Here is a 57,671-nt window from a genome sequence, read left to right as displayed (position 1 = left end):
TACCTGAAGCAGATCCACGCACTGCTGGCCGAAGCCAAGGCCAAGCTCGGCTCGCTTCCCCCGGGCCATCGCAAGATCGTCACGTCCCATGACGCTTTCGGCTATCTCGGCCAGGCGTATGGAATCGACTTCATGGCGCCTCAAGGCCTGTCGACCGAACGCGAACCTTCGGCCAGCGAAGTCGCTGCGCTGATCACCCAGATTCGTCAGGCCAAGGTCAAAGCGGTGTTCATGGAAAACATCAAGGACGCCCGCCTGCTCAAGCAGATCGCCGACGAAAGCGGGGCGCAGATCGGCGGCACCCTGTACTCCGACGCGCTCGCGTCGAGCGGTCAGGCCAGTACGTTTGCCGGGTTGTTCGAACACAACCTCAATACCCTCTACAACGCGTTGAGCAAACCATGATCCGGTGACCTACCGCGTTCTGGCGCCTGGCTACAAGGCCCTGAAGAACGAGTTCTGAACATGGCCGTCGGGGGCAGTGGTCGAATAGGAAGAAGGTCTAAATGACAAACGATAACCTTTACCTCTAATGTTCATGCGTGTGATCGAAGCATTTGAGAACAATAACCATGATCAAGATCACCCTCCCCGATGGTTCATTGCGTGAATACGATCAACCGCTATCCGTCCATGAGGTTGCCGCGAGTATCGGTCCAGGGCTGGCCAATGCGGCAGTAGCAGGCCGGGTGGAAGGTGCGCTAGTGGACTGCGAATTCATGATCAAGGCGAACGCCAGGGTCAGCATTGTGACGCCGCGCGAGCCCGATGGGCTGGAAATCCTGCGACGGTCCTGCTCGTTGATGCTGGCCATGGCGGTCAAGCAACTGCATTCCCACGCGCAAATGCGCACGGGCTCGGTGCTGGGTGACGGATTCTTTTGCGAGTTTGCTGTCGAGCGCCCCCTGACCTCGACCGATTTGCCCCTGATCGAAGCGCGCATGCAGTCACTGGCCGCGACCAACCACTCAATACGTCGCCGCGAGACGCCCTCTCCCTCCATGCACCCTGAGCACTTGTCGGTCTACCGCCTGGGTGACTCCGAGTATTTAACGACTGGACCGCACGTGCCCACCACCAAGGTCCTGCAAGCATTCGCCCTTGATCACATCAGCGGGACCTTGCAGCAACGGATCTACGGTACGTGTTGGTCCAGCCACCAGGAGCTGCAACAGTGGCGCCTGCCTCCCCATGTGATGGTCGTGAGCATCGATGAACGTCAGGCGACTTATGCACAATCGGTGACCGAAACCTTGCGCCGCACTGGCGTGCGCGCCGCGGCGGATCTGCGACATGAAAAAGTCGGTTACAAGATTCGCCAGCACAGCCAAACGGTGCCCTACCTGATCGTGATTGGCGAGAAAGAGCAGGCGGGTGGGTTCGTCAGTGTACGCAGTCGCACCGGTGAGGATTTCGGCAGGATGAAGGTTGAGGCGGCGTGTGAATGGTTGAAGCAACCGGGAAATGAGCACGTGTAAACGCAGCACCCTCGCGAACCCGCCTCATTCCCTGTCAGTCGGTGACATCTGCAGGAACGAGGCTGGCCCGCGAAGCTTTTAAGCCCTGGGCTTCACGGTTCCGCAATCCTGCCCCAACCACACGGCGCGGGTATCGAGACTGCCCTTCTGCTGAATACCGGTGGCATTGAAGGTGCCGTTAACCTTGGTTGTGAACTCACGATCGCTGAGGAACGTGGCGACACCTGCACCTTGCGCCTTTGGACAACTGAAGCGGAATTTCCACTGGTTGCCGCTGCGATCAGTGATTTCCTGCTTGCAGCCCGATTGCGGGTCCGTCAGTGGAATGTTGTCAGTCTTGACCTGCTCCGGGGTCAAGCACGCGCGGATTCCTTTACCGCCCATGGTGATGCCCTGCTTTTCCAGCTGCGCGCGCTGTTCAGGGGTCATCTGACTTTGAAGCTGACCGAGGATCAATTGCAGATCCGGCAGGTTCTGGTCATCGACTTTCATATTGCTTGAGGTCAATTCCCACAAGCCTGGCTGAAGCATTTGCGCCTGAGCGGCCACAGGAAGCGCCAAACCCAGTGCAATGGCCAAACCCAGCAGACGAACGTTCATCGTGTAACTCCTGATCAGTAGTGGCCGTTAGACGTCAGCCACGGGCTTCGGTTCATGGGTCAATTAAATAGCGACATTCTGCCCGGAACATGGTCTGTTACGCATTGAATCTTCAGGAGCAAGGCTGCCCCCCATGGATTATTTTGGCCCCCATATTTTTGGCTACACGATTGCTCTGCTGCACTTTCTGGGCATGATCACGGCGATACACGCGGTGCTGACCGTACGCACCGCCCAGGGATCGATCGCTTGGGCCCTGTCCCTGGTTTTTATACCTTACCTGACGCTCATCCCTTATCTGGTGTTTGGCCGCAGTACGTTCAACGCTTACGTCAAGGCCCGGCGCCAGGCCAACGAAGAAATGCGCAGGGCGATCTCCGAGCTCAATTGGCGGCCATGGGTAGAAGAAGCGCTCACGGCTCGCGCCTCCACCGCATACGCCTCATTAAGAGCCATGCCGAAGTTGGGCCGTATGCCGTGCCTGGCCAACAACGAAGTGCGACTGTTGATCAACGGTCAAGTCACGTTCGATGCGATTTTCGACGCCATCAGTCAGGCAAAGGAAGCCGTCCTGATCCAGTTCTTCATCGTCCACGACGACCGCCTCGGTCAGCGTCTGCGAGATTTGCTGCTGCACAAAGCCGCTGAAGGCGTGGCGATTTACTTGCTGTACGACCGGATTGGCAGTCACTCCCTGCCCCACAGTTATGTGCAGTCGTTGCGTGAGGGCGGCGTCGAGGTCAAAGCCTTCGCGACCCGCAGCGGCTGGCTTAACCGCTTTCAGGTCAACTTTCGAAATCACCGCAAGATCGTCGTCGTGGACGGGATGCTGGGCTTCGTCGGCGGGCACAACGTCGGCGACGAATACATGGGCGAGAAACCGCCCCTGGCCCCTTGGCGTGATACCCATGTGCGCGTCCGTGGCCCGGTGGTGGCGTGCATGCAAGAGTCCTTTGCCGAAGACTGGTTCTGGGCCGCGCGCGCACTGCCGCCCCTGATTCTGCCGGATGTGTACCCGGATGACGGAGTGCTCTGCCAATTGCTGGCCAGCGGGCCAGCGGATTCCTACGAAACCTGTTCGTTATTTTTCGTCGAAGCCATCCATGCGGCGACCGAGCGGGTGTGGATCACCAGTCCGTATTTCATCCCGGACGAAGCGGTGTTCGCCGCCTTGCGCCTGGCGGTATTGCGTGGGGTGGATGTGCGGCTGCTGCTGCCATCACGACCCGATCACCGAATCGTCTATGCAGCCTCCAGCCTGTATGCCTTCGAAGCGGTGCGTGCCGGGGTACGCGTGTTCCGCTACCAGCCCGGTTTCCTGCATCAGAAGGTGGTCTTGATCGACAGTGAAATCAGCGCCATTGGCAGCGCCAACCTGGACAACCGTTCGTTCCGGCTGAACTTCGAAGTGATGTTGCTGACGGTCGATAGCGCCTTTGCTGCCGAGGTGGAGCGCATGCTCAACGACGACTTCGCCCAGGCGCACGAAATCGCCAAAGAAGAAAGCCGGGAAACCCACCGCCTGCAACAGGTCGGCATGCGGGTTGCCCGGCTTATTTCGCCGATTCTTTAAGGCGTATAGATGTCGTCGCGGGTCCACGGCAATTCATGGCTGCCATCGGGGTGGGTCTTCACCGCAAGGATCTGGTGCAGGTTAATCCAGCCCCTGGCGAACGCGTAGGCGCATCCTGCCAGGTACAACCGCCAGATCCGCAACGCTTGATCCGGCACCTCTTTGGCGGCGGCTTCAAGGTTGTCTTCGAGGCGTTCGCTCCAGTGGTCCAGAGTGCGTGCGTAGTGCAGGCGCAGGCTCTCGACATCGACGATCTCGAGCCCTGCCTCGCTGATCTCGGCAGAGATCATCGACAGGTGCGGCAGCTCGCCGTTGGGGAATACGTATTTCTCAATGAAATCCCCAGCGCCACGTCCCACCGGACGACCGTCGGTGTGCTTGGCCGTGATCCCGTGGTTCATCACCAGGCCACCCTCCTTCACCGCACCGAACAAGGTTTTGCAGTACTCGGCCAGGTTGGCGTGACCGACGTGTTCGAACATTCCGACGCTGACCACCTTGTCGAACCGACCGTCTTGCGGCAAATCGCGGTAGTCGAGCAACTGCAGCTCGACCAGGTCCTCCAGCCCTTCCTCTTTAACGCGCTCGCGGGCCAGGGCCAGTTGCTCTTTGCTCAGCGTAATGCCGAAAACTTTCGCGCCGAATTCACGGGCCGCATACCGAGCCAATCCGCCCCAACCGCAGCCGACATCCAGTAAATAGTCACCCGGTTGCAGGCGCAACTTGCGACACAAATGGCGGAATTTCGCTTGTTGGGCTTGCTCAAGGCTCTCGCTGCCGGTCTCGAAATAAGCGCAGGAATAGGCCATGTCGCTGTCGAGCCACAGCTGATAAAACGCATTGGAAAGGTCGTAGTGGTAGGAAATCGCCTTGGCGTCGGTTTCCTTGTCGTGGACAGTACGTACAGGCTGACTGCCGTCGTCCTCCGCTAGCAGCGCCTGACTCCATTCATCGCACACGCGAATGACGTCGCTGATGGAACCCTCCAGCTCCAGTTTGCCTTCGACAAACGCTGCCCCTAGCGCGTCCAGGCTGGGATGGGTGAACTGGGTCACCATTTGTGGGTCCTTGACCACAATCGTGACGCTGGGTGACGGCCCCAGATTGAATTCATGGCCGTCCCAGAGTCGCAGGCGTAGCGGTAACTGCAGATTCTGTAAGGCCGGTGGAAGTTGCGCGAGCATGGATAATCCCCCCTTGTTTCAGACGTCTGATCAGAGGGTAGACCATCCTGAAAAAATAGCTGGCTATCGAATTAATAGCCGTTTTCTATAATTCGCGGCGAAATGCCCAGTTGCCGCGAAAAAACAAAATGCCGTGCCCTCACCTTAGATGACTGCGTACAGCGCGCGCAGTTCTGAAATCTTTCAAGCGGGCATCCAGCGCGCTAGAGCCGCCGCCGAATTGAACTCAGTCCCCATCCTTTAGCTTCAGCAACGGCTCTTGAAAGCGCAGCAGCCGCCCTGCGTTGCCCAAAACCAACAATGTACTGAGGTTATGCAAGACCGCCGCAATCATCGCGCCCGCCGCACCGAGCCAGCCGAACGCGGCAAAGGCCACAATCGCCAGGGTCCAACCCAGGCCGATGATCACGTTGACCTGCAAAGTCTGCCGGCATTGCCGACTCAAGCGCACGCAGGTACCGAGGCGACGCAGGTCGCTGCCGATCAACACGACGTCCGCCGACGCCAATGCGATATCCGCCCCGCCCGCGCCCATTGCAACACCGACCACACCCGCCTTGAGCGCCAGCGAATCGTTGATTCCATCCCCCACCACCATTGGCCGGAAACCGCTGCCGATCTCCTTGAGCACGCAGTTCAACTTATCCTCAGGCAAGGCCTGTGCCTCGACGTCACTGATGCCGACATCCCGAGCGAGCGAGTGCGCGACACTTTGTCGGTCGCCAGTCAGCAACAGCTGCCGACCCAATCCAAGCTCGCGCAATTCATTCAAGGCAAATTTCGCTTCCGGTTTAACGCTGTCGGCCAACAACAGCCAGGCGAGGAATTCACCGTTTAGCGCCAGCCCGGCAATCGGACCGTCGTGGTCTGGAACGTCTGAGGTGGCGATGCCCAATTGGGCGAACAACTCCGGTCGCCCCAGCGCGGCTTCGCCTTGCTCCGTCATGGCCACCACGCCCAAACCCTGACGCTCGTGAATGTTCGACAACAGCAAAAAATGATCCTGCGTCACCAGCCCGGCCAGCGCCCGACTGACCGGATGACTGCTGGCGGAACCGAGGCTGGCGGCGAGTTTCAGGACATGGCTGTGGTCCTCCAGCGGGCTGTCGATGGCTTGCAGGCGCAAGGTGCCGAAGGTCAGGGTTCCGGTCTTGTCGACCACCAAAGATGTCAGGTCGGCCAGTTCTTCAAGAAACGCCGAGCTGCGAATCAGAATGCCGTGCCGCGCCGCCACCGCCACCCCGGCAATCGCAGTCGCTGGCGCGGACAACACCAGCGCACAAGGACAAGCCGCCACCAGCACCGCAAGCATGGCTTGAGCATCGTTGGTGATGAACCAGGTCACGGCGGCCAGTAGCAATACCAGCACCATGTAGCTTGCGGCGTAACGCTCCAGCAACCGGGTGATCGGCGGCTTGGAACGTTCGGCGTTTTGCATCAGCGCGATGACTTTGCCGAGGGTCGATTCGCGGCCGGTTCGGGTGACTTCGATGCGCAGCAGGCCATCGAGATTAATCGCGCCACCGAACACCGGCATGCCGACGCCGGCCTCCATCGGCACCGATTCGCCGGTAATGGACGCGGTGTCCAGACTCGCCTGACCGGATAACACTCGACCGTCCGCCGGCACCCGGTCACCGGCGCGAACTTCCACCCGATCGCCAGCCTTGAGCGTACCGTTGTCCACCTCGACGATGGAGCCATCCGCCTGAACCTTGCGTGCATGGCTGCGAGTCAGTTTGCCGAGGGCGTGAATGGCTTCTTGCGAGCCAATGACGCTGCGCTCTTCCAACACGTGACCGAAGATCATGATGATGGGCAACAACGCCGCCGTCAGCAGATCGCCTGTCGCCCAAGCCCCCAGCATGGCCAGGGCGATCAGTTGATCGGTAATCCCGTGCAAACTCGGATACCGCAGGCTGTACCAGGCCGACCGCATGACCGGCACGGCCACCAATACGGAAGCAAAACCCAGGAGCAATTGGCTGACACCGATCTGATCCGGCGACCACCAGCGCCACGAGAGGCCCAGCGCGAGCAAGCCGAGTGCAAGCATGGCCAGCGTCAACTGACGGGCAGCGCTGCGTTGTTCTGCCGAGGACAACATGCTCGGCGCAGCAGTTTGAGCGGTCATTGTGCAGCTCCCTGAATGATCAGGCGGGTATCGTCTTTCGGATCAACCGTGGTGACCGAGCCAGCCTGGCCAAGAATCTTCGGTATCCGCTCGCGGTAGATACGCAGCAACATTTGCGGGTCGGTGCCCTGTTGTTGCGCCTGGGTCAGGCTCAACACCGTGGCCGTATCCGCAGAGGCCTTCGCCAGCCGTTCGCTGGCCTGAGCGTGGGCGACCTGCAGTGTGCGGTCGGCTTGTTCGTTGGCGGTCTGGGTCAGCTTCTCCGCTTCCGTGCGCGCGTTGGCCACGGCTTTGTCGGCTTGTTGGCTGGCCGTCAGCACCGCGTTGAAGGCGGTGACCGCCGGGTCTGGCAGACTCGATTGCACATCGACCCGCGACACCTCGATCCCCAATCCCTGCCCCGTCGCAGCCAATTCAGCCAAGCGTTGATTGATGCCTTGCACCAGATCACCTCGCAGGCGCTCACGTCTTTCGGCTGCCTGATTATCGGCACCTATCAGTTCCGGTCGGGCGACCAGAATAGTGTCCAGGTCACGTGCGGCGGTCAGTGCCACCGCGCTACGGGTCACCATGCGGTCCAGTGCCGGGATTACATGCTCGCCTTGAAGCACGAAGGCATAGGGCTCGGTAACCTTGTAAAACACCCGAACATCCAGTTGCACCACACCGGCATCCCCCGTCAGCAGATAACCGGAACCTGCCAGCGCATCGCTGATCGGCGTTGCGAAACTGGCCACGCGATCGGCCTGCAAGGCAGTGTCGGTGCGCAGCAAGTTTTCCACGCGACGCTCGATCACCCGGTCCGCCGCCGGCAGCAAAATCACCTGCTCGAACGGTCGCGGCCAGGCCAATAGCAAACCAGCATTCTGGATGCGATCCAGGGCGCCGAAGTGCAACACCACCGCACGATTTTGTGGGTCTATTTGCCGCACGTTGGAGAACGCCCACGCCAAAGCAGCCAAGACCGTTACCGCGTAAAGCGCGAGAAATGCCAGGCGCCCGGCCTGTATCCAGGGGCTGCTCAACTCATTTGTTCCACGTGGAACCCAACTCATGGCTGCGATCCGGACTTGTTATCGAGGGTTGGCGGGCCATCAACCAACACCCGGAAAGGCGCGGCATCAGTGCGCAGAATCAGTTTCGTACCCGGCGTGACTACAGTGCCCAAGGTGTCGAGCGAGCGCAGCAGGTTGTAGAGCTGTGGTGAACCGGCATACGCGCGGCCATAAATCTGCGCGGCCTCGACCCGGGATTGCGCCTCAATGTCCGCCGCTTTCACCGTCGCATCGGCCTGCACGATCCGCGCATCACGTTCCGCCGCGGAGCGGATTTGCGCCGCTTCGCGTTTGCCGATAGCTGTGCGTTCGGTGGCGATGGTTTCACGCTCGGCGCGCATACGATCAACCGTCGCCGTCAGCGTCACTGAAGGCAAGGTCAGGCGTTCGATACCCACTTGCAGTACCCGCACGCCATAGGTGGTCAGCAACTGCTGATCGATTTGCTTACGCAGTTGCGCTTCGAAATCAGCAATGTGAACTTGGCTGGCGTCGGTGTTCACCAGATTGGCGAGATCGAAACTACTGGCCGTGGTCTCCAGCGCCGAGCCGACAAAGGTGCGGATTTGTCGCGCCGCTTCGTCCGGCTGATTTTGCACAGCACGCATAAAGCGCTGCACATTGTCAGGGTCACCCTGCACCTGCCAGGCCACGTACGCCTGGATGATGATGCGCAAACCGTCGCGCGTGCCGACATCCTGCAAGCCGCTGGACGTGGTGCGCAACCGCAGATCAACCGGGATCGCCGCTTCGAACGGCGCCGGCCAACGCCACCCCAGACCGGGTTCAAGCAAGACCCGCGACGGATTGCCGAAACGGGTAATCACCGTCGCTTCACCCGAGCGCACTTGCACCAGGCTCGCGGCCGCTACCGCAACCGCCACCAGCAACGCGGCCCACCCCATGCGTCGCCAAGGGAAAGGGCCGGCCTCTTGTGGATCGCCGTGGTGATGATGGTGATGACCGTGGTGGTGATGCCCGCCATGGCCGTGATCGTGGCCACTGTGGTCATCATGATCGTGGGTATGCGACTGGCTCAATGGGCGGCTCCTGGCTGAGCGGACGGACGCGACGGCGCAGGGTCAGCCGGCAACGTGAACGTACGGAGATCGATGGTCGGCGCATTGCTGCTGCCGCCCAGGCGATGATCGAGGACCAGCAACCTGGCATTGGCCAGGCCCTGGGAAAGTTGGCCGAGGTATTGCTCAAGCACGAAGGCCTGGCCCGCACTGGCATAAGCCTTTTTCTCGGCGGCAAATTTCAGGTCGGCAGCCTTGGCCGTCGCATTGATTTCCTGGGCACTCGCCGTGGCCTGATCGCGGGCCATGCTGGCCTGCAACCGGGCCTGGTTGGTTGCTTCGGCGGCGGCACCGTGTTCACGGGCGATCAGGGCCTGCGCGCCGATCTGCGCCGCTTGTACGCCGTGATAAGCATTGGCCGCCCCTGCCGGTGGATGGATCGCCTCGACCACCGTGGCGAGAATTTCAACGCCGCTGTCGAGCTTCTGCAGGTCGGCCTGCACGGCCCGACCAATCTCTTCGGCGAGCCCGACCCGGTCCTCACCGAGTAAGCCGTCAAGGGTTCGCGAGGCGAAGTCGTGGACCAGAATGCGGCTGGCGGTGCTGCGGATCAGGGTCGGCACGTCCGCGCTGTTATAAGTCGCCGCCAGCGCGGCCTGATCATCCAGACCGATGCGATAGACAAACCGGACGTCCATGTTGACGATCTGGAAGCTCTGTTTGTCGGCACGGCTGCTGGCAATCACCTGGGATTTGTCATTCACATGGCTGGCGTCCCACAACCGGTTGGCCGCTATGGGCGCCGGGCCTTCGGCGGGGTCGGCCTGCACGGGTGCTGATTTTTCACCCACGCTGGTGGCCAATTCATGAACCACACCGTTTTCGACACTCACCACCCTGCCCAACGGCCAGGGTAAACCTGCCTGTAATCCAGGACCGAATACCGCCACGGGTTGGCCGAAGCGCTCGTAGATCCCCCGCCCTTGCAACGGTATTTCATGAATACCGGTCAGCGACCATCCGACAAGAGCGACAACGCCCAGCACCGGCAAAAACGCCCGACGCATGTAAGTGAAGGCCCAGATTTGTCGCAGGTCGATGCCGAAGCGGTTGTGCAATTCGTGCTGCAGGGCCAGCAAGGGTTGCGGCGGCCAGCGCAGCATGTCGGCGATAAAACTGCGCGCCAGCAAAGCAGGTTCGAGTTGATCTCGACGAGGGCTGAACAATGACAACACGGCACGCAGCAACAATTCGGATGCAACAAGCCCCGGCAACAGGCCGATCAGTACAGCCAGACGCACCGGCCAGACCGAGGTTTCATTGCCAAACAACAGGCATGACGCACCGAGTATCAGGCTGATGATTGCCACCCGGATCAACTGTGCCAACGCGCCGGCTTCGGGCCATTGGGCGCTGCCTTCCTGCGTCAGCTGACGCTCAAGAACCAGCAAGCCGAAGCCCAGCAACAGCGCCATGGCAGCGCCGACAGTGGCCGACACCCCCAAAGCGGCGGGCGGTAAATCAAGGTTCCAGGCTTGCTCGACGCTGAGTAATGCCAGCAGCGCCCAACCACCCAACCACAGTGTTGGCGCACCGATTTGCCCGAGCAGATTCAGCCAGCGCTGACTGATCCGCTCCAGCAGCCGTTCATACCAGCCCAACGGGGCTTCTGCCTCTGCCGAGGCGACCACCAACGGCGCCAGCGGACTCATTGCCTGCGCGCGCCATCGCGTCACCCACCCGGCGGATTGCAAGCCCGCAACCAGCACCAGCAACGCGGCGCTCTGATTGAACAACAGGGCAGGCCAAAGGGATTGCGGCGCAAACAGCCCGACAAAAAAACCAGATACCAGGCCCATCGCCGCGAGCGCGCCCAGACCGATGGCGAGCAGGCGCAATCGTCGCCCTTGAAAAACGGCCTGCTGAAAGCGCGGCAATCCGGCTGCCTGCGCTCCTTCCTCATCGAGATCGACTTGCATACCACCCCAGTGTTTACATTGGCCAGCGTCACATTTCGTTACGATATAACGCGACCAGTGAAATTTCCGTACATATGTGCGCTATCTAAAAAGGCTCAACCTGTCGCTAGCCTGAAGCCTTGACCGAAATGCACTAAAACGCTCATATTATGATCGTAATTTTTTATCAAAGACTACGTTTACCCCTTCCCCAACCGCTTTCATTCCAGGAGTAATCCATGAGCACTTATGACGTTGTGATACTTGGCGGTGGCCCCGGTGGCTACAACGCAGCGATCCGCGCTGGCCAACTGGGTTTGAAAGCCGCGTGCGTAGAAGGACGCGCCACGCTGGGCGGCACCTGCCTGAACGTCGGCTGCATGCCATCCAAGGCATTGCTGCACGCCTCCGAACTTTACGACGCGGCGATGGGCGCGGAATTCGCCAACCTGGGGATTGAGGTCAAACCCACGCTTAATCTGGCTCAAATGATGAAACAGAAAGACGAGAGCGTGACCGGTCTGACCAAAGGCATCGAGTTCCTCTTTCGCAAAAACAAGGTCGACTGGATCAAGGGATGGGGCCATATCGACGGGCCGGGCAAAGTCACGGTAACGGACAGTGCCGGTGGCAAGACCGAACTGAGCGCCAAAGACATCATTATCGCCACCGGTTCCGAACCCACTCCCCTGCCCGGCGTGGACATCGATAACCAACGCATCCTCGATTCCACTGGCGCCCTGTCACTGGCCGAAGTCCCGAAACACCTGGTGGTGATCGGCGCTGGGGTGATTGGCCTGGAGCTGGGTTCGGTCTGGCGGCGTTTGGGAGCTCAGGTGACCGTGGTCGAATACCTGGACCGGATCTGCCCGGGCGTGGACGGCGAAGCGGGCAAAACCCTGCAGCGCTCATTGAGCAAACAAGGGATCAGCTTCAAGCTGAGTTCAAAAGTGACCCGCGCCACAACGTCCGGAGCTGGCGTTCAACTCAGCGTCGAGCCCGCCGCAGGCGGCACCGCAGAGTTGATTGACGCCGATTACGTGCTGGTGGCCATCGGACGCCGACCTTATACACAGGGCCTGGGGCTGGAAAACGTCGGCCTCACCACGGACAAACGCGGCATGCTCGCCAACAAGGGCCATCGAACCGAGGCCGCCGGCGTCTGGGTGATTGGCGATGTCACCTCCGGCCCGATGCTCGCCCATAAGGCCGAAGACGAAGCCATGGCTTGCGTAGAGCAGATCGTGGGCAAGGCCGGCGAGGTCAATTACGACTTGATCCCCAACGTGATCTATACCAAACCCGAACTGGCCAGCGTCGGCAAGACCGAAGAACAACTGAAGGCCGAAGGTCGGGCATTCAAAGTCGGCAAATTCCCCTTCACCGCCAACAGCCGGGCGAAGATCAATCACGAAACCGAAGGCTTCGCCAAAGTACTGGCCGATGAGCGCACGGACGAAATCCTCGGCGTGCATCTGGTGGGCCCGAGCGTCAGTGAAATGATTGGCGAGTATTGCGTGGCCATGGAGTTCAGCGCGTCCGCCGAAGACATCGCCCTGACCTGTCACCCGCACCCGACTCGCTCCGAGGCGTTGCGCCAGGCCGCGATGAATGTGGAGGGGATGGCGACGCAGATGTAAGGCGCCTGAGTGTTCTGGGGCGAGTCCATCGCTTACGCGAGCGGGCTCGCTCCCACATTGGAATGCGTTCATCTGTGGGAGCGAGCCCGCTCGCGAAAAGATCGCCTGAGCTAAAGCGGCAAATGCCCCAAGGGCAAAGCCCCCGGCGTCTTCACCGTGTGAATGGCAAAGTTGCTACGGATATCGCTCACCCCCGGCAATTTCAACAAGCATCCCGTGAGAAAACGGTCATAGGCGCGCAAATCCGGGACCACCACCTGCAACAGAAAATCCGATTCTCCTGATACCAGAAACGCCGAAATCACTTCGGGCAATGCCGTCACTGACAGGCGAAACGCTTCTGCCTGCTCGTCGTTGTGGCGCTCGACCTTGACCCCGACAAACACGGTCAAGCCAAGCCCGACTTCGTCGCGATCCAGATTGGCCTGGTAGCCACGAATCACCCCGGCCTCTTCAAGCATCCGCACCCGCCGTAAACAGGGCGACGCAGACAGTCCGATTTCGTCAGCCAGCTGCACATTACTCAAGCGACCGTCCCGTTGCAGCGCGGCAAGAATCTTGCGGTCGTAGGCATCCAGTTTCATGGTTTGGCAGATCCCGATAGCACAGAGGTCATAGCCTGGCAGATTATGCCAAGGCTGGCCGCTTTAGAAGCGAACTACGCAACCACCTGCCCCGCCCTTGCGCCCTAGACTGGCCCTACCGAATCGACAACGAATGGGGTGCGACATGGCGGGTCTCTGGCTGTTTTTCATGGCATTGGCGGTGGTGTATTTATTGCCCGGGCCCGACATGATCCTGCTGTTGCAGACCGGTGCTCGCCAGGGCAAAGGCTCGGCGCTGGCCACGGCGGTGGGCCTGGCCATCGCCCGAGCCTGCCATGTGGCGCTGGCAGCATTGGGTTTGGCGGCACTGTTCAAGGCGGCGCCCTGGACCTTCGACGTGGTGCGTCTGGCCGGCGCCGCGTACCTGTTGTGGATCGGTGTTCAGTGCCTGCGCACCACCCTGTTGCCGAACCTCAATGGTGCCCATCAAACCAGCGGGAAACCGCACTGGGCGCAGGCGATCCAGCGCGGTTTGCTGACCAACCTGCTCAACCCCAAGGCGTTGTTGTTCTGCTCTGTGCTGTTGCCCCAGTTCATCAATCCCCACGCCGGGCCGGTACTCGCACAATTCGCGACCTTGGGCGTGTTGTTGGTGGCCGTCGGTTTGCTGTTCGACAGTGCTTATGCGCTGGTCGGTGCGGCGCTTGGCCGATGGCTGCAACGCAGTCCATCCGCCCAACGCCTGCAGCAGTGGCTGTTCGGCAGCCTGCTGATTGGTTTCGCCGTGCGACTGACTTTTATTCAGCAGGCCTGAATCCTACTGAGTTTTGCGGCGGCGATTGATCAACAACAGGGCCGCCGCCACGACCGCCAGCACACTGCCAATCTGCAACGGCACCTTATACGGCCGCAGCGCCGAACGAGCTGCGTCGGTGACCTGCGTTACGTAGCGCTTGTCGGCGTTCTGGAAGTCTGGATAAGGGCATTGATGACCGAAATCCGTCGCCCACTCCACAAATGGGCCATGTTGAACATAACGCTGATAGAGCGCGCTTTGCTCTTCAAGGCTGCTGTTCCACCCGGCCGCTTCACACAGCACCGCAGCAAACGCCTGGCTGGTGTGAGGCAAGTTGTCGGCAGCGCGACTGGCCAACGCCGTCGCGACAAAACGATAGTGGTATCGCTGATCGGGCTGAGCGGCACTGGCCTGCTGGCGCCTCACTTCATCCTCGGCCACTAGCGGCCCGACCTTCAGCTCACTGTTTTCCAGACTGTAATTGCCACCGAACGTGGCGTAATCCGGGGCCATTTCATAGCCGAGGATATCCATTCCCCATTCGCGAGCGGTCCATGCCGCGTTGAACAGTGCAGCGGCACGACGCGTCGGCCACCACGCCGAATCGGCAGCCAGACGTTGCTGGCCATACAACCTGGCCTTGTGGCGCAATCCGTCGTTATCGAAATAGGCAGGCGCTTGCTCGTAATGCCCTTCTCGCAGCAAGCGTCGACCCAACAGATTGCGCAACTTGGCTGCCACCGGCAGCGGTACATAGTTATCGCGATCCTGCTGAGTCAGGGGGGGTGGCGCCGGCACCTGAGTGTCGACGTAATGTTTGAGCTCATCGACGGTCAGCACACGCTCGGCGACTGTTGCCGCATCGAACCAGTAAATGTCGTTGCTTCTATAAAGCTGATCAAAAGCCTGCAGATAATCCCCGCGCTGCAAGGCCAGAATCGCGCTTTCGCCATCGACCCGACACTTGGGCTGGAGCGTTTCGTAGTCGTAGTCCGGCGTTCTGCGCTCACCCCAGGATTCATTCTGCGGGAAAGCCTGGGCGGCCTTCGCATAAGCGGCAGCCGCGGCGCTTTTATCACCCTCGCGCACCGCCAGTTTGGCCCGCAGCCACCAAGCCAGGCCGCCATCGCCCGCGTGTTCGAGGAAGGCCTTGGCACGGGTGTAGTCACCCTGTTGATAATTGACCGCCGCCAGGCGATCCGCGTTATCGAGTGTGCCGCGCGTGCTGCTCTGCAAAAGCTTGATCAATTTCTGTTCGTTGGGCGGCTGATCACCGAATGACCAACCCAGTCGACTGATCAAGGACGCCGTGATCAGTTGCTGCACCGGTTTGCCCTTGAGCAGTTCGGCCAGTTGATCGTCCGGCATCGCTGACAGATCAGCCATCAACAGCTTCAGCGAGGTGTAGCCGACCGCCGACCCCTGGAGGTTTTGCGTGGCATACAGCTCGATGGCGCTGTTCCAGTCGCCCTCGGTCCGGGCAACGCGGGCCTGTTCACCCAGACTGGCAACACCCAGTTCCAGCGGATCGCTGAAGCCATCGATGCTCAGTTTCCGGGTTTGTTCGAACGCCTTGCGCGACTGCGCCAGCACATCGGAACCGGCGCCTGCTTCCGAGCTCATGGCAAACAACGCCCGGCCCAACGAATAAGCGGCCCAGGTGCTGCGTAACGGCCGTTGATCGGCCGGCAGCGCCAGTACTTTCTGAAAATATTCCGCCGCCAGACCATGATCACCGCCAGCAAATGCCACGGCACCGGCCAGATAGAACTTGAGCTCAGCCGGCAGACTTTCACCCTCAACCTCAACCCGCCGGGCATTGGTCAAATCACGCAACTGTTGCACCAGCGCCTGCTGCTCGGCCGTCAAACCTGCCTGCTCGGCCTGACTGCGCTGTTCTGCATAGTCGGTTGCTTCCATGCTGTTGACGGCTTGGGTGACGTGTTTCAGCCCGGCAATGGCATGCCCGAGGCGATTGACCTCGAAATTGAAGTTACCCTCAGGCAGTTCCGCCAGCGACTGGCCACGGTTGTCCAGCAGGCGCATGGGGAAATCCGGCCCGCACGCCAACGCCGAACCCAGCGGCAGGCTGAGACTCAGGCAAAGCAGATGGCGGGGCCAATTACGGGTAAACATTCGAACCTCCTTGATCAATATGTGCGCAGCGTGCCCAACCCATGGCACGCTGTCCGCCAGCCGCTATTCGACCGTCATGCAGGCGGGTGAAGGTAAGCAGATCCGGGCCTTGTTGCAACGCATAACCGGCCAGCGCATCCGCCCCCTCACACCCTCGCACCGCCAATGTCACACGTTCGGGCCAGGCGCTGTCGAGGTTGCCCTCGTTACTGATGCCGATGTCATAGAGGCCTTCCTGAGCCGAGAGTTTCAGCGCCAACCGACTGCTCAGAGCATCACCTCGCACCACCGCGCGCAACGTCGTCAGGCTCCAGGCTCGACGGTCGTTGGCCAGTGGCAGGCGAAACCAGATCAGGCCGGCCAGATGTGCCGGTGGATCGGCGCGCAACTTGGCGCTGAGCTGGCTGAGTTGCTGTGGATCGGCCAGCAATTCCTGACGCTTACCCTCACGTTCGAGGCGTACCTCACTTTCCACGATCGGCGCACCGCCATCACCCGGCAACAAGGCCACGCCGTAGGCCGGCAACGCCAAATAGAAGGGTTTCGAAGTGATACGGCTCCAGGCGTTCGCCCACTGCCGGGCCTGGACCGGATCGAACAACCCACGACGCGGGTCGCTGACGGCATGCACTTGCAGCACGCTGCTATCGACGGTGGATAACAACGCAGGCAATTCGCGACTGTCGAGCCACGCCGGTAACGCGGTAATGCTCAGGGGTAATGAGGCCGGTAGACGGGCGCGCAGCTGCTGAAGAAATTCGCGGTAGGCCGGTAACCGAGCGTTGCCTGCGTCGTGGTCGATTTCCACACCGCAGAGGCTCAGTCCCAGCGCCTGCCAATCGCTGATCACCTGTTGAATCTGTGTCGTGACCTCATCCTGATCCAATGACTTGAGCTGACCATCGAGGCGAATCACCGCAATCAGTGGCCGCCCGTCTCGCTTGAGCAATGCAGGATCAATTCGTGCGCGACTCCAGCCAGCCTGGGGAAAGGCTTGTAGCGCCAGCACCCGCAAAGCGGAAAAGTCTGTGCGGCTGTCCCTCAGTGCGACGTCATGGTCGGATGTCCATTGTCGTTGCCAGACGTAGAGCTGCTGATCGAGTGGCGGAGCGTCCTGTCGTTCGCAACCACTGAACAGGGCGAGCGACGTCAGCAGGAGGATCCTGCGAGTGAGAAAAACCATGAAAGCGCCTATGCCTGAAAATGCAGAAAGGGCCAGTGACGGCCCTTTCGTTCTGCGCTCTACCCTACTGAGCCATCGATCCACGGGCAATGATGGCGTGCGACGATCCTTCAGATATCCAGCACCAAAGGCTGCTCGCCCTGAGCCGGAATCGCACAACAAATCAGCACCTGTCCTTCCTCCGGCACTTCGGCGGGCGGCTGTGGATAATGCACCTGGCCACTGATCAGGCGAGTTTTGCAGGTCCCGCAGGAACCCCCTCGGCAACTGAATTCCGGTCGCAACCCGCGACTCTCCGCCAGCTCCAGAAGACTGCCGCCATCGGGTTGCCAGCGCGCCTCCTTGGCGGAGCGCTGGAACACCACCGGCACCGAGGTGGTAGCGGCTGGCGGCTGTTCGATAACCACGGCGTCGGGGTCTGGCTGTCTACGCAATGTGGAGGGCCCGAAGGTTTCGGCGTGAATCCTTGCGTCGCGGATGTCCAACTCGCGTAATCCGTCGTACATCGCTTGGGTAAAACTTCCAGGGCCACACAGGACGAAATCCAGCTGATCGTAGTCGTCGGCCTCAAGCAGATCCTTGAGTAGTGCGACGTCAATCCGTCCGGTCAGGTCGAAATCTTCACCTTCCCGCGACGAAGGTTCTGGCTGACTCAGCAGCCGCACCACCCTGACGGCATCACCAGCGTCACCAAGCAAGCGGTCCAGTTCACGGCGAAACACTTGATCACCCAACGTACGCGAACTCTGCAGGAACAGGGTCGGCCGAATGCGGCGGGTGCGCAAACCTTGATAAACCACTTCACGCAGCATCGACAGCAATGGCGTGATGCCAACTCCGGCAGCCAGCAACACCAAAGGCCGACGCTCATGGGGTGCCACGGTGAAATGCCCTTGAGGCGCACGCGCCTCCAGCAGATCCCCGACGCGAATCTGTTCGTGCAGGTGCGAAGACACCCGTCCATCACGTTTGACGCTGATGCGGAAAAAATCGCCCGACGGTGCGCTCGACAGGCTGTACGTGCGGATATGCACCTCGCCATCAATGTTGAACCGCAAAGGCAAATGCTGCCCGGCGTGGAACAATGGCAACCCGGCACCGTCGGCGGGTTCCAGATAGATCGAGCGAATGTTGTGGCTTTCCGGTTCAATCCGCACCACCCGCAGCGGCCGCCAGCTATCGCCGAGGGCCTGCGCTTGCAGACGAGCCTTGGCCTGCGCCCAAGTGCCGGTCAGCAAGCTGGTGGGAGAGACGCCGTCGAATCGCCAGCGCAACGCCAAAGCTGCAGGCCGACGCACCACATGTTCCACGTGGAACGTCCATAAACGTTCGGCGCCTTGAAAGGCTTCGACCTGTGGGCCCTCAAGAATGATTTCGGTGCGCCCACTGAGTTGCAGCAGGTCACCTGAATTGAAATCGATGAACAACAAACCGGCCTTGGGATTGGCCAGAAGATTGCCCAACGTGTTGAAAAAAAGATTGCCGGCGAAATCCGGGATGGTCAGGCGATTACCTTCTACCTGTACAAAACCGGACTGACCGCCGCGATGGGAGACATCCACAGAACGCTCACCCTCGACGTCCACATAGCTGGCGACAAAGAAGGTATCTGCCTCGGCAATCATCGCCCTGGCCGCATCATCCAGCTCGCTGTCATGCTGCGCGCGTCGCGTTGCCGGATCTTCCAGCGGCACCGATCGAAACTGGCGCAATTGAATGTATTGCGGGCAATTACCGTAGGACTGCTGCACCGTCACGCTAAAGCCGCTCGCCGATGTAGCACCGATACGACCGTTGATACGGTTGCGGCGCCGGGTGTGAAGTTCGATCCCCAGCAGACCGATCGCAGCGCCGTCAGTCAATTGCGCCGGATCATCGGCAGTCGGCAGGCTGCTGAATTGCAATAGCCCTGATTCAGGTGAATGGGCGAAGCCTGGTTCACCTTCAAGCACGCTGGCCCACGGGTTGCCCTCGGCATCCACCGCGCCGTAAAGCATGAACGGCAGTTGCTGATAGAACGTGCGGTGCTGGTCCGGCATCTCGCTGCGAATCACCCGACGCCCCAACACCTCCATTCGCTCGGCGACGCCGACATGCGCCTGCATCTGTTTCTCGCCAGCATGCCACGGTGAACGGTCCATTACGGCTACTCCCCCTGCACCCTCGGCGCAGCGTGAACGGCCCGACAGCGTCGGGCCACAAGCATCAGGCGGTTTTTTGCAGGCCGGCGACAGTGCGCGGCATGCCGACAAATCCTGGCAAGGCTTCGACCCGTGCCAGCCAGGCGCGGATGTTGGCGTAGTCGTCCAGCGAGACATTGCCTTCAGGTGCATGGGCGATGTAGCTGTAGGCCGCGACGTCAGCAATGGTCGGCTCGCCGCCCGCCAGCCAAGGTGTGTTGGCCAGTTCGTGATCGATGACCCTCAGCACGGTATGGGCATAAGCGATCGTTTCTTCAGCGTTGTAAGGTGCACCAAACACCGTAATCAACCTGGCCCTGGCCGGACCAAAGGCAATCGGCCCGGCAGCCACCGACAACCAACGCTGTACCTTGGCGGCACCGACCGGATCGGTTGGCAGCCAACGACCCTTGCCGTATTTCTGTGCCAGATAAACCAGGATCGCGTTGGAATCCGCCAGCACCACGCCTTGGTCATCCAGTACAGGCACCTGTCCGAAAGCGTTGAGTGCCAGGTATTGCGGTTGTTTGTGTTCGCCTTTGGCCAGGTCAACGAAGATCAACTCGGTGGGTAAGTGCAGCAGCGAAAGCATCAGCTCCACACGGTGAGCGTGGCCGGAACGGGGAAAGTTGTAGAGTTTGATGGCTTGCATGGTCGACTCCGCAGGGTAAGTGGCGCTTCGGAAGATCAGCACCGATGGCAGCCATCTTCTACCAGTCCCGAAAGCAACAGAATAACCAGCAAGTGGAATCCATTATTTCATCTGCAGCAATAATGCATCAGCTGCGCAAGGCCGGGTGTTCCCGGAGGGCCTTCACCGTAAAATCGACAAAACTGCGAACCCGCGCCGGGGCGTTACGTCCGCCCTGGTAAACCACATGGATGGGCAATGGCGGCATTTCGAAGTCGGCCAGGATAATTTCCAGTTCACCGGCCGCTATTTTGCCTGCAACCTGATAAGACAAGACTCGTGTGAAACCCAGGCCGAGGCCGGCAGCGGCGATGGCCGCCTGATTCGCCGTGACCACCAGCCGTGGTTCAGGCCGGACACTCAGTGGTTCACCGTCCACGAGGAACGGCCAGCTTCTTAACTGTCCGATCGAGGACGTCGCGATAACCGGTGCCTGGGCCAGGTCTTGCGGGTGATTTGGCCGTCCGAAAGTGGCAAGAAACCGTGGCGACGCACAAATCACCCGTCGCACCTCCCCCACCCGAATTGCATGCTGATTGCTGTCGGGCAGCTCCCCGATGCGCACGGCCACGTCGATGCCCTCCTCCACCACGCTGACCATACGATCCACCAACAACGCATTGATCGTGACATCGGGGAATTGCGTCAGAAAATTCACCATCAATGGCGTGACAAACAGCTCACCAAACAATACCGGTGCGGTAATCGTCAGTTGCCCACGGGGTTGGGCGTGACTGCCCGCCGCCGAGTCCTCGGCTTCCTGCACCTCGGCGAGAATTCTCCGACAATCTTCAAGATAACGCTGGCCCGCCTCGCTCAGATGAACGCTGCGCGTGGTGCGCGTGAGCAACTGCGTACCAATACGCTTCTCCAGCGCCGCGACCGCGCGCGTGACACTGGCGGCCGACATGCCCAGACGCCGCGCGGCCGCCGAAAATCCTTGATCTTGTGCGACTGCGGCGAAGACTTGCATTTCCTGGAAGCGGTCCATGAGCATGTCCTGGATTCGGATAAAAAAATCGCAACCATTGGCTGCGATTTTTCAGAGGGTGCTGGCTTACAACATAGTTTGTCACAAAGGGCCCCGAGAACATTGGCCAACTCACATCTTGGGGGAGCGCCCCGGATGTTTCTCCAGATATAGCGCCGAACGCCATGACATTTTCCACTTGCCGCGCGATTGCAGCAAGTTGCCAGGAGCTTCCCCACCTCCACTACGACTATTGGATCCCTAAAGTAGTGGTGCGTTGAGAGTAAAATGGAAATCTGTTGCTCAAAAAATCAGTTACTTTCAACCAAACAAGACAGAACTTTGAAAAATCGGTGGTTCTCTACTGTTAATCGTTAAAAACACACGATTTTTTTGATCTGCGTTCCCTTTTGCCGGACTACCTTATGATATTCAGTATTTCTCGTTTGATGACTTTCTGTGCTGCTGGTTTGATCGTTATAGCAATGGGTTTAACTACATTGATGCAAACCCAATTTAACGTCCTAGATGCCATTGGATCCGAAATCGAGCGACTGGGAAACGCTCTTGAGTCGACTCAAAAATTGCGCTACGAGAGCGCGCAAATTCAACAGTTCTATACCGATGCAAGCCTTACTCAAGACCATGAGCCGATGGAGGAAGCGCAGCAGCATTACGCAGCTTCGCTACAGCTTTTGGAGGAGATAGAGAAAATCGTTCCAAGTCTTTCCAGCCGACTTCAGGCCCTGCGTACGCCACTGGACCAACTCAACAGCACCGGCAAGCTAATGGTACAGGCCTATGCCAGTAACAAAGCTGACGGCGATAAAGTTATGGAAGATTTTGACCAGCGTTCGGCGAAAGTTATTTCCGAGTTTGCTACTTTTAGTCAGCCATTGGACAAGTTGTATCGTCAGCAGTTGGATGACAGTGAAGCCGAGCGCACAAAAATCCAGGTCACCAGCCTCGTCGCATGGGGAACCGTACTTTTAATTATGCTCGGGGTGTTGTGGCTGATTGCTAGTCGAGTGCTACCGCCGATGCAGCAACTGAGCAGGTCACTGAGCGCATTAAATGACGGGAGCGGCGACCTTACCCGCAGCATCCAGTCAAAGCGAGATGATGAAATAGGTCAGGTTGTTGGGCTATTCAATACATTTTTAGGCGGCTTGCGCAGCAAAATCTCGACCGTTTCGGATGTTTCGAAGGGGCTAGAGCAATCGGCCGAACAATTGCTAAGTGATGCCGGTGCCTCTCAGCAAAGTGCTACGGATTTGCAAATTGAAGTTGAACAAGTGGCGGCGGCGGCCAATCAAATGGCTACCAACGTGCAAGGGGTTGCCAGCAACGCCGAATCCAGCTCTGTTCAAACGCGTGACGCCTCTACACAGGCAAAAGAGGCGATTGCCGTCGTCGATAAAACCATCGTTGATATTCGCTCCTTGGCAGAAGAAGTGGGTCGAGCTGCCCAAGTGATCGCTGATCTGGAAGGCCATTCACGCGAAATCGGTGGGGTGCTGGAGGTGATTCGCACCATCGCCGAACAAACCAACTTGCTGGCGCTTAACGCCGCCATCGAAGCTGCTCGCGCCGGTGAGCAAGGTCGTGGTTTTGCGGTAGTGGCAGATGAAGTCCGCACGTTGGCTAGTCGTACGCAAAAATCTACGCAAGAAATCAACGATATGATCGAACGGCTGCAAAATGCTTCACAGCATGCGGTTAAAGTAATGGACGACAGTCGTGACTTTGCTGAACGTGGAGTGCAGCAGGCTCTTAGCGCTGGCGAAGCATTACAGCGAATAAGTGCACTGGTGTCTTCAGTGTCCGATATGAGCCTGCACATTGCTGAGGCTGCCAAAGAGCAGGCCATGGTGACCGATGAAATCAATCGGCGGATCAGTAGTGTTTCGGTAGTCGCGAACACCACCGTTGTACTTGCGCAGAGCACCCTCAGCCGTGGCCGGGCGAGCGGTGGAGACGCTGAGCGGTTGTTGCAGATTGTGCGTCAGTTCAAACTTTAGGTTTTGCCCAATAAAGGTCTGAAGTCAGCAGCCGTTTTAACGACCTCGTGTCTGAAGTTCAAAAACAGCTGCTTAATCGAAATCAGGCCTTCCCTTCCGTTAGTTCATTGTTGTTTTACGCAATAGCACTTTTTTCAGGAAATTCCGCTCTACAGAGGAGCGCAGAGATTCACTACTTTGTTTTCGCGGCAGCATCTAACGGCGGATAGGGTGATGTGTCGGGGGGATAGGTGTAAATCCGGGCCTGAAGCAACAGCGGGAGCCTGGAGGATAACCCTTCCAGCTCCCGCGACAGTTTCCATTCTCTAAAGCCAAGGACTCGATCCGTTGTGGATAACTTATTCCACAGTCACCGACTTCGCCAGGTTGCGTGGCTGGTCAACGTCGGTGCCTTTCAGCACGGCCACGTAGTACGACAGCAGCTGCAGCGGAATGGTGTAGAGGATCGGCGACAGGATGTCGTGGATGTGTGGCATCTGTACGACGTGCGTTCCTTCACCGTTGGTCATGCCTGCCTTTTCATCCGCGAAGACGATTAGCTCGCCACCACGGGCGCGGACTTCCTGAAGGTTGGACTTCAGCTTTTCCAGCAGCTCGTTATTCGGTGCCACGGTCACGACTGGCATGTCGTTATCCACAAGCGCCAACGGACCATGCTTCAACTCGCCAGCCGGGTAGGCTTCGGCGTGAATGTAGGAAATCTCCTTGAGCTTGAGCGCCCCTTCCATCGCTACCGGGAATTGCGCACCACGCCCGAGAAACAGGGTGTGATTTTTCTCGGCGAACAACTCAGCGATTTTCTCCACGGTGCTGTCCATGGCCAGCGCTTCACCGAGACGGGTTGGCAAGCGACGCAACTCTTCGACCAGCGTTGCTTCAACGCCTTTGGCCAGCGTGCCGCGAACCTGCCCCAGAGAAAGAGTCAGCAACAACAAACCGACCAATTGTGTGGTGAAGGCTTTGGTTGAGGCCACGCCGATTTCGCGACCGGCCTGTGTCAGCAAGGTCAGATCGGATTCACGTACTAGCGAGCTGATGCCGACGTTGCAAATTGCCAGGCTGGCGAGGAACCCCAACTCCTTGGCGTTGCGCAGCGCGGCCAGGGTGTCGGCGGTTTCGCCGGATTGGGAGATGGTCACGAATAGCGTGTCCGGCTGCACCACTACTTTGCGGTAGCGGAACTCACTGGCCACTTCGACCTGGCACGGAATACCGGCCAGCTCTTCAAGCCAGTAACGAGCGACCATGCCAGCGTGATAACTGGTGCCACAAGCGACAATCTGTACGTTGCGAACTTTGGCGAACAACTCGGCCGCTTGTGGACCGAATGCCTGCACCAGGACTTGAGTCTGACTCAAACGCCCCTCCAGGGTGCGCTGTACAACGGACGGTTGCTCGTGGATTTCCTTGAGCATGAAATGGCGGAACTCACCTTTATCGGCCGCTTCTGCGCCATCACGGTACTGCACGGTTTCGCGCTCGACCACCTTGCCGTCAACGTCCCAGATCTGCACGCTGTCGCGACGAATTTCGGCGATGTCGCCTTCTTCCAGGTACATGAAGCGATCAGTGACCTGGCGCAGTGCCAATTGATCGGACGCCAGGAAGTTTTCACCCAGACCCAGGCCGATCACCAGCGGGCTACCGCTACGGGCAGCGACCAAACGATCTGGCTGGCGAGCGCTGATCACTGCCAGGCCGTAGGCACCGTGCAGCTCTTTGACCGTTGCCTGGAGCGCGACGGTCAGGTCGTTCAGGTCCTTGAGTTTGTGGTCCAGCAGGTGCGCGATCACCTCGGTATCGGTGTCCGACGTGAACACGTAACCCAGGGATTTGAGTTGTTCACGCAGGGCTTCGTGGTTTTCGATGATGCCGTTGTGCACCACCGCCAGGTCACCGGAAAAATGCGGATGCGCGTTGCGCTCGCACGGCGCACCGTGTGTCGCCCAACGGGTATGGGCAATACCCAGGCGCCCCATCAATGGTGCTTCAGCCAACGCCAGTTCCAACTCGCTGACTTTACCCGGACGACGCAGGCGTTCGAGTTTCGCGTCGTTGGTGTAGACCGCCACGCCGGCACTGTCGTACCCACGGTATTCCAGACGCTTCAGGCCTTCGACCAGGATGGCGGTGATATTACGTTCTGCGACTGCGCCGACAATTCCACACATGCTATTTCTCCTGACTGATAGCGGCGCATATCAACGTGATGCCGCGCGCCTGAATCTGATCCCGTGCCTCAAGCGGCAGGCGATCATCGGTAATAAGGGTATGAATACTGCTCCAGGGCAGTTCCAGATTGGGAATTCTGCGACCGATTTTGTCGGCTTCCACCATGACAACCACTTCTCGGGCGACTTCAGCCATGACCCGGCTGAGCCCAAGTAATTCATTAAAGGTGGTTGTACCGCGGACCAGATCGATGCCATCAGCTCCAATGAACAGCTGATCGAAGTCGTAAGAGCGTAATACCTGCTCGGCAACCTGACCCTGAAAGGACTCGGAATGCGGATCCCAGGTCCCGCCGGTCATCAACAGCACCGGCTCATGCTCAAGTTCGCTCAAGGCATTGGCCACATGCAGTGAGTTGGTCATCACCACCAGGCCCGGTTGTTGACCGAGTTCCGGGATCATCGCAGCGGTAGTGCTGCCGCTGTCGATGATGATCCGCGCATGTTCGCGGATTCGTGTCGCCGCAGCACGGGCAATGGCCTGTTTGTATTTGGAGACCGGCTGACCGATATCGGCCACCAGCTCCTGGGGCATGGTGATCGCACCACCATAACGGCGAAGCAGCAGACCATTGCTTTCAAGGGCTGCCAGATCCTTGCGAATCGTAACTTCGGAGGTTTCAAAGCGCTTGGCCAACTCATCCACACTGACTTCGCCTTGCTCATTGAGCAAGGCAAGGATGTTGTGGCGACGCTGGGGTGTATTGCGCTTCGACATAATCAGTAAGTTTCGTTTCGAAAGATAACGTAACCAATCAAAACCTATCGGCGAAACTTCGTCAAGCTGTGCAAAGAAAATTTATCTGTGGATAAAACACAAAGGATCGCAGTCTGCTTCAACGTCTACAGAATATTTATATTGCCCTGTAGGCGCTGAAGCAGGCTGCGATCCTTAGATTTCAGCGATCTGTGGATAACTTAGCTCTTCTTGATTTTCTCGGGTCGCTTCCAGCCATCGATATTCTTCTGGCGCGCACGGCCCACGGCCAACTGCGCGTTATCCACATTCTGCGTAATGGTCGAACCGGCCGCCGTGGTTGCACCGGAAGAGATATCCACAGGCGCGACCAGCGAATTGTTGGAACCGATGAACACATCTTCGCCCAACACGGTTTTCCATTTGTTGGCGCCATCGTAATTGCAGGTGATGGTGCCGGCGCCGATATTGGTACGCGCACCGACCTCGGCATCCCCCAGATAGGTCAGGTGTCCGGCCTTGGCGCCTTCGCCCAAGTGGGCGTTTTTCAGTTCAACAAAGTTACCCACATGCGCCCGAGCTTCCAGCACCGTACCTGGGCGCAAACGTGCGAATGGACCTGCATCGCTGCCTTCACCCAGAATCGCGCCTTCGATATGGCTGTTGGCCTTGATCACCACGCCTTTGCGCAAGGTGCTGTCCTTGATCACGCAGTTAGGACCAATCACCACGTCGTCTTCGATGACGACCTTGCCTTCGAGAATCACGTTGATATCGATCAACACGTCACGGCCGACGCTGACTTCACCTCGGACGTCGAAACGAGCAGGGTCTCGCAGCGTCACACCCTGGGCCATCAAACGACGACCGGCACGCAGCTGATAATGACGCTCAAGTTCAGCCAGCTGTTTGCGGTCATTCGCGCCCTGCACTTCCATAGCATCCTGAGGTTGCTCGGTCGCCACCACCAATCCGTCGCTCACCGCCATGGCGATGACGTCCGTGAGGTAATACTCGCCTTGGGCATTGTTGTTGGACAGTCGGCTCATCCAGCCACCCAGGCTTTCGAAAGGAAGGGCCAGAATGCCCGTATTACCTTCAGTGATTGCGCGCTGGGCTTCAGTGGCGTCCTTCTGCTCAACGATAGCGGTAACGTTGCCCGCCGCATCACGCACGATGCGGCCATAACCGGTCGGATCGTCCAGGTTCACGGTGAGCAGGCCCAGCTGCTGCGGCCCAACCTTCTGGAGCAGACGTTGCAGGGTTTCCACTTCAATCAGTGGCACATCACCGTAAAGAATCAGCACGGTGTCGGATTTTATGAAAGGGACCGCTTGGGCCACCGCATGGCCTGTGCCGAGTTGTTTGTCCTGAAGAACGAAATTCAGGTCATCCGCAGCCAGACGCTCACGCACCGCGTCGGCTCCATGGCCAATCACCACGTGAATGCGTTGTGGATCAAGTTGCCGGGCGCTGTGGATAACATGGCCGAGCATCGAATTGCCGGCGATCGGGTGCAGAACTTTGGGCAACGCCGAGCGCATACGCGTGCCTTGACCGGCGGCGAGAATAACGATTTCAAGAGACATGACTGGCTACCAATCCTGGGTGGTCAGCGGCTGCGACCATAATGGTGAACATCAGAAAAGAAAAAAGGGTAGCCGAGGCTACCCTTTTTGATCAATCACACAACAAGCGAGGCCTTAGTGGCCGAACTTCTTGCGGATCTGCTGGACGGTGCGCAGCTGAGCTGCAGCCTCGGCCAGACGTGCGGCAGCAGAACCGTAATCGAATTCCGCGCCCCGCTCATGCAAGGCCTTCTCGGCAGCCTTTACGGCTTCCTGAGCGGAGGCTTCGTCCAGGTCGGCAGCACGTTGCACGGTGTCGGCAAGAACCTTGACCATGTTCGGCTGAACCTCGAGGAAGCCACCGGAGATGTAATACACCTCCTCTTCCCCGTTCTGCTTGACCAAGCGGATCGGACCTGGCTTCAGATTAGTGATCAGCGGCGCGTGACCCAGAGCGATACCAAGATCACCCAGTGCACCGTGCGCAATCACCATCTCGACCAGGCCGGAAAAGATTTCCCCTTCCGCGCTGACGATATCGCAATGGACTGTCATAGCCATGATTGCCTCAACCTAAATTAGCGCCCGTTGCCGGGCGCTGGGATTACAGTTTCTTGGCTTTCTCGATCGCTTCTTCGATGCCGCCAACCATGTAGAACGCTTGTTCTGGCAGGTGGTCGTAGTCACCGTTGAGGATGCCTTTGAAGCCAGCAATGGTGTCTTTCAGGGAAACGTATTTACCCGAAGCACCGGTGAAGACTTCAGCCACGAAGAACGGCTGCGACAAGAAACGCTGGATCTTACGAGCACGGTTTACCAACTGCTTGTCGGCTTCCGACAGCTCGTCCATACCCAGGATCGCAATGATGTCCTTCAGTTCTTTGTAGCGCTGCAGCACGTACTGAACACCGCGAGCGGTATCGTAGTGTTCGTTGCCGATCACGTTCGGATCCAGCTGACGCGAAGTCGAGTCCAGTGGGTCTACCGCTGGGTAGATACCCAGGGAAGCGATGTCACGGGACAGAACGACGGTGGCGTCCAAGTGGGCGAAGGTGGTCGCTGGCGACGGGTCAGTCAAGTCGTCCGCTGGTACGTATACGGCCTGGATCGAAGTAATCGAACCTTGCTTGGTCGAAGTGATGCGCTCTTGCAGCACGCCCATCTCTTCAGCCAGGGTCGGCTGGTAACCTACTGCGGAAGGCATACGGCCCAGCAGTGCGGATACTTCAGTACCGGCCAGGGTGTAACGATAGATGTTGTCGACGAACAGCAGAACGTCGTTACCTTCGTCACGGAACTTCTCGGCCATGGTCAGGCCGGTCAGTGCCACGCGCAGACGGTTTCCCGGCGGCTCGTTCATTTGACCGTAAACCAGTGCCACTTTGTCCAGAACGTTGGAGTCCTTCATCTCGTGGTAAAAGTCGTTACCCTCACGAGTACGCTCACCCACACCGGCGAACACGGAATAACCGCTGTGCTCGATGGCGATGTTACGGATCAGTTCCATCATGTTTACGGTTTTGCCTACACCGGCACCACCGAACAGACCAACTTTACCGCCCTTGGCAAACGGGCAAACCAGGTCGATAACCTTGATGCCGGTTTCCAGCAGCTCGTTGCCACCGGCTTGTTCTGCGAAGGTAGGAGCGGCGCGGTGGATACCCCAGCGCTCTTCTTCGCCGATCGGACCAGCTTCGTCAATCGGGTTGCCCAGTACGTCCATGATCCGGCCCAGGGTCGCTTTACCGACCGGTACGGAGATGGCTGCGCCAGTGTTGTTGACGTCCAGACCGCGCTTCAAGCCTTCGGTGGAGCCCATCGCAATGGTACGAACCACGCCGTCGCCCAGCTGTTGCTGAACTTCCAGAGTGGTTTCGGCGCCTTGAACTTTCAAGGCGTCGTAGATGCTCGGTACGCTGTCGCGTGGAAATTCCACGTCGATAACGGCGCCGATGATTTGAACGATACGTCCGCTACTCATAGCTGGATCCTCTGAATATTTGAACCGTTAAACCGCGGCAGCGCCGCCGACGATTTCCGAGATCTCTTGGGTGATCGCAGCCTGACGCGCCTTGTTGTAGACCAGCTGCAAATCGCTGATCAAATCACCGGCGTTGTCGGTAGCGTTCTTCATCGCGATCATCCGCGCAGCTTGTTCAGCCGCGTTGTTCTCGACCACCGCCTGGTAGACCTGCGACTCCACGTAACGGACCATCAAGCCGTCGAGCAGCTCCTTGGCATCCGGTTCGTAGAGATAGTCCCAGTGATGCTTGAGTTCTTGATCCGGGGTTGCCACCAGCGGAACCAACTGCTCCACGGTAGGCTGTTGTGTCATGGTGTTGATGAACTTGTTGGATACCACGGACAGGCGGTCAATACGGCCGTCCAGGTAGGCATCCAGCATCACCTTGACGCTGCCGATCAGATCATTGATCGACGGCTCTTCACCCAGGTGGCTGATAGCTGCAACGACGTTACCGCCGAAGTTACGGAAGAAAGCCGCACCCTTGCTACCAACTACACACAGATCGATCTCGACGCCTTTTTCGCGGTTTACCGCCATGTCCTTGACCAAAGCCTTGAACAGGTTGGTGTTCAAGCCACCACACAGACCACGGTCACTGCTCACTACGACATAACCGACGCGCTTTACTTCACGGTCGATCATGAACGGGTGGCGATATTCCGGGTTAGCGTTGGCCAGATGACCAATAACCTGGCGGATGCGCTCCGCATAAGGACGGCTAGCAGCCATGCGCATTTGTGCCTTGCGCATTTTGCTGACCGCCACTTTTTCCATGGCGCTGGTAATCTTTTGCGTGCTTTTGATGCTCGCAATCTTACTGCGAATCTCTTTTGCGCCTGCCATGTAACACCTATCAGGTTAGCAAGCGGGAGCCTTGCGGCTCCCGCTGCGGCTTACCAGGTTTGGGTGGCCTTGAACTTCTCGATACCGGCTTTCAGGCCGCCATCGATTTCGTCATTGAAGTCACCCTTCACGTTGATCTTCGCCATCAAGTCGGCGTGATCGCGGTTGAAGTAAGCAATCAGCGCTTGTTCAAAGCTGCCGATCTTGGCGATTTCGACGTCAGTCAGGAACCCACGCTCAGCGGCATACAGCGACAGCGACATGTCGGCGATCGACATTGGCGCGTATTGCTTCTGCTTCATCAGCTCGGTAACGCGCTGACCATGCTCAAGTTGCTTACGGGTCGCTTCGTCCAGGTCAGAAGCGAACTGGGCGAATGCCGCCAGTTCACGGTACTGAGCCAGAGCGGTACGGATACCACCGGACAGCTTCTTGATGATCTTGGTCTGAGCGGCACCACCCACACGGGATACCGAAACACCGGCGTTCACTGCAGGACGGATCCCGGAGTTGAACATGGCCGATTCCAGGAAGATCTGACCGTCGGTGATGGAAATCACGTTGGTCGGAACGAACGCGGAAACGTCGCCAGCCTGGGTTTCGATGATCGGCAGTGCGGTCAGGGAACCGGTTTTGCCGGTCACTGCGCCGTTGGTGAACTTCTCTACGTACTCTTCCGAAACGCGGGATGCGCGCTCCAGCAGACGGGAGTGGAGATAGAACACGTCGCCTGGGTAAGCTTCACGGCCTGGTGGACGGCGCAGCAGCAGGGAAATCTGGCGGTAAGCCACTGCTTGCTTGGACAGATCGTCATAAACGATCAGCGCGTCTTCACCGCGGTCGCGGAAGTATTCGCCCATGGTGCAACCGGAGTACGGTGCCAGGAACTGCAGTGCAGCCGATTCGGAAGCACTGGCAGCAACGATGATGGTGTTAGCCAGTGCACCGTTTTCTTCCAGCTTGCGAACCACGTTGGCGATGGTCGATTGTTTCTGACCGATCGCTACGTAGACGCAGAAAATGCCGCTGTCTTTCTGGTTGATGATCGCGTCGATCGCCAGAGCGGTTTTACCGATCTGGCGGTCACCGATGATCAGCTCACGCTGGCCACGGCCGACCGGGATCATGGCATCGACAGCCTTGTAGCCAGTCTGTACAGGCTGGTCTACCGACTTACGCCAGATCACGCCTGGAGCAACTTTCTCGACCGCATCGGTCTCGGTGTTGTTCAGCGGACCTTTGCCGTCAACTGGGTTACCCAGTGCGTCGACAACGCGACCCAGCAGTTCCTTACCAACCGGAACTTCCAGGATGCGGCCAGTGCACTTGGCGCTCATGCCTTCAGCCAGAGACTGGTATGCGCCCAATACAACGGCACCTACGGAGTCCTGCTCCAGGTTGAGTGCCATACCGAAGACGCCGCCCGGAAACTCGATCATCTCGCCGTACATGACGTCGGCCAGACCGTGAATCCGCACGATACCGTCAGATACGCTGACGACAGTGCCTTCGTTACGGGCTTGGGAGGTCACATCGAGCTTGTCGATGCGGCCCTTGATAATTTCACTTATTTCGGAAGGATTGAGTTGCTGCATTGCTCTGCTGCCCCTTCAAACTCAAGATTTCAATGCTTCGGCTAGTTTCGCGATTTTGCCGCGAATCGAGCCATCGATAACCAGGTCGCCGGCGCGGATGACAACACCCCCAATAAGGGATGAATCTTCCTCGACTTGCAGGCGCACTTCCCGGTTGAGTCGTGCACTGAGAACCTTGGCGAGTTTGTCTTGCTGTTCTTGGTTCAATGCAAAAGCACTGGTCACTTCTACGTCTACCGATTTCTCCTGCTCGGCCTTGTACAGGTCGAACAGGTTGGCGATCTCCGGCAGTAGCAGGAGACGGTCGTTTTCGGCAACGACGTGGATGAAATTCTGTGCCTTGGCATCGAACTTGTCGCCGCACACGTCAATGAACGTGGCGGCCTTTTCTGCGCTCGTCAGTCGCGGGGCCTTGAGCACGCGCTGCATGGTGTCGTTTTGCGACACCGCTGCTGCCAGGCCGAGCATGGCTGACCAATTGGCCAGTTGCTGGTGGGCCTGAGCGTGCTCGAAGGCCGCCTTAGCGTAAGGTCGGGCCAACGTGGTCAGTTCTGCCATGATCGCCCTCGCTTAGATTTCAGCAGCCAGTTGGTTAACCAGCTCTGCGTGCGCGTTTTGATCGATTGTGGCACCCAGGATCTTCGCGGCACCGCCAACGGCCAGGCTACCCACTTGGGCGCGCAGCGCGTCTTTGACGCTATTCAGTTCCTGTTCGATCTCGGCCTGAGCCTGAGCCTTCACACGGTCAGCTTCGACGCGAGCCTGTTCACGGGCTTCGTCGACGATCTGAGTACCGCGCTTCTTGGCTTGCTCGATGATTTCAGCTGCCTGAGCTTTCGCTTCGCGCAGTTGTTGACCCGCTTTCTCTTGGGCCAACTCCAGGTCGCGAGCTGCTCGGCTGGCAGCGTCCAGTCCATCCGCGATCTTCTTTTGACGTTCGTGCAGTGCCGTGATGACCGGAGGCCATACGAACTTCATGCAGAACAGTACAAAAATCAGGAACGCAACGGACTGGCCAATCAGGGTCGCATTAATGTTCACGCCAACACCTCGCAGTTACGTTGTCCATCACACCAAATTACTCGGAAGATCCGAGTAATTAGCCAGCGATCTGACCAACGAACGGGTTCGCAAAGGTGAAGAACAGAGCGATACCAACACCGATCATGGTTACGGCGTCGAGCAGACCGGCAACGATGAACATTTTAACTTGCAGCATTGGAACCATTTCTGGCTGACGCGCTGCGCCTTCCAGGAACTTGCCGCCCAGCAGGCCGAAACCAATTGCGGTACCCAGTGCGCCCAGGCCGATCAACAGTGCAACAGCGATAGCGGTTAGACCAACTACAGTTTCCATCTTTCCTCCCGACTTTTACGTCGTATGGTTTAGGTTTTTTAGATTAAAGCGGTAAAACAAATCGTTTCAGATGCCCCGTGAGGAGCACCCTCCCGTTTGACCGGGAGGGACATCAGACTAGTCGAGACTGGTCTTAATGGTTTTCTTCGTGCGCCATCGACAGGTAAACGATGGTCAGCATCATGAAGATGAACGCCTGCAGGGTGATGATCAGAATGTGGAACACAGCCCACGCCCACTGCAGAACTACGCCCAGGCCACTGAGCCAGAGCAGACCGCTGCCGAACATCACGGCGATCAGAATGAACACCAGCTCGCCGGCGTACATGTTGCCGAACAGACGCAGAGCCAGGGAGATCGGTTTTGCGATCAGGGTCACGAACTCCAGCAGGAAGTTCACCGGGATCAGCAGGGCCTGAACGAAGATGTTCTTGCTGCCGAACGGGTGCAGGGTCAGCTCGCCGATGAAGCCGCCGAGGCCCTTGACCTTGATGCTATAGAAAATGATCAGTGCGAAAACCGAGAACGCCATACCCAGAGTTGCGTTCGGGTCGGTGGTCGACACGGCGCGGAACGGGATGTGGTGATCGCCGGTGATCAGGATGGCCAACTGAGGAATCCAGTCGACCGGTACCAGGTCGACGGCGTTCATCAGAAACACCCAGACGAAGATGGTCAGTGCCAGCGGCGCAATCACCGGGCTACGGCCATGGAAGCTGTCTTTCACGCTGCCATCGACGAATTCGACCAATACTTCAACAAAGTTTTGCAAAGCCCCTGGCTGACCGGAAGTCGCCTTCTTGGCCGCCATGCGGAAAAGAAGAACGAAAATCAGACCCAGTGCGACCGACCAGCCGAGAGTATCGACGTGGAAAGCCCAGAAGCCCATTTCCTTGGCTTCTGCTGCGGTGTGGGCAAAGCCCCAGCCGCCGGTAGGGTGCTGACCGAAAGTCAGGTTCTGCAAGTGGTGCTGGATATAGCCCGAAGCGGTTGTTTCTGCCATGGTTGCCTCAAACGCCCTAAGGTCTCGAAAGTCTTGTTCTCATCAGCAGGGGCGCGAACCAGCTGACCAGTTGGGTCAACACGAAGACGCCGAATACAGCTAGCGGCGCCAATGGCTTCACACCTGCAAACGTCAATGCAAAGAGCACTGCCGTCAAAATCAGTTTGCCCGCCTCGCCGGCATAAAAAGACCGGACGATGGCTTGAGCTGCTCGGGCGCCGGAAAACCGAAATGCCCTGTGAGCGAAATAAACATTGGGCAGCAAGGCTATCAGGCCTCCGCAAAGTCCCGAGTACCCGGCAACGACTCCATACCATTGCCAGAGCGCCAAAGCAGCAATGAGCAAAATGACAAATTGAGCCATTAACACCGGAAAAACTGCCAAACGATGGAACGGCAAGCGGTTTGGCGTGCGGGTTTCCATCACTATTGCTCTCCAATGGTCGGCTGCCGAAATGCAACAACTTGGCATAATTTGTGCCGACAAAATGCGCGCAGAGTATAGGGGCGGTTCAGCACCTATTCAACTATCAGGTAGTGATTTCCGACTGCGCGCTACATGAGGAAATGTTTCAGCGAATATGAGCGAGTACACCTTGTAGCTCATCCAGGGAGTTGTAGCCAATTACCAACTGCCCTTTCCCCTTCTTACCGTGGCGAATCTGCACCGCAGAGCCTAGGCGCTCGGCCAGACGCTGCTCCAGACGAGCGATATCCGGGTCCGGTTTTACCGGTTCAACAGGCTCCGGTTTACCACTCAACCACTGGCGAACCAGTGCCTCAGTTTGGCGCACTGTCAGCCCGCGTGCGACAACATGTCGCGCCCCTTCAACCTGTTGATTGTCCGGCAAACCGAGCAAAGCGCGTGCATGCCCCATTTCCAGATCACCGTGAGACAGCATCGTCTTGATGACTTCCGGCAAAGAAATCAGGCGCAACAAATTGGCCACCGTCACTCGGGACTTGCCCACAGCTTCGGCCACTTGTTGCTGGGTCAGCTGGAATTCCTGCTGCAAACGCTGCAGGGCTACCGCTTCCTCGATCGGATTGAGGTCTTCGCGCTGGATGTTCTCGATCAGCGCAATGGCGATCGCGGTTTCGTCCGGTACATCGCGGACCATTGCCGGGATCGTTTCCTGACCGGCCTGCTGGCTGGCGCGCCAACGGCGTTCACCGGCGATGATTTCGAAGCGCCCCCCCCCGATCGGGCGCACCACGATCGGTTGCATGACGCCCTGGGCCTTGATCGACTGCGCCAGCTCTTCGAGCGCCTGTGCATCCATGTCGCGGCGAGGCTGATACTTGCCACGCTGGAGCAGATCCAGCGGCAGATGTTGCAGCTCGCGTTGATCGGCTTGTATCGCTTGTTCTTCCAGCGCGCTGACAGTCGGACCACTCAGCAGTGCATCCAGTCCACGTCCGAGACCTCGTTTCTTGACGGCCATGGGGATTCCTTAAGTTGGCTGGGCAGCGGCGATGCGTGAGTTTTTGCGTTGACGACGAACCATTTCGCCCGCCAGAGCCAGGTAGGCAACGGCGCCACGCGATGATTTGTCATACGCCAGCGCCGGCATGCCGTAGCTTGGGGCTTCGGCCAGACGGATATTGCGTGGAATGACGGTCTCGTAAAGCTGATCACCGAAGTGTTCCTTGAGCTGCGCCGATACATCGTTCATCAGGCTCAGGCGCGGGTCGTACATCGTGCGCAGCAGTCCTTCGACCTTGAGATCGGGGTTCAGCAACTCGGCGATACGCTTGATGTTATCCACAAGGTCGCTCAACCCTTCCAGCGCGAAGTACTCGCACTGCATGGGGATAATGACCCCATCGGCCGCGACAAGTGCGTTCAGCGTCAGCATCGACAGCGACGGCGGGCAGTCGATCAAGATGTAATCGTAGTTTTCGCGGATCGGCGCCAACGCACTGCGCAGGCGGCTTTCCTTCATCTGCATTTCCAGCAGAACCACTTCGGCGGCGGTCAGGTCGCGGTTGGCCGGCAACAACTGGTAACCACCGTGTTCGGAGAAATGCATGGCCTGGGCCAGGTCGCATTCACCGATCAACAGGTCGTAGACCGAGTTTTCCAGACCGTGTTTATCCACACCGCTTCCCATGGTGGCGTTGCCCTGTGGATCGAGATCGATCAGCAATACCCGGCGCTTGGTCGCGACCAGGGATGCTGCGAGGTTGATGCAGGTGGTGGTCTTGCCCACACCACCCTTTTGGTTCGCTATCGCGAATACCTTAGCCATTCTTGCTTGTGTTCCCAATCATGCCGTGCGGCGCAGTATCAGCAGATGGCGTTGGCCTTGGCAACCGGGTACGGCCAGGGCGTGTTCGCTATCGAGGTGGAAGTCTGCCGGCAATGCTACCAGCTCATCGGCGGGATGAACGCCCTTCATTGCCAGCCAACGTGTTTCGGTGTCGCCGAGGTGGCGAGTCCAGTTTGTGAAGTTCTCCATGCTGCTGAACGCCCGAGAAATGATCCCGTTAAATGGCTGTGCAGGCTGGAAGGCTTCGACACGACTGTGGATAACTTGCAGGTTATCCAGTTTGAGCTCGAGTTTGACCTGGGTCAGGAAGCGGGTTTTCTTGCCATTGCTGTCCAGGCAGGTCACTTGGGACTCTGGAAACAGGATCGCCAATGGAATGCCCGGCATACCGCCGCCACTGCCCACGTCGAGCCAGCGACCGTTTTCGATGAACGACATCACGCTCAGACTATCGAGCAAGTGCCGGGACACCATTTCGTCCGGATCGCGCACGGCGGTCAGGTTGTAAGCCTTGTTCCATTTGATCAACAGGGCCAGATATCCCAGCAGCTGCGCGTGCTGGGTTTCAGTCAGAGCGACACCGAGCTGGCGAGCACCTGTGGATAACTCTTCTGCATGTTGCGAGGTGACCAACGAACTCAAGCGCTTTGCTCCAACTGACGGCCCGCGCCGCGTTTTTTCAAATGAATCATCAACAGCGAAATGGCTGCCGGCGTGACGCCCGGAATACGCGAGGCCTGACCCAAGGTTTCAGGGCGGGTCGCGCCGAGCTTGCTCTGGATCTCTTTGGAGAGACCGGAAATGTTCGTGTAATCGATATCCACAGGCAATTTGGTGTCTTCACTGGCCCGCAGACGAGCGATTTCATCCTGTTGGCGATCAATGTAACCGGCGTACTTGGTCTTGATTTCGACCTGTTCGGCGACCTGTGGATCTTCTGCACCCCCACCGGTCACGGCGATCAGACCAGCGTAGTCGATTTCCGGACGGCTCAAGAGGTTTAGCAAGTTGTATTCGTGGGTCAGCGGAGTGCCGAATTTTTCCGCAATCGCATCACCTTGCTCGGTGCCCGGACGTACCCAGGTGCTTTTCAGGCGCTGCTCTTCCAGTTCGATGCTTTCGCGTTTTTTGCAGAAGGCCGCCCAGCGCACGTCATCCACCAGGCCCAGTTCGCGACCTTTTTCGGTCAAGCGCAGGTCGGCGTTGTCTTCGCGCAGGATCAAACGGTATTCGGCACGAGAAGTGAACATCCGATACGGTTCTTGAGTACCGAGTGTAATCAGGTCATCGACCAGCACGCCGATGTAGGCCTCATCGCGACGCGGGCACCAGGCATCTTTGCCTTGCGCACGCAGTGCTGCGTTGGTCCCGGCCAGCAAACCCTGGGCGCCGGCCTCTTCGTAACCGGTGGTGCCATTGATCTGTCCAGCAAAGAACAGACCGCCGATCACCTTGGTTTCCAGGCTGTATTTCAGGTCCCGCGGATCGAAGTAGTCGTACTCGATGGCGTAGCCAGGACGCACGATATGCGCGTTTTCCATGCCGCGAATCGATTGCACGATCTGCAACTGCACGTCGAACGGCAAGGATGTGGATATCCCGTTCGGGTACAGCTCGTTGGTGGTCAAGCCTTCCGGTTCGATGAAGACCTGATGGCTTTGCTTGTCGGCAAAGCGATGGATCTTGTCTTCGATCGACGGGCAATAACGCGGGCCGATGCCTTCGATTTCACCCGCAGCGGAATACATCGGCGAACGGTCGAGGTTCGCAGCGATGATTTCGTGGGTGCGCGCGTTGGTGTGGGTAATCCAGCAGCTGACCTGTTGTGGGTGCTGCTCTTTGGAGCCCATAAACGACATCACTGGAATCGGCGTATCGCCGGCCTGCTCGGTCATCACCGAGAAATCCACAGACCTGGCGTCGATACGCGGCGGCGTTCCGGTTTTCAGGCGACCGACACGCAGCGGCAACTCACGCAGGCGTTGAGCCAGGGCGATCGACGGCGGATCACCGGCTCGACCGCCGGAAAAATTTTGCAAACCGATGTGGATAAGTCCACCGAGGAAGGTACCGGTGGTCAACACCACGGAATCGGCGAGGAAACGCAGACCCATTTGCGTGACAACACCGCGCACTTGCTCCTGCTCGACGATCAGATCGTCCGCAGCCTGTTGAAATATCCACAGGTTCGGCTGGTTTTCCAGGATTTCGCGCACTGCCGCCTTGTAAAGAACCCGATCCGCCTGAGCGCGGGTTGCACGCACCGCCGGGCCTTTGCGGCTGTTCAACACGCGAAACTGGATGCCGCCTTTATCGGTAGCCATGGCCATCGCGCCGCCGAGGGCGTCGATTTCCTTGACCAGATGGCTTTTGCCAATCCCGCCAATGGCCGGGTTGCAACTCATGGCACCGAGGGTTTCCACGTTATGCGTCAGCAACAGGGTTTTGACCCCCATACGTGCTGAGGCCAGTGCTGCCTCGGTACCGGCATGACCGCCGCCGATGACGATCACTTCAAAACGGGAAGGGAAATCCACCACGCACCTCGTGCCTGCTTAAGTAGGTAATTCAGGAATAGTTTGAGCTCAGGTTTTCGGACCTGGTCGACAAGTATAGGGACTTCGCCCTTCCTAAAGAACCCTTTGCACAAAATTTAACCAGCTGTGGAGAAGTCGGAGTTATAGAAATTAAAAAGAGAGAAATTTATTAAATCTTTGTTTTTATGTTTATTTCTACTGACCGACCTTTCTGTGGATAGATTGATACAGGCCTTTATTTTCAATGTGTACAGAGATTCAAAACCCTGTGGTCATGTGCCAAGGAGGCCCTTGGATAACCGGTGTAAGCCTGTGGATTAAAGTGGTGGTTATCCACAGAGGCGGTTATCTTCAGTTTTGAGGCCCTGTTATCAACCGCCCTTAGCGGTGGTTATTCACAGGGCTTAATCCACAGAAAACTGCGGATTGAAGGAATCCAGGGCGCAGAAAATCCGCCTGAGCAGAAAGAATTCCGCTCGGCATAGCAGGCTAGTGTGAAAAAGGGAGAGAACAGACAGGCACGAATGGCCTGTCTGTGGACAACGAGGTGGCTATTTGCCGATGCAGAAGCTGGAGAAGATCCGGCCTAACAAGTCATCGGAGCTGAATGCGCCAGTGATTTCGCCCAAAAATTGCTGAGCCAGGCGCAAATCTTCGGCGAGCAATTCCCCAGCGCCCGCCAATGTCAGTTGAGCGCGACCGTGCTCGAGGGAAGCACTGGCATGTCGCAATGCCTCGAGATGTCGCCGGCGTGCGCTGAAGCTGCTTTCCGAAGTCTGTTCGTAACCCATGCAGGCTTTGAGGTGATCACGCAGCAGCTCCAGTCCTGCGCCGGCGGACTTGGCGCTCAAACTGATGGTGACATGGCCATCGTCACTGATATCCAGGGCGATCGCTTCACCCGTGAGATCAGCCTTGTTGCGGATCAGCGTGACCTTGGCCGGATCGGGGCGGGTCTCGAGGAATTCCGGCCACAATGCAAAGGGATCAATAGCCTCCGGGGCCGTTGCATCGACGACCAGAAGCACGCGATCAGCCTCGCCAATGGCTTTCAATGCCCGCTCTACCCCAATCTTTTCCACATGATCGTCGGTGTCACGCAGTCCCGCGGTGTCGACGACATGCAGGGGCATGCCATCGATGTGGATATGTTCGCGCAGGACGTCACGAGTAGTGCCGGCAATCTCGGTGACGATTGCCGCTTCACGACCAGCCAGGGCATTGAGCAGGCTGGATTTACCGGCATTCGGTCGACCGGCAATCACGACCGTCATGCCGTCACGCAATAATGCGCCCTGCCCGGCTTCGCGCATCACGGTGGATAACTCGTCACGAACTTTGTCGAGCATGCTTAGCACGTGGCCATCGGCTAGGAAATCGATTTCCTCTTCCGGGAAGTCGATCGCGGCTTCGACATAAATCCGCAAGCCGATCAGTTGTTCGGTGAGGTGATGTACACGTGCCGAAAACGCACCTTGCAGGGAACGCAGAGCATTTCGCGCCGCCTGAGCCGAACTGGCTTCGATCAAGTCAGCAATGGCTTCGGCCTGGGCCAGGTCGAGTTTGTCGTTCAGGAAAGCGCGCTCACTGAATTCACCCGGCCGCGCGAGACGACAGCCCATCTCCAGGCAGCGCTTGAGCAGCATATCCAGAACAATAGGGCCGCCATGCCCCTGCAGTTCCAGGACATCTTCGCCAGTGAACGAGTTGGGTCCCGGGAAATACAGCGCGATGCCTTGATCCAGCACCTCGTCATTGGCGCCGAGGAACGGCCCGTAATGAGCAAATCTTGGCTTGAGCTCACGACCACTGAAGGCCTTGGCTGCAGCGTTGGCCAACGGCCCGGAAATGCGGACGATGCCAACGCCTCCGCGACCTTGGGCGGTGGCGACGGCGGCGATGGTTTCACGAGGAGCGCTCATAAACCGGTATCCAGACAAAAGTGACAGATAGCAAAACGCCCCACTAGGGGGCGTCTTGAGTGGTTATCCACAGTGTAAGTCAGGCAGCCGCTTTGGTAGCTGCTTCGATCTTACGAGTGATGTACCACTGTTGGGCGATGGACAGGCAGTTGTTCACTACCCAGTACAGCACCAGACCAGCCGGGAACCACAGGAAGAAGAAGGTGAAGATGATTGGCATCAGCTTCATCACTTTGGCCTGCATCGGATCCGGAGGAGTCGGGTTCAACTGCTGCTGGATGAACATGGTTGCACCCATGATGATCGGCAGAATGAAGAACGGGTCCTTGATCGACAGGTCAGTAATCCACAGCATGAACGGCGCTTGGCGCATTTCAACGCTTTCCAGCAGAACCCAGTACAGGGAAAGGAAAACCGGCATCTGCACGAGGATTGGCAAGCAACCACCCAGCGGATTGATCTTCTCTTTTTTGTACAGCTCCATCATGGCTTGCGACATTTTCTGCCGGTCGTCGCCATGTTGTTCCTTCAGCGCGGCCAGTTTCGGAGCCACAGCACGCATACGAGCCATGGATTTGTAGCTGGCGGCCGACAACGGGAAGAAAATCCCTTTGATCAGCATGGTCAGGAAGATGATCGACCAGCCCCAGTTACCCACAATGGCGTGGATATGTTGCAGCAGCCAGAAGATCGGTTGAGCGATGAACCACAGGATGCCGTAGTCAACGGTCAGTTCCAGACCTGGGGACAACTGTTTCAGTACAGCCTGGCTTTTCGGACCGGCGTACAGAACAGCGCTGGTTTCAGCCTTGGCACCTGGCGCAACGGTCAAGGACGGACCGGTGAAACCAATGATGTAGTTGCCTTTGCTGTCTTTACGGGTCTGGACGACGTTGTTTTCGCCCTTGGCCGGAATCCAGGCAGTCACAAAGTAGTGTTGCAGCCAGGCTACCCAACCGCCGGTCACGTTTTCTTTGAGTTGCCCTTTGTCCATGTCCTTCATGGACACTTTCTTGTACGGCTCGGAACTTGTCCACAGGGCGGCGCCCAGGTAAGTCGCAGTGCCGGTGGCGGTGCTGGACGACGGATCGGAGCTGGCATCACGCTTCAGTTGCGCGAACATTGCACCGGACCAAGGCTGAGTGCTCTCGTTGTCGATCAGGTAGGAAACGGTTACGTCATACAGGCCGCGTTTCAGAGTGAAACGCTTGATGTAGTTGACGCCATCCTTGCTGAACTTCAGGTCCACGACCAATTGGTCCTGACCGTCAGCCAGTTGATAGATCTTCTTCTCCGAGGAGTAAACCGGACGACCGGCAGGACTTGCGTCCGGGCCGTTGCTGCCGATCAAGCCACTCTGAGCCAGATAAGTCCGCTCGTTGCCGTTATCGAACAGCTGGAATGGAATTTCCGGATGGTCCTGGCGACGTGGATACAGCGGCAACTTCAGTTGGGCGACATCACCACCTTGTGGATCGATGGCCAGATCGAGCACATCCGTTTTGATCTGGATGAGGTCGGTGCTCGCCGCTACCGGAGTTTCGGCAGGTGCGCTGGTATCGTTTGCGGCGTGCGGAATGTCGTCACTGACGGACGCTTTATTGCCAGTTGCCGTATCCGGGAGGCCCGGTGCGGAAGTACTGGAAGCAACATTCTGAGTCGGCAGGGCAGCCTGGCCATAGTCCTGGTTCCATTTAAGAACCATAACGTAGGACACGATTGCCAGGGCGACGATCAGGATCGTGCGTTTGATATCCATGATTACTCGGCCATCGAAGAAGAACGGGAGGTAGGGATAGGTGGAACCGGGTCATAACCACCGGGAGTCCACGGATGACAGCGACCTAAACGACGAAAGGTCAGCCAGCCACCGCGCAGAAGGCCATGATTTTCAATGGCTTCTAACGCGTAGCAGGAACAACTGGGGTAGAAACGACAGTGATTGGCCATCAGGGGACTAATGGCATAGCGATAAAACTGGATCGGAACGAGTGCCAGTTTACGCATCTGGACTGTCTACCCCTACAGTTTCGGTTTTGACTGCTGGTACCGGCGTGCTGCGTGCCAGTCGTTTCCAGAGCTTTCCGAAATGCTGAATCAATTCGGGGTTTTCTACGTCACCCAAACCTTTGCGCGCGACGATAACAATGTCCCAACCGACCAGTGAATCCTGGTGCAGGCGAAACGATTCGCGCATCAGACGTTTGAGGCGATTGCGCTCGACGGAGAGCTTTACGCTCTTTTTCCCGATAACCAGCCCGAGACGGGGGTGATCAAGATCGTTGTTGCGCGCAAGGAGCAGGAGATTTTTCCCCGGAACCTTGCCGGTAGGGGAGTCAAAGACTGCCTTGAAATGCCGGGGAGTAAGCAGACGCTTTTCCCGACTGAAGTCCTGACTCACCTCCAGTGCCGGATTATCAAACGGCCAGACGCGCACGACCTTTGGCGCGACGACGCGACAGGACGGCACGACCGTTCTTGGTAGCCATGCGAGCACGGAAACCGTGGGTACGAGCGCGTTTGATAGTGCTTGGTTGGAAAGTACGTTTCATTGTCGTGTTACCTGGTTCGTCCACAACGGGCCGGAATGGCCCCCGTTTTAAGAGACCGGGGATTCTAGAGAAAGCAAGCCTCTAGGTCAATTTCCAACCAACGTTTCCTTATAAATAGATCTCTGGACGTTTTGCGGTGCGACCGCCCTTAGCCAAACATAAAATTAAAGAAGGAAAGTATTTAAAGCTTTTCTGTAAAGCTTATAAAAGCTAGGGCCACGGTCATCTGTGGATAACTGGCTTCAGCCCTTTTAACACCTGATGTACAGAGAATGACAACTACAGTGGAAAACCGTGTTAAGCCTGTGCTGCACTGTCGGATAACCTGTGTGCGAAAGGGCGTCTTATCCACAGGCCGGTTATCCACCGAGTTTCCCCCCCAGTTGTGCAATGAGCTCAGACCCGGTTATCCACAGACCTTATACACAGACCATTGGTCGTCTTTTTTGCGTATAAAGCGTTGATTCTTCTTGGCCGGTGATCAAGCTTCATGTGGATAAGTCAGCGTCTGGTCGCTACAATGGCCGCTTGTTTTTGCCTCACCGGCTTTCAACTTAGGGGATATCCGTGTCAGTGGAACTTTGGCAGCAGTGCGTGGAGCTATTGCGCGATGAGCTGCCTGCCCAACAATTCAACACTTGGATCCGTCCACTACAGGTCGAAGCCGAAGGCGACGAGTTGCGTGTCTATGCGCCCAATCGTTTTGTGCTGGACTGGGTCAATGAAAAATACCTGGGCCGCGTCCTGGAGTTGCTGGACGAGCATGGCAATGGCATGGCGCCAGCGCTTTCCTTATTAATAGGCAGCAAACGCAGCTCGGCACCGCGTGCCGCACCGAATGCTCCGCTGGCGGCTGCAGCATCCCAGGCTCAGGCTGCGGCTGCACCGGTCAGCACTGCACCGCCGGCGTTGGCACCGACCAAGCGTGCGACGCAAAAAGTCGCCGAAGTTACTGAAGAAGAGCCTTCGCGCGACAGCTTCGATCCTATGGCGGGCGCCAGCTCCCAGCAGGCACCGGTTCGTTCCGAACAACGCACCGTGCAGGTCGAAGGCGCGCTCAAGCACACCAGCTACCTGAACCGTACCTTCACCTTCGAAAACTTCGTTGAGGGCAAGTCCAACCAACTGGCCCGGGCCGCGGCCTGGCAAGTGGCGGACAACCCCAAGCATGGTTACAACCCGCTCTTCCTTTATGGCGGTGTCGGTTTGGGTAAAACCCACTTGATGCACGCTGTGGGTAACCATCTATTAAAGAAGAACCCGAACGCCAAGGTTGTGTACCTGCATTCCGAGCGCTTCGTGGCTGACATGGTCAAGGCCCTGCAACTGAACGCGATCAACGAGTTCAAGCGCTTCTACCGGTCGGTGGATGCATTGCTGATTGACGATATTCAGTTCTTCGCCCGCAAGGAACGTTCCCAGGAAGAGTTTTTCCACACCTTCAACGCTCTGCTAGAAGGTGGTCAGCAGGTCATTCTCACCAGTGACCGCTACCCTAAAGAAATTGAAGGCCTTGAAGAGCGCCTCAAATCCCGCTTCGGCTGGGGCCTGACGGTAGCCGTCGAGCCGCCGGAGCTGGAAACCCGTGTGGCGATCCTGATGAAGAAGGCCGACCAGGCCAAAGTCGAACTGCCCCACGATGCGGCGTTCTTCATTGCCCAGCGCATTCGCTCCAACGTCCGGGAACTGGAAGGCGCACTCAAACGCGTGATTGCCCACTCTCACTTCATGGGCCGCGACATCACCATCGAGTTGATTCGCGAGTCCCTCAAGGACTTGTTGGCGCTGCAAGATAAACTGGTCTCTGTGGATAACATTCAGCGCACGGTCGCCGAGTACTACAAGATCAAGATCTCCGACTTGCTGTCCAAACGCCGTTCGCGTTCGGTCGCCCGTCCACGCCAGGTCGCCATGGCGTTGTCCAAGGAACTGACCAACCACAGCCTGCCGGAAATTGGCGATGTGTTTGGCGGTCGCGATCACACGACGGTTTTGCACGCCTGCCGCAAGATCAACGAACTTAAGGAATCCGACGCGGACATCCGCGAGGACTACAAGAACCTGCTGCGTACACTGACCACTTGATGAACACCAGCGCAGCTTATTAAGGCAAGGGACTAGACCATGCATTTCACCATTCAACGCGAAGCCCTGTTGAAACCCCTGCAACTGGTCGCAGGCGTCGTCGAGCGCCGCCAGACCTTGCCGGTGCTCTCCAACGTGCTGCTGGTTGTCGAAGGCCAGCAACTGTCGCTGACCGGTACCGACCTGGAAGTCGAGCTGGTCGGTCGTGTTCAACTCGAAGAGCCTGCCGAACCAGGTTCCATCACCGTGCCTGCGCGCAAACTGATGGATATCTGCAAAAGCCTGCCGAACGATGCGCTGATCGACATCAAGCTCGACGAGCAGAAGCTGGTGGTAAAGGCCGGTCGTAGCCGCTTCACCCTGTCGACCCTGCCGGCCAACGATTTCCCGACGGTCGAAGAAGGTCCGGGTTCGCTGACCTGCAGCCTTGAGCAAAGCAAACTGCGTCGCCTCATCGAGCGCACCAGTTTCGCCATGGCCCAGCAGGACGTGCGTTACTACCTCAACGGTATGCTGCTGGAGGTCTCTGCCGGTGTCATTCGCGCTGTCGCCACCGACGGTCACCGTCTGGCCATGTGCTCGATGCAGGCCGACATCGGTCAGCCGGATCGCCATCAGGTCATCGTGCCGCGCAAAGGTATCCTTGAACTTGCCCGACTGCTGACCGAACCGGACGGCATCGTCAGCATTGTCCTGGGTCAGCACCACATTCGCGCCACCACCGGCGAGTTCACCTTCACCTCGAAACTGGTCGACGGTAAATTCCCGGATTACGAACGCGTTCTACCCAAAGGCGGCGACAAGCTGGTACTCGGTGACCGCCAGGCGCTCCGCGAAGCGTTCAGCCGCACCGCGATTCTGTCCAACGAGAAGTACCGCGGTATCCGCCTGCAACTGGCGAATGGTCAGTTGAAGATCCAGGCTAACAACCCGGAACAGGAAGAGGCGGAAGAAGAAGTCGGCGTTGAATATAACGGTGGCTCCCTCGAGATCGGCTTTAACGTCAGCTACTTGCTCGATGTGCTGGGCGTAATGACTACCGAGCAGGTTCGTCTGATCCTGTCCGACTCCAACAGCAGTGCGCTGGTGCAAGAGTCCGACAACGACGATTCGGCCTACGTTGTCATGCCGATGCGTCTGTAATCATGCTCAGCAGAAGCTAGATGTCCTTAAGTCGCGTCTCGGTCACCGCGGTGCGCAATCTGCACCCGGTGACCTTCTCCCCCTCCCCCCGAATCAATATTCTTTACGGCGCCAACGGCAGCGGCAAAACCAGTGTTCTGGAGGCCATACACCTGCTGGGGCTTGCCCGTTCGTTTCGCAGCACCCGTCTGTTACCGGTCATTCAGTATGAGCAATTGGCGTGCACGGTGTTCGGGCAGGTCGAGCTGGCCGAGGGTGGGCATAGTGCGTTGGGCATTTCGCGCGACCGCCAAGGGGAGTTTCAGATCCGCATCGATGGGCAGAACGCTCGTAGCGCAGCTCAGCTCGCGGAAATCCTGCCATTGCAGTTGATCAACCCTGATAGCTTTCGCTTGCTTGAAGGCGCGCCGAAGATTCGTCGACAGTTTCTCGACTGGGGCGTGTTCCACGTGGAACCCCGTTTCATGTCCACCTGGCAGCGCTTGCAGAAGGCCCTGCGCCAGAGAAACTCTTGGCTGCGGCATGGTACACTTGACGCCGTTTCGCAAGCGGTTTGGGACAGGGAGCTGTGCCAGGCCAGCGCTGAAATTGATGAATACCGCCGCGCTTACATCAAAGCCTTGAAACCAGTCTTTGAACAGACCTTGAGCGAACTGGTTGAGCTCGAGGGCTTAACGCTCAGCTATTACCGGGGTTGGGACAAGGACCGTGAGTTGAGCGCTGTGCTCGCCGGGTCCCTTCAGCGGGATCAGCAAATAGGGCATACCCAGGCCGGACCACAACGCGCTGATTTGCGCCTCAGATTGGGCGCTCATAATGCCGCGGATATATTGTCCCGCGGCCAGCAGAAGTTGGTGGTCTGTGCATTGCGGATTGCCCAGGGGCACCTGGTCAGCCAGGCCCGTCGCGGTCAGTGTATTTATCTGGTGGATGACTTGCCGTCCGAACTGGACGAGCGGCACCGCCGCGCGCTTTGCCGCTTGCTGGAAGACTTACGCTGCCAGGTGTTTATCACCTGTGTAGATCACGAATTATTGAGGGAAGGCTGGCAGACGGAAACGCCAGTCGCTCTGTTCCACGTGGAACAGGGCCGTATCACCCAGACCCACGACCATCGGGAGTGAAGGCATTGAGCGAAGAAAATACGTACGACTCAACGAGCATTAAAGTGCTGAAAGGCCTGGATGCCGTACGCAAACGTCCCGGTATGTACATTGGTGACACCGACGATGGCAGTGGTCTGCACCACATGGTGTTCGAGGTGGTCGATAACTCGATCGACGAAGCGCTGGCCGGCCACTGCGACGACATCAGCATCATCATCCACCCGGATGAATCCATCACCGTTCGCGACAACGGCCGTGGCATCCCGGTAGACGTGCACAAAGAAGAAGGCGTTTCGGCAGCCGAGGTCATCATGACCGTACTGCACGCCGGCGGTAAGTTCGACGACAACTCCTACAAGGTATCCGGCGGTCTGCACGGTGTGGGTGTGTCGGTTGTGAACGCATTGTCCGAACAGCTGGTCCTGACCGTACGCCGCAGTGGCAAGATCTGGGAACAAACTTACGTTCATGGTGTTCCGCAGGAACCGATGAAGATTGTCGGTGACAGTGAAAGCACCGGTACCCAGATCCACTTCAAGGCTTCCAGCGAAACCTTCAAGAACATCCACTTCAGCTGGGACATCCTGGCCAAGCGGATTCGTGAACTGTCCTTCCTCAACTCTGGTGTTGGCATCGTCCTCAAGGACGAGCGTAGCGGCAAGGAAGAGCTGTTCAAGTACGAAGGTGGTCTGCGTGCGTTCGTTGAATACCTGAACACCAACAAGACTCCGGTCAACCAGGTGTTCCACTTCAACATCCAGCGTGAAGACGGCATCGGCGTGGAAATCGCCCTGCAGTGGAACGACAGCTTCAATGAGAACCTGTTGTGCTTCACCAACAACATTCCACAGCGCGATGGCGGTACTCACCTGGTGGGTTTCCGTTCCGCACTGACGCGTAACCTGAACACTTACATTGAAGCCGAAGGCCTCGCGAAGAAGCATAAAGTTGCCACCACTGGCGACGATGCCCGTGAAGGCCTGACGGCGATCATTTCGGTGAAGGTGCCGGATCCGAAGTTCAGCTCCCAGACCAAAGACAAGCTGGTGTCTTCCGAAGTGAAGACCGCGGTCGAACAGGAAATGGGCAAGTACTTCTCCGACTTCCTGCTGGAAAACCCGAACGAAGCCAAGCTCGTGGTCGGCAAGATGATCGACGCCGCCCGTGCCCGTGAAGCGGCGCGCAAGGCTCGTGAGATGACCCGTCGTAAAGGTGCGCTGGATATCGCCGGCCTGCCGGGCAAACTGGCTGACTGCCAGGAAAAAGACCCTGCCCTGTCTGAACTGTACCTCGTGGAAGGTGACTCTGCTGGCGGCTCCGCCAAGCAGGGTCGTAACCGCAAGACACAGGCCATTCTGCCCCTCAAGGGCAAGATCCTGAACGTTGAGAAGGCGCGTTTCGACAAGATGATCTCTTCCCAGGAAGTGGGCACCTTGATCACTGCGCTGGGTTGCGGCATCGGTCGCGACGAGTACAACATCGAAAAGCTGCGCTATCACAACATCATCATCATGACCGATGCTGACGTCGACGGTTCGCACATCCGTACCTTGCTGCTGACCTTCTTCTTCCGTCAGTTGCCGGAGCTGATTGAGCGTGGCTACATCTATATCGCTCAACCGCCGCTGTACAAGGTCAAGAAAGGCAAGCAAGAGCAATACATCAAAGACGACGACGCCATGGAAGAGTACATGACGCAGTCGGCCCTGGAGGATGCGAGCCTGCACTTGAACGAGGAAGCACCGGGTATCTCCGGCGAAGCCCTCGAGCGTCTGGTGAATGACTTCCGTCTGGTGATGAAGACCCTCAAGCGTCTTTCGCGCCTGTACCCACAGGAACTGACCGAGCACTTCATCTACCTGCCGGCCGTCAGCCTGGAGCAGCTCTCCGATCACGCAGCGATGCAGGATTGGCTGGCTCAGTACGAGGTGCGTTTGCGCACCGTCGAGAAGTCCGGCCTGGTCTACAAGGCCAGCCTGCGTGAAGACCGTGAGCGTAACGTCTGGCTGCCAGAGGTCGAGTTGATCTCCCACGGCCTGTCGAACTACGTCACCTTCAACCGCGACTTCTTCGGCAGCAATGACTATAAAACCGTCGTTTCCCTGGGCGCCCAACTGAGCACCTTGCTGGACGATGGCGCGTACATCCAGCGTGGTGAGCGCAAGAAGCAGGTCACCGAGTTCAAGGAAGCCCTTGAGTGGTTGATGGCTGAAAGCACCAAGCGCCACACCATCCAGCGATACAAAGGGTTGGGTGAGATGAACCCGGATCAGCTGTGGGAAACCACTATGGACCCAAGTTCGCGCCGTATGCTCAAAGTCACCATCGAAGACGCCATTGGTGCAGATCAGATCTTCAACACCCTGATGGGTGATGCGGTCGAACCTCGCCGTGACTTCATCGAAAGCAACGCCTTGGCGGTTTCCAACCTGGACTTCTGATCCAGTGTCGATGGGCACATTAAGTGTCGCAAGTGGGCGGGTTATTGTCGCCTTCTAAAGAAAACCCTGGCCTTGGTGTCAGGGTTTTTCTTTGTGGCCTAGCCTAGTCAAAGTGATACACACCATGCTCCAAGCCCTTGTTGGGTTTTTATGGGCGATGTGACGGAACACATTTGCGGCTTCATCGAAAGGAACCGCATCCTTGGTTGGTTGGTTGGTTGGTTGGTTGGTTGGTTGGTTGGTTGGTTGGTTGGTTGGTTGTAGGTGGGCAAAGTTATTTGCGCTTTCGGACAAAGTAAACTGAAACGAAAAGCCCCCGGTGGATCAATCCACCGGGGGCTTTTCGTTTCAAGGGAGTAGGAGTTACCAGCGCTCTTCAGCAAGGTAAGAGCTATTGAGCTGCTCTCTCAACAGGTGCCATTGAGGGAGATGCTGATCTAGCAGGCTGATGAATCTGTCGTTGTGGTGGCGTTCATGCAGGTGAGCCAGTTCATGCACCAGAATGTACTCCAGGCACTGCACCGGCTTCTTGGCTAGCTCCAGATTGAGCCAGATGCGCCGGGCTTCAATGTTGCAGGTGCCCCACTTCGTCTTCATCCGCTTGATGCCCCAAGCGCGCGCTTCAACTCCTAACTTCGGCTGCCATTTATCCATCAGATCCGGCACAAGACGTTTCAGTTCGGTACGGTAGAAATCCTGTAGCACCTGCTCACGGCGTTCGACCGTGGTATCGGTGCGCACGAACAGATCCATGGTGGCCTTACCGCGGAGAGCTATGTGCAGTGACCCAGTAGTTATATGAACACGCAGGCGGTAGCGACGGCCTAGGAAGTAGTGGCTTTCACCACTGACCATCAGCCGCGCTGATTGTCGGGGCTGGGCCTGAAACTTTGCGCGCTGGCGTTTGATCCAGCCGAGCTTACCGACCACTGCCAGGCGTACAGCTTCGTCATCTACCGTCAACGGTGCCGCCACACGCACACGCCCCTGCGGCGGGTATACGCCCAGGTGCAGATTTTTGATCGGCTTGCGCACGACCTCCACGATCAAACCGCTGACCGTGATGTTGCGCGACTCAGTACTCATGCTGATGCTTGACCAGTTCCAACAAGCCGTCCAGCCACTCGTTGTCCTCTCCTGCCGTGTAGTCGCCCGGGGTTTCAGCGGAGTCTTTGTCCCACTGATCCAACACGTGCTTGATCGCTAGGCGCACACGTTTGATCTTCATGGCATTGCTGCGCCAGTCGTCCTGCCGGCTATCCAACACGGCAGCGTCCACGGCCAATGCGAGGACGGTATTCTGTCCCAAGTTGTCATACAGCGCTTTGCGGGCAATGTTGTTGATAGAGCCAGGATAGCTGTTGGCGCTGGTGGGATTCTTCGCCTGCTTGGTCAGCTCCACTACCTCTGCCAGGTACTCCTGATAGCTGATGGCATCCTCCTTGCGTTTAGCGATCAGCGCATCGAGCAGTGAGGACATGGTCTCGTAGTACTTCGGGTTGATCGGTGACTCGTCGATGATCAACTTGCGCACGTTGTTCTCGATGGTCTCGGCCACGGCCTCCTGGCTTTCGCGGATACCTTTGGGCAGCGCGTCGATTGCACCCACACCGTGCTCGACGATCAGTTCAATCAGCGACATATCGTCGAAGGCGGAGATCTTCTCGCTGTCCTCGGCGCGAATGTAGGTGTCGATCAAGAAGCGCATATCTGGCTCATAGGCCTTGAGGTCGATGTAGTCGCCGCTGGCGAGCTTCACTTCATCGCGTACTTTGGAAAAGTGATCAACCTCGGTCTGGATCTCTACAATTTCCTTGGCGGTATAGCCCGCCTCTTCCAGCTCATTGGCGATATTGCCGAAGCAGCGGATCAGCGCCGAAGTCATCCTGTACAGGTTCAGGCGCTTGGGTTCGTTGGCCTTGAGCTGCTCGGTGTTACCTGACTCAGTGCCGCAGAAGAACCGCATATAAGCTGGCGTATCCTTCGGTTGCTCCACCGGTTCGCACAGTGCCTTGATCGCCTCGCGGGCATCTTCCAGGTCTTCTTGGGCCTTGCTTAGGCGATCTCCCAATAGGCCAGCCACGTCGGCCTCGTCGTAGCCATCCAGCGCGCCGCTGGTGTAGTCGCCAATGGCTCCTTCTAGCTGCTTGAACAAGTCCTTGTAGTCGATGATGTAGCCGTACTGCTTGTCCTCCCCATCTAGGCGGTTGACCCGGCAGATGGCTTGGAACAGGCCGTGGTCGCGCATTTGCTTATCGATGTAGAGGTAGGTCGCTGAAGGTGCGTCGAAGCCGGTCAGTAGCTTGTCCACCACGATAAGCAGGCGCATCTGCCCTGGTTCTTTTACGAACTTCTGCTTGACCTCCTTCTCGAAAGCCTCCGGGTCTTTGCCGCCCAGCATTTGGTTATAGATGGCGTACTGGCGCAGCTTCTCGGTCAGCCCCTCTCCGGTGGCTTCACCTTTGATGTCGGCAGGCGATGGCTTGTAGCTGGTGACGATAGCGCATTTGTCACCCATCCCCGCTTTGCTGAAAAGCTCGTAGCACTTGCAGGCTTCGAAGATGCTGCTGGTTACTAGCATGGCATTGCCTCGGCCATCTGCCAGACGCTGCTTGGTGGCCATATCCAGCAAAATGTCGGCGACGATCTTCTCTAGCCGCGACTGGCTAGACAGTACCTTTTGCAAGGTGCCCCAGCGCTGTTTGAGCTGAGCCTTGGCCACGTCGTTCAGGCCTTTTGTTTTAGCCTCAAACCACTGGTCAATTTTCTTTTGTGAAGAGATGTTTTGATCAATGTCGCGAGCCTCGTAGCGCAGGTCGAGCACCACGCTATCGGCCACTGCTTCATTGAATTTGTAGGTGTGGATGTAGCGGCCAAACACCTCAATGCTTTTCTGCTTGTCTGCCTTGAGCAGAGGCGTACCGGTAAAGCCGATAAACACCGCATTGGGCAGGATCATTTTCATAGCTTTGTGCAGCTCGCCGGACTGGGTGCGGTGGCACTCATCGACGAACACGTAGATGTCGCCTTTAGCCCGGAAGTCAGGCAGCAGGTTCTTGCGTAACTCTTCTACAAAACCTTCCACATCGGCATCTTCACGGGTACCGAACTTGTGGATCAGCGAGCACAACAGCCAGGGCGAAGGCTGATTGAGCTTGTCGATCAGATCAGCGCCGCTGGTGGTGCGCACGATCTGTTCGTTGACGCCGGTAAACACCTTCTCGATCTGCTCATCCAGTTCGGTGCGGTCGGTGATGATCAGCACCCGCGAATCCAGGATATTTTCCCGAATCCATTTGGTCAGCCAGACCATGGTTAGAGATTTGCCCGAACCCTGGGTATGCCAGATGATCCCGCCCTCGCGCCGGCGCAGGTAACGCTGCGCCTCGCGGATGCCGAAGTACTGGTTGTGCCGGCAGAGCTTCTTCACCCCGCTGTCGAACACGATGTAGTCGTGGATAAGCTCCAGGAAGCGAGCCTTGTTGCATAGCTGAAACAGGTGCCGATCCAGCACGTTCTCAGCAGTATCGCTCTCCGAGCTTTCTTCCTTCCAGGAGAGGTAGTACTTTTCACCAGTCTGGATGGTGCCATAGCGCAGGCCCTGGGTATCGTTGCCGGCCATCACGTACTGTATGGTCGAGAAGAACGGCTGAATAAACTCGGACTTCTGATTATCCAAGTTTTGGCGGATACCTTCGTTTACTGCTACCTTCGAGCGCTTAAGCTCCAGCACACCCAAGGCGATGCCATTAACATAGAGCACGATATCCGGGCGCTTGCTATGGGCCTTGGCATCAGCCCCGTTGACCGTAACCTCCTCGGCAATGGCGAAGTGGTTGCGCTTGTGATTCTTCCAGTCAATTAGCCATACCGTTTGGGTGTTTTCGCCCACCTCAGGCTTCATCTTCACCCCATAGCGCAGTAGCTCGTACACCGCCTTGTTTCGGTCATACAGGCCCTTACTAACATTATTGGCTGCTTTGTTTATCTCGAAGATGGCTCGGCTGGCCAGATTCGCTTCCACGCCCTGCTCAAGTAGCCAGCTACGCAGCAGGTCGGTCTCGATATTGGCGTTGTTCGGGCGCTCGGCCCAATCGCCGAGGTGCTCATAGCCAAGTGCCTGCTGAAAAAGCTTGGCCACGCGTTGCTGGGTCTTTTTTTCGATCTGGCCAACGGTGCTCATTGAGGCCGCATCCTTTTCCTAGCGAGAGTTTTGGCGCAATGAATCCACAATGCGCTTCGAATTGGCTAACTGATTCAGCATGCTTGCAACACCTGTCAGGCTAGCCGAATTCGACCGGTTAATAGTTCCTGGATCATACCCTGCTTTAGCTGGCGGGCCTTATCGCGGTAGGCTTCGAGGGCGGCGAGTTCAGTGTCCATATCGGAGAGAACGGCAGCGATGGCGGTTTGCTCAGAATTGTCAGAAGGCACGTTCACTAATATGCCAAGGGTGCTCGTAGGGCTAATGCGCTGATGGCTACCCGTGGTTCCTGTTGCAGAAAGCTCCATCTGTGCGCAAAAGCTCGATGACTTGCAAGCGACGTATAGAAACTCGCGTACCACGCCGTCTCTGGGTGTTAGTACCAAGAACTCTGTTGAAGCTACGGAATTAGCCGGTATGTTTTTTGGTAGCCATACACGAGGAATTCTAGGATTAAGCTTTGAAACCAGAACCGCGCCAGCTGGGACTGCGAATTTGTTACTACCGATTGTCGCTCCTGATTCTTTGACAGGCCTCTTGCCCTCATCGAAAGCGGGCAAGCTGAAATGCGTGAATGCTTTATCCGGCGTTGAGAAAGGGGTTACGTTGATACGATTTAATGAAGCAAGGTCTCCGAGTCGCTTGACCTTCCATTCACCACTAAACCCCGGCAAACGGCGTTTGCCAGTGAGGAGTTGTTGCATGGCGGCTAGCTGGATATCACGCTTTTTGGTGATCAATTGATTCTGGTGGCTGATCAATTCCTCCATCTCAGATACTGCTGTTGCGATAGAATTTTGTTCATCAACTGTAGGTGGCAGTGCAATTGGATAGGTCTTAAGTTTTTGGCCATTGATGTTTGCCTGTCCCACAGCAACGCTTAGTACTTTCTGGCCATAATTTTTTGCTGGTTCAGAGTTAAGAAAGTAGTTCAGATAGCGGGAGTCAATCTGATCTTTTTTCTCTTTTATCCTGATTAGATAGCCCGCAAAAATGCTCGGCCTCCCGCCTTTGTAAATCGCGGTCTTTCCGACGAGGTCAACAGTGTTCGTCCTGTTGAACAGGACATCCCCTGGATTAAGAAGATATTTTGTGATCTCGTTTTCGTTGTCCGTGAAAACGAGATCACTCCAGTCTATTTTGCCTTCTTGTATATTTCCCATTCTGAGGACAGGAATTTTTCCCGTAGAAGAGGATTTGGCTGAGGAGCCATACTCGACGGAATGAACCAATTGCCCGAGCGGCCTGACATCCCAATCCTCAGGGATCATACCCAGCTCAGTCTGTTTGTACCCCGGCTTTATTTCGGCGCTCATACCACAAACCCCATCTTCGCAAGATGCCCATTGACCTTAGCGGTCAGTGCTTCTACCTCAGCATTCAGCGCCGGGAGCGGCGTGGTATAGCGGGCGGCGAGTTGGCGAATACGGCCACTTAGGGCCTGAGATACCCGATTCAGTTCGGTCTGCACATCGGCTTGCAGGGTGGCGAGCCATTTATCACCCACCACCAGGGTTTTCAGTTCGATTTCACTGAGCTGGGCATAGTGGGCCTTCACCTTGGCGTTTAGCGCTTTCTGTGCGGCTTTGACCTTTTTGCTGGCCTCGGCTTCGCGCTCTATCAGCGCTAGGCAGTTTTCCAACGCCTGGCGTTCCTCTTCTGCGTCGAGGTCGTTTTGGATGGTTTTCAGTCGGGTTTTGACGCTGGCGGCGGTGAGCTTACCCTTGTCGGTTTTGCCTTCAGCGAGCGGGCCGTCTTCGCCGCCCTGCTCTTCGTCCAGCTCTTCCAACTCTTGGCTAATGGCATCGCGTTTGTTTTCCAGCTCGGCAATGGTTGCTGCTTCAGCGGCATAGTAGCGATGTACAATCAGTTCAGGTGGCAGCAGGTCAGTATTGGGCTCGCCTATGTTAGAGCCACTCGTAATCAGCGACTGCCAGTCGTCGATCACCAGTTGGTACACATCATCCTGCAACGTGGTGTACCAGTAATCTTGCAGGTGCTGGTACACGTCGTAGGCATCCAACAGGGGCGCAGCCTCGAAGCGGTGTAGTAGGTCTTCAGCCAAAATTTTGAGCAGTGCCTTGGGCCGGTCGCCAGCAGCAATATTTTGCATACGTGACTGGTGCTCGTTGCGCCAGGCATCGAACAGGCCGCTGATGGTCTGGTTGAAGGCGGTGAACTCGGGATGGTCAAAGATGCCGGACTTAATCTCGGTCTGCGTCACCTTAAGTTGCAGAAAGCCGGGGCGCTGCGGCGCGAACAGTGCACTGCGCAGGTTAGGCATCACCTCCCAGTAGGCTTGCAGGGCATTTACATCGCGCTCGGGTATGCCACCGTACAGGTGGGCGTCAATGTCTTGCAGGTCTTCTGCTTCGCTAGTGTCGATATAGCGCGGGATATTCAGGTTGAAGTCGTTGGCCTCAATCTCGGCCAGCGGCACCAGGCGTGAGAACTTGGGCAATTCGCGTTGCTGGGTGCAAGCGTCGACGATCTTGTGGATGTCCTGTTCGCGCAGGCGGTTCTTGTTGCCGTCCTTGATAAAGCCCTTACGGGCGTCGATCAGGAACAGCCCTTTGCGCCCAGCGCTGCCAGCTTTGTCGAGAATGATGATGCACGCCGGAATACCAGTGCCGAAGAACAGGTTGGCCGGCAAACCGATAATGGCTTGGATATAGCCTTGCTGGAGAATGCGCTTGCGGATCACACCTTCGGCCCCACCACGGGACAATACGCCGTGGGGCAGAATCACCGCTGCTTTGCCGGTGCTCTTCAGTGAGGTGAGCATGTGCAGGAGGAAAGCGTAGTCGCCGTTCTTGTCTGGTGGAATGCCGTAGCTGAAGCGGTTGTACTCGTCCTCGGCTGGGTTGAAGCCATTGCTCCAGGCTTTGGTGGAGAACGGTGGGTTGGCGACGATAAAGTCGAACA

At 57.6% G+C, this 57,671-nt stretch carries 47 protein-coding genes and 1 pseudogene (2 of these 48 cut by a window edge); 11 read left to right on the top strand and 37 right to left on the bottom strand.

Annotated elements, in window-relative coordinates:
- Nucleotides 1-405 carry the final stretch of a metal ABC transporter substrate-binding protein gene (locus BLV61_RS15655; protein WP_090466298.1) on the top strand. It extends 486 nt beyond the left edge of the window, so the window shows 405 of its 891 coding nt (coding positions 487-891); the start codon falls outside the window, past its left edge; it ends in the stop codon at nucleotides 403-405.
- A 167-nt stretch (nucleotides 406-572) separates the two neighbouring features.
- Complete coding sequence (locus BLV61_RS15650) at nucleotides 573-1,478, top strand: His/Gly/Thr/Pro-type tRNA ligase C-terminal domain-containing protein (protein WP_047535328.1); 906 nt, start codon at nucleotides 573-575, stop codon at nucleotides 1,476-1,478.
- A 78-nt stretch (nucleotides 1,479-1,556) separates the two neighbouring features.
- Here BLV61_RS15650 and BLV61_RS15645 read toward each other — a convergent pair whose 3' ends face one another.
- Nucleotides 1,557-2,078: a DUF3617 domain-containing protein gene (locus BLV61_RS15645; RefSeq protein ID WP_090466296.1), complete on the bottom strand. Its 522-nt coding sequence runs from the start codon at nucleotides 2,076-2,078 to the stop codon at nucleotides 1,557-1,559.
- A gap of 133 nt (nucleotides 2,079-2,211) precedes the next feature.
- Between BLV61_RS15645 and cls the strand changes: the two genes are divergently transcribed.
- A complete protein-coding gene (gene cls, locus BLV61_RS15640; protein WP_090466294.1) occupies nucleotides 2,212-3,651 on the top strand; it encodes a cardiolipin synthase in 1,440 nt (479 codons plus the stop codon).
- Here the strand turns inward: cls and cfaB are convergent.
- From cfaB to hflK (BLV61_RS15615), 5 genes are all read right to left on the bottom strand, one after another.
- A complete protein-coding gene (gene cfaB, locus BLV61_RS15635) occupies nucleotides 3,648-4,835 on the bottom strand; it encodes a C17 cyclopropane fatty acid synthase CfaB (protein ID WP_047535335.1) in 1,188 nt (395 codons plus the stop codon). The two genes, cls and cfaB, sit on opposite strands and share 4 nt — an antisense overlap.
- A gap of 226 nt (nucleotides 4,836-5,061) precedes the next feature.
- Nucleotides 5,062-6,969: a cation-translocating P-type ATPase gene (locus BLV61_RS15630; protein ID WP_090466292.1), complete on the bottom strand. Its 1,908-nt coding sequence runs from the start codon at nucleotides 6,967-6,969 to the stop codon at nucleotides 5,062-5,064.
- Nucleotides 6,966-8,024 carry a protease modulator HflK gene (gene hflK, locus BLV61_RS15625; RefSeq protein ID WP_047535341.1) on the bottom strand — a complete coding sequence of 353 codons (1,059 nt, stop codon included), beginning with the start codon at nucleotides 8,022-8,024 and terminating at the stop codon, nucleotides 6,966-6,968. The genes BLV61_RS15630 and hflK (BLV61_RS15625) overlap by 4 nt, the downstream gene beginning before the upstream one ends.
- Entirely contained in the window at nucleotides 8,021-9,064 is a 1,044-nt protein-coding gene (gene hflC, locus BLV61_RS15620; protein ID WP_047535344.1) for a protease modulator HflC, read from the bottom strand. Before hflC ends, hflK (BLV61_RS15625) begins: the two co-directional genes overlap by 4 nt.
- Nucleotides 9,061-11,022: a protease modulator HflK gene (gene hflK, locus BLV61_RS15615; RefSeq protein WP_090466290.1), complete on the bottom strand. Its 1,962-nt coding sequence runs from the start codon at nucleotides 11,020-11,022 to the stop codon at nucleotides 9,061-9,063. Before hflK (BLV61_RS15615) ends, hflC begins: the two co-directional genes overlap by 4 nt.
- Before the next feature lie 218 nt (nucleotides 11,023-11,240).
- Here hflK (BLV61_RS15615) and lpdA point away from each other — a divergent pair, with 218 nt between their 5' ends.
- Complete coding sequence (gene lpdA, locus BLV61_RS15610) at nucleotides 11,241-12,641, top strand: dihydrolipoyl dehydrogenase (RefSeq protein ID WP_090466288.1); 1,401 nt, start codon at nucleotides 11,241-11,243, stop codon at nucleotides 12,639-12,641.
- Between the two features lie 110 nt (nucleotides 12,642-12,751).
- Here the strand turns inward: lpdA and BLV61_RS15605 are convergent, their stop codons facing one another.
- Nucleotides 12,752-13,225, bottom strand: coding sequence for an Lrp/AsnC family transcriptional regulator (locus tag BLV61_RS15605; RefSeq protein WP_047535350.1), 474 nt, complete (start codon nucleotides 13,223-13,225; stop codon nucleotides 12,752-12,754).
- 145 nt (nucleotides 13,226-13,370) lie between these two features.
- Here BLV61_RS15605 and BLV61_RS15600 point away from each other — a divergent pair, with 145 nt between their 5' ends.
- On the top strand, nucleotides 13,371-14,000 hold the full coding sequence (locus BLV61_RS15600; protein ID WP_090466286.1) for a LysE family translocator: 630 nt from the start codon (nucleotides 13,371-13,373) through the stop codon (nucleotides 13,998-14,000).
- Nucleotides 14,001-14,003: 3 nt separating this feature from the next.
- Here the strand turns inward: BLV61_RS15600 and BLV61_RS15595 are convergent, their stop codons facing one another.
- The 5 genes from BLV61_RS15595 to BLV61_RS15575 all read right to left on the bottom strand — a co-directional run bounded on the left by BLV61_RS15595 (nucleotide 14,004) and on the right by BLV61_RS15575 (nucleotide 21,163).
- On the bottom strand, nucleotides 14,004-16,118 hold the full coding sequence (locus BLV61_RS15595; protein ID WP_090466284.1) for a hypothetical protein: 2,115 nt from the start codon (nucleotides 16,116-16,118) through the stop codon (nucleotides 14,004-14,006).
- Nucleotides 16,105-17,301 carry a DUF3142 domain-containing protein gene (locus BLV61_RS15590; RefSeq protein ID WP_090466281.1) on the bottom strand — a complete coding sequence of 399 codons (1,197 nt, stop codon included), beginning with the start codon at nucleotides 17,299-17,301 and terminating at the stop codon, nucleotides 16,105-16,107. Before BLV61_RS15590 ends, BLV61_RS15595 begins: the two co-directional genes overlap by 14 nt.
- A 110-nt stretch (nucleotides 17,302-17,411) precedes the next feature.
- Nucleotides 17,412-19,442 carry a pyridoxamine 5'-phosphate oxidase family protein gene (locus BLV61_RS15585; RefSeq protein WP_090466278.1) on the bottom strand — a complete coding sequence of 677 codons (2,031 nt, stop codon included), beginning with the start codon at nucleotides 19,440-19,442 and terminating at the stop codon, nucleotides 17,412-17,414.
- A gap of 64 nt (nucleotides 19,443-19,506) precedes the next feature.
- Nucleotides 19,507-20,133, bottom strand: coding sequence for a glutathione S-transferase family protein (locus BLV61_RS15580; RefSeq protein WP_090466276.1), 627 nt, complete (start codon nucleotides 20,131-20,133; stop codon nucleotides 19,507-19,509).
- A 127-nt stretch (nucleotides 20,134-20,260) separates the two neighbouring features.
- On the bottom strand, nucleotides 20,261-21,163 hold the full coding sequence (locus BLV61_RS15575; RefSeq protein WP_090466274.1) for a LysR family transcriptional regulator: 903 nt from the start codon (nucleotides 21,161-21,163) through the stop codon (nucleotides 20,261-20,263).
- A 404-nt stretch (nucleotides 21,164-21,567) separates the two neighbouring features.
- Here BLV61_RS15575 and BLV61_RS32135 point away from each other — a divergent pair.
- Nucleotides 21,568-22,305, top strand: a pseudogene (locus BLV61_RS32135) (HAMP domain-containing protein); the annotation flags it as partial.
- A gap of 153 nt (nucleotides 22,306-22,458) precedes the next feature.
- Complete coding sequence (locus BLV61_RS32130; RefSeq protein WP_425272123.1) at nucleotides 22,459-23,163, top strand: methyl-accepting chemotaxis protein; 705 nt, start codon at nucleotides 22,459-22,461, stop codon at nucleotides 23,161-23,163.
- Between the two features lie 338 nt (nucleotides 23,164-23,501).
- Here the strand turns inward: BLV61_RS32130 and glmS are convergent, their stop codons facing one another.
- From glmS to rpmH, 21 genes are all read right to left on the bottom strand, one after another.
- Nucleotides 23,502-25,334 (bottom strand): glutamine--fructose-6-phosphate transaminase (isomerizing), encoded by a 1,833-nt coding sequence (gene glmS, locus BLV61_RS15565; RefSeq protein WP_090466270.1) that lies wholly within the window; start codon nucleotides 25,332-25,334, stop codon nucleotides 23,502-23,504.
- Nucleotide 25,335: 1 nt separating this feature from the next.
- Entirely contained in the window at nucleotides 25,336-26,115 is a 780-nt protein-coding gene (locus BLV61_RS15560) for a DeoR/GlpR family DNA-binding transcription regulator (RefSeq protein WP_208604227.1), read from the bottom strand.
- Nucleotides 26,116-26,312: 197 nt separating this feature from the next.
- Nucleotides 26,313-27,680 (bottom strand): bifunctional UDP-N-acetylglucosamine diphosphorylase/glucosamine-1-phosphate N-acetyltransferase GlmU, encoded by a 1,368-nt coding sequence (glmU, locus tag BLV61_RS15555; protein ID WP_090466266.1) that lies wholly within the window; start codon nucleotides 27,678-27,680, stop codon nucleotides 26,313-26,315.
- Between the two features lie 114 nt (nucleotides 27,681-27,794).
- Nucleotides 27,795-28,220: a F0F1 ATP synthase subunit epsilon gene (locus BLV61_RS15550; protein ID WP_047535482.1), complete on the bottom strand. Its 426-nt coding sequence runs from the start codon at nucleotides 28,218-28,220 to the stop codon at nucleotides 27,795-27,797.
- Between the two features lie 43 nt (nucleotides 28,221-28,263).
- Nucleotides 28,264-29,640 (bottom strand): F0F1 ATP synthase subunit beta, encoded by a 1,377-nt coding sequence (gene atpD / locus BLV61_RS15545; RefSeq protein ID WP_047535485.1) that lies wholly within the window; start codon nucleotides 29,638-29,640, stop codon nucleotides 28,264-28,266.
- 27 nt (nucleotides 29,641-29,667) lie between these two features.
- Nucleotides 29,668-30,528: a F0F1 ATP synthase subunit gamma gene (gene atpG, locus BLV61_RS15540; protein WP_090466264.1), complete on the bottom strand. Its 861-nt coding sequence runs from the start codon at nucleotides 30,526-30,528 to the stop codon at nucleotides 29,668-29,670.
- A 50-nt stretch (nucleotides 30,529-30,578) separates the two neighbouring features.
- Nucleotides 30,579-32,123, bottom strand: a complete 1,545-nt coding sequence (gene atpA / locus BLV61_RS15535; RefSeq protein WP_047535490.1) for a F0F1 ATP synthase subunit alpha — start codon at nucleotides 32,121-32,123, stop codon at nucleotides 30,579-30,581.
- Nucleotides 32,124-32,144: 21 nt separating this feature from the next.
- Entirely contained in the window at nucleotides 32,145-32,681 is a 537-nt protein-coding gene (locus tag BLV61_RS15530) for a F0F1 ATP synthase subunit delta (RefSeq protein WP_047535492.1), read from the bottom strand.
- 12 nt (nucleotides 32,682-32,693) lie between these two features.
- Entirely contained in the window at nucleotides 32,694-33,164 is a 471-nt protein-coding gene (locus tag BLV61_RS15525) for a F0F1 ATP synthase subunit B (protein WP_047535495.1), read from the bottom strand.
- A gap of 58 nt (nucleotides 33,165-33,222) precedes the next feature.
- Nucleotides 33,223-33,480 carry a F0F1 ATP synthase subunit C gene (atpE, locus tag BLV61_RS15520; RefSeq protein WP_003097235.1) on the bottom strand — a complete coding sequence of 86 codons (258 nt, stop codon included), beginning with the start codon at nucleotides 33,478-33,480 and terminating at the stop codon, nucleotides 33,223-33,225.
- A 133-nt stretch (nucleotides 33,481-33,613) separates the two neighbouring features.
- Entirely contained in the window at nucleotides 33,614-34,483 is an 870-nt protein-coding gene (gene atpB, locus BLV61_RS15515) for a F0F1 ATP synthase subunit A (RefSeq protein WP_047535606.1), read from the bottom strand.
- A gap of 16 nt (nucleotides 34,484-34,499) precedes the next feature.
- Complete coding sequence (locus BLV61_RS15510) at nucleotides 34,500-34,907, bottom strand: F0F1 ATP synthase subunit I (protein ID WP_047535609.1); 408 nt, start codon at nucleotides 34,905-34,907, stop codon at nucleotides 34,500-34,502.
- A gap of 148 nt (nucleotides 34,908-35,055) precedes the next feature.
- On the bottom strand, nucleotides 35,056-35,928 hold the full coding sequence (locus BLV61_RS15505; RefSeq protein WP_047535612.1) for a ParB/RepB/Spo0J family partition protein: 873 nt from the start codon (nucleotides 35,926-35,928) through the stop codon (nucleotides 35,056-35,058).
- 9 nt (nucleotides 35,929-35,937) lie between these two features.
- Nucleotides 35,938-36,735 carry a ParA family protein gene (locus BLV61_RS15500; RefSeq protein WP_047535615.1) on the bottom strand — a complete coding sequence of 266 codons (798 nt, stop codon included), beginning with the start codon at nucleotides 36,733-36,735 and terminating at the stop codon, nucleotides 35,938-35,940.
- A gap of 18 nt (nucleotides 36,736-36,753) precedes the next feature.
- Entirely contained in the window at nucleotides 36,754-37,398 is a 645-nt protein-coding gene (gene rsmG, locus BLV61_RS15495; RefSeq protein WP_090466262.1) for a 16S rRNA (guanine(527)-N(7))-methyltransferase RsmG, read from the bottom strand.
- Nucleotides 37,395-39,293 carry a tRNA uridine-5-carboxymethylaminomethyl(34) synthesis enzyme MnmG gene (gene mnmG, locus BLV61_RS15490; protein ID WP_090466260.1) on the bottom strand — a complete coding sequence of 633 codons (1,899 nt, stop codon included), beginning with the start codon at nucleotides 39,291-39,293 and terminating at the stop codon, nucleotides 37,395-37,397. Before mnmG ends, rsmG begins: the two co-directional genes overlap by 4 nt.
- A gap of 551 nt (nucleotides 39,294-39,844) precedes the next feature.
- Nucleotides 39,845-41,215 (bottom strand): tRNA uridine-5-carboxymethylaminomethyl(34) synthesis GTPase MnmE, encoded by a 1,371-nt coding sequence (gene mnmE / locus BLV61_RS15480; protein ID WP_090466258.1) that lies wholly within the window; start codon nucleotides 41,213-41,215, stop codon nucleotides 39,845-39,847.
- Nucleotides 41,216-41,294: 79 nt separating this feature from the next.
- Entirely contained in the window at nucleotides 41,295-42,974 is a 1,680-nt protein-coding gene (gene yidC, locus BLV61_RS15475) for a membrane protein insertase YidC (RefSeq protein ID WP_090466256.1), read from the bottom strand.
- A 2-nt stretch (nucleotides 42,975-42,976) separates the two neighbouring features.
- The gene (gene yidD, locus BLV61_RS15470) at nucleotides 42,977-43,222 is read right to left on the bottom strand and encodes a membrane protein insertion efficiency factor YidD (RefSeq protein WP_081997972.1); all 246 of its coding nucleotides are present in this window, start codon (nucleotides 43,220-43,222) and stop codon (nucleotides 42,977-42,979) included.
- A complete protein-coding gene (rnpA, locus tag BLV61_RS15465) occupies nucleotides 43,215-43,616 on the bottom strand; it encodes a ribonuclease P protein component (RefSeq protein WP_027926203.1) in 402 nt (133 codons plus the stop codon). Before rnpA ends, yidD begins: the two co-directional genes overlap by 8 nt.
- Nucleotides 43,617-43,632: 16 nt before the next feature.
- Nucleotides 43,633-43,767, bottom strand: coding sequence for a 50S ribosomal protein L34 (rpmH, locus tag BLV61_RS15460; RefSeq protein WP_003213577.1), 135 nt, complete (start codon nucleotides 43,765-43,767; stop codon nucleotides 43,633-43,635).
- Between the two features lie 567 nt (nucleotides 43,768-44,334).
- Between rpmH and dnaA the strand changes: the two genes are divergently transcribed.
- The 4 genes from dnaA to gyrB are packed head-to-tail and all read left to right on the top strand — an operon-like array spanning nucleotide 44,335 to nucleotide 50,542.
- Nucleotides 44,335-45,852 (top strand): chromosomal replication initiator protein DnaA, encoded by a 1,518-nt coding sequence (dnaA, locus tag BLV61_RS15455; protein WP_090466254.1) that lies wholly within the window; start codon nucleotides 44,335-44,337, stop codon nucleotides 45,850-45,852.
- Nucleotides 45,853-45,891: 39 nt separating this feature from the next.
- Nucleotides 45,892-46,995 (top strand): DNA polymerase III subunit beta, encoded by a 1,104-nt coding sequence (dnaN, locus tag BLV61_RS15450; protein ID WP_047535626.1) that lies wholly within the window; start codon nucleotides 45,892-45,894, stop codon nucleotides 46,993-46,995.
- Between the two features lie 20 nt (nucleotides 46,996-47,015).
- On the top strand, nucleotides 47,016-48,119 hold the full coding sequence (gene recF / locus BLV61_RS15445; RefSeq protein ID WP_090466253.1) for a DNA replication/repair protein RecF: 1,104 nt from the start codon (nucleotides 47,016-47,018) through the stop codon (nucleotides 48,117-48,119).
- 5 nt (nucleotides 48,120-48,124) lie between these two features.
- Nucleotides 48,125-50,542, top strand: a complete 2,418-nt coding sequence (gene gyrB / locus BLV61_RS15440) for a DNA topoisomerase (ATP-hydrolyzing) subunit B (protein WP_047535639.1) — start codon at nucleotides 48,125-48,127, stop codon at nucleotides 50,540-50,542.
- A 363-nt stretch (nucleotides 50,543-50,905) separates the two neighbouring features.
- Here gyrB and BLV61_RS15430 read toward each other — a convergent pair whose 3' ends face one another.
- The 4 genes from BLV61_RS15430 to BLV61_RS15415 all read right to left on the bottom strand — a co-directional run.
- Nucleotides 50,906-51,628, bottom strand: a complete 723-nt coding sequence (locus BLV61_RS15430) for a M48 family metallopeptidase (RefSeq protein WP_090466250.1) — start codon at nucleotides 51,626-51,628, stop codon at nucleotides 50,906-50,908.
- Nucleotides 51,618-54,725 carry a type I restriction endonuclease subunit R gene (locus BLV61_RS15425; protein WP_090466248.1) on the bottom strand — a complete coding sequence of 1,036 codons (3,108 nt, stop codon included), beginning with the start codon at nucleotides 54,723-54,725 and terminating at the stop codon, nucleotides 51,618-51,620. Before BLV61_RS15425 ends, BLV61_RS15430 begins: the two co-directional genes overlap by 11 nt.
- A 95-nt stretch (nucleotides 54,726-54,820) precedes the next feature.
- On the bottom strand, nucleotides 54,821-56,062 hold the full coding sequence (locus tag BLV61_RS15420; protein WP_090466246.1) for a restriction endonuclease subunit S: 1,242 nt from the start codon (nucleotides 56,060-56,062) through the stop codon (nucleotides 54,821-54,823).
- Nucleotides 56,059-57,671: the 3' portion of a type I restriction-modification system subunit M gene (locus BLV61_RS15415; protein ID WP_090466244.1), read on the bottom strand. 787 nt of this gene lie beyond the right edge of the window; the window shows 1,613 of its 2,400 coding nt (coding positions 788-2,400); the start codon falls outside the window, past its right edge; its stop codon occupies nucleotides 56,059-56,061. Before BLV61_RS15415 ends, BLV61_RS15420 begins: the two co-directional genes overlap by 4 nt.

The sequence above is a fragment of the Pseudomonas mohnii genome (assembly GCF_900105115.1).
GTDB classification, from domain to species: Bacteria; Pseudomonadota; Gammaproteobacteria; order Pseudomonadales; family Pseudomonadaceae; genus Aquipseudomonas; species Aquipseudomonas mohnii.
Note: the sequence above shows the minus strand (reverse complement) of the source record. Positions and strands in the feature narration are given on the sequence as shown.

What these genes read in the sequence shown, in the direction of transcription:
- BLV61_RS15600 (WP_090466286.1), top strand. Translation starts at nt 13,371, where the DNA reads ATGGCGGGTCTCTGGCTGTTTTTCATGGCATTGGCGGTGGTGTATTTA.
- BLV61_RS15585 (WP_090466278.1), bottom strand. Translation starts at nt 19,442, where the DNA reads ATGGACCGTTCACCGTGGCATGCTGGCGAGAAACAGATGCAGGCGCAT.
- mnmE (WP_090466258.1), bottom strand. Translation starts at nt 41,215, where the DNA reads ATGAGCGCTCCTCGTGAAACCATCGCCGCCGTCGCCACCGCCCAAGGT.
- atpA (WP_047535490.1), bottom strand. Translation starts at nt 32,123, where the DNA reads ATGCAGCAACTCAATCCTTCCGAAATAAGTGAAATTATCAAGGGCCGC.
- glmU (WP_090466266.1), bottom strand. Translation starts at nt 27,680, where the DNA reads ATGTCTCTTGAAATCGTTATTCTCGCCGCCGGTCAAGGCACGCGTATG.
- BLV61_RS15550 (WP_047535482.1), bottom strand. Translation starts at nt 28,220, where the DNA reads ATGGCTATGACAGTCCATTGCGATATCGTCAGCGCGGAAGGGGAAATC.
- BLV61_RS32130 (WP_425272123.1), top strand. Translation starts at nt 22,459, where the DNA reads ATGGCTACCAACGTGCAAGGGGTTGCCAGCAACGCCGAATCCAGCTCT.
- recF (WP_090466253.1), top strand. Translation starts at nt 47,016, where the DNA reads ATGTCCTTAAGTCGCGTCTCGGTCACCGCGGTGCGCAATCTGCACCCG.
- rpmH (WP_003213577.1), bottom strand. Translation starts at nt 43,767, where the DNA reads ATGAAACGTACTTTCCAACCAAGCACTATCAAACGCGCTCGTACCCAC.
- BLV61_RS15420 (WP_090466246.1), bottom strand. Translation starts at nt 56,062, where the DNA reads ATGAGCGCCGAAATAAAGCCGGGGTACAAACAGACTGAGCTGGGTATG.
- dnaN (WP_047535626.1), top strand. Translation starts at nt 45,892, where the DNA reads ATGCATTTCACCATTCAACGCGAAGCCCTGTTGAAACCCCTGCAACTG.
- BLV61_RS15605 (WP_047535350.1), bottom strand. Translation starts at nt 13,225, where the DNA reads ATGAAACTGGATGCCTACGACCGCAAGATTCTTGCCGCGCTGCAACGG.
- BLV61_RS15510 (WP_047535609.1), bottom strand. Translation starts at nt 34,907, where the DNA reads ATGGAAACCCGCACGCCAAACCGCTTGCCGTTCCATCGTTTGGCAGTT.
- atpD (WP_047535485.1), bottom strand. Translation starts at nt 29,640, where the DNA reads ATGAGTAGCGGACGTATCGTTCAAATCATCGGCGCCGTTATCGACGTG.
- hflK (WP_047535341.1), bottom strand. Translation starts at nt 8,024, where the DNA reads ATGAGTTGGGTTCCACGTGGAACAAATGAGTTGAGCAGCCCCTGGATA.
- BLV61_RS15430 (WP_090466250.1), bottom strand. Translation starts at nt 51,628, where the DNA reads ATGAGTACTGAGTCGCGCAACATCACGGTCAGCGGTTTGATCGTGGAG.
- hflK (WP_090466290.1), bottom strand. Translation starts at nt 11,022, where the DNA reads ATGCAAGTCGATCTCGATGAGGAAGGAGCGCAGGCAGCCGGATTGCCG.
- lpdA (WP_090466288.1), top strand. Translation starts at nt 11,241, where the DNA reads ATGAGCACTTATGACGTTGTGATACTTGGCGGTGGCCCCGGTGGCTAC.
- cls (WP_090466294.1), top strand. Translation starts at nt 2,212, where the DNA reads ATGGATTATTTTGGCCCCCATATTTTTGGCTACACGATTGCTCTGCTG.
- cfaB (WP_047535335.1), bottom strand. Translation starts at nt 4,835, where the DNA reads ATGCTCGCGCAACTTCCACCGGCCTTACAGAATCTGCAGTTACCGCTA.
- atpG (WP_090466264.1), bottom strand. Translation starts at nt 30,528, where the DNA reads ATGGCAGGCGCAAAAGAGATTCGCAGTAAGATTGCGAGCATCAAAAGC.
- BLV61_RS15580 (WP_090466276.1), bottom strand. Translation starts at nt 20,133, where the DNA reads ATGCAAGCCATCAAACTCTACAACTTTCCCCGTTCCGGCCACGCTCAC.
- yidC (WP_090466256.1), bottom strand. Translation starts at nt 42,974, where the DNA reads ATGGATATCAAACGCACGATCCTGATCGTCGCCCTGGCAATCGTGTCC.
- BLV61_RS15650 (WP_047535328.1), top strand. Translation starts at nt 573, where the DNA reads ATGATCAAGATCACCCTCCCCGATGGTTCATTGCGTGAATACGATCAA.
- BLV61_RS15590 (WP_090466281.1), bottom strand. Translation starts at nt 17,301, where the DNA reads ATGGTTTTTCTCACTCGCAGGATCCTCCTGCTGACGTCGCTCGCCCTG.
- glmS (WP_090466270.1), bottom strand. Translation starts at nt 25,334, where the DNA reads ATGTGTGGAATTGTCGGCGCAGTCGCAGAACGTAATATCACCGCCATC.
- BLV61_RS15595 (WP_090466284.1), bottom strand. Translation starts at nt 16,118, where the DNA reads ATGTTTACCCGTAATTGGCCCCGCCATCTGCTTTGCCTGAGTCTCAGC.
- yidD (WP_081997972.1), bottom strand. Translation starts at nt 43,222, where the DNA reads ATGCGTAAACTGGCACTCGTTCCGATCCAGTTTTATCGCTATGCCATT.
- BLV61_RS15645 (WP_090466296.1), bottom strand. Translation starts at nt 2,078, where the DNA reads ATGAACGTTCGTCTGCTGGGTTTGGCCATTGCACTGGGTTTGGCGCTT.
- atpE (WP_003097235.1), bottom strand. Translation starts at nt 33,480, where the DNA reads ATGGAAACTGTAGTTGGTCTAACCGCTATCGCTGTTGCACTGTTGATC.
- BLV61_RS15505 (WP_047535612.1), bottom strand. Translation starts at nt 35,928, where the DNA reads ATGGCCGTCAAGAAACGAGGTCTCGGACGTGGACTGGATGCACTGCTG.
- BLV61_RS15530 (WP_047535492.1), bottom strand. Translation starts at nt 32,681, where the DNA reads ATGGCAGAACTGACCACGTTGGCCCGACCTTACGCTAAGGCGGCCTTC.
- BLV61_RS15575 (WP_090466274.1), bottom strand. Translation starts at nt 21,163, where the DNA reads ATGGACCGCTTCCAGGAAATGCAAGTCTTCGCCGCAGTCGCACAAGAT.
- BLV61_RS15500 (WP_047535615.1), bottom strand. Translation starts at nt 36,735, where the DNA reads ATGGCTAAGGTATTCGCGATAGCGAACCAAAAGGGTGGTGTGGGCAAG.
- BLV61_RS15630 (WP_090466292.1), bottom strand. Translation starts at nt 6,969, where the DNA reads ATGACCGCTCAAACTGCTGCGCCGAGCATGTTGTCCTCGGCAGAACAA.
- BLV61_RS15425 (WP_090466248.1), bottom strand. Translation starts at nt 54,725, where the DNA reads ATGAGCACCGTTGGCCAGATCGAAAAAAAGACCCAGCAACGCGTGGCC.
- atpB (WP_047535606.1), bottom strand. Translation starts at nt 34,483, where the DNA reads ATGGCAGAAACAACCGCTTCGGGCTATATCCAGCACCACTTGCAGAAC.